The organism is Ruminococcus sp. RTP21358st1_G6_RTP21358_211008, from assembly GCF_040908885.1.
GTDB classification, from domain to species: domain Bacteria; phylum Bacillota; class Clostridia; order Lachnospirales; family Lachnospiraceae; genus Blautia_A; species Blautia_A faecis.
Genome location: NZ_JBDGDM010000025.1, coordinates 1 through 57671, shown reverse-complemented (window position 1 = coordinate 57671; position 57671 = coordinate 1). Strand labels below are relative to the sequence as shown.

The window sequence follows — 57671 nt, the reverse complement described above, 5'->3', positions numbered from 1 at the left end:
ATCATTGTCACGGATGTCGGACAACACCAGATGCTGGTTTCCCAGTATGCTGAGATCACACCAGGCAAGCAGCTTGTTATGTCCGGGGGCCTTGGTACCATGGGATACGGTTTTCCTGGTGGTGTAGGAGCAAAGATCGGTAATCTGGACAAACCGGTTATCGTTATTTCCGGCGACGGTGGAATGCAGATGAATATTCAGGAATTTGCCACAGCTGTTCTGGAAGAGCTCCCACTGATTCTTTGTGTATTTAATAACGAATATCTTGGTATGGTTCGTCAGTGGCAGAAGCTTTTCTATGGCAAACGCTACAGCATGACCAATCTTCGCTCCGGTGCCCTTTCCCGCCGTACAAATGGCGAGGAATACCCGAAATATACACCGGATTTTGTAAAGCTGGCAGAAAGCTACGGTGCCAAAGGGATCCGGGTTTTCAATAAAAATGAGGTTGCCGCAGCCTTTGAAGAAGCAAAGAAAAATACCAAAGTTCCGACCCTGATCGAGTTCATCATTGATCCTGAAGAAATGGTTTATCCGATGGTAAAGCCTGGCGGAACACTGGAAGATTTAATTATGGATTGTTAATTAACAGGAGGTTTATCCAATGGCAGATAAAGGCATGAAAAAAAGATGGATTTCCCTCTACGTAGAAAACCAGGTAGGTGTTCTGTCCAAGATTTCCGGACTTTTCTCCGGCAAAAGCTATAACCTGGACAGCCTCACCGTTGGTACTACAGAGGATCCTACCGTTTCCCGAATGACCATCGGAACTGTAAGCGACGATGAAACGTTCGAACAGATCAAGAAACAGCTGAACCGAATGGTAGAAGTCATCAAAGTTATTGATTTCACCAATATGTTCGTCCGCATGAAAGAGATTCTTTACATCAAGGTTTTTAACTGCTCTTCTGAGGACAAAGTTGAATTATTCCAGATTGCTGAGACTTTCAAAGCCAGAGTCATTGATTACGGTAAAGACAGCCTGCTTCTGGAATTCGTACAGACAGCGACCAAAAATGATGCAGTTGTCAAACTGATCAAAGAAGAATTCGGCCGCATCGAAGTAGTCCGAGGTGGAAGTGTAGGAATTGAATCCATCAGCATGATGGAAAGATAATTTAAACGATGATGCCCCTCCTGTTAAAGGAGGGCATTTTTGTAAATTTTACGAGGGGATAATCCATTATGAAAAAACAACAAATACCATTAAAAAATTCACTGATTCTCCTTTTGACAGCAACGATCTGGGGAATCGCCTTTGTAGCACAAAGTGAGGGCGGTGAAGCTGTCGGCCCTCTCACTTTCAATGCCACAAGAAACATTATCGGTTCTCTGGTGCTGATCCCGGTTATTTTACTGCTCAATAAAATAAATCCACAGAGCAATTCAGCTGATTTCACAGAATCCGACAGACAGCCAATGGCATCCAGCGGTTCAAATCCATTTTCCCGCAACAAAACCTTAATTGCCGGCGGCATAATCTGCGGTATCTGCCTGTGTCTTGCTTCCAACTTCCAACAGTTTGGTATCCAGTACACCTCCGTTGGAAAAGCAGGTTTTCTCACTGCATGCTACATTATCATCGTCCCGATCCTTGGACTTTTTATGAAAAAGAAATGCAGTCCTTTTATCTGGGTTGCGGTTGTAATGGCACTGATTGGTCTCTATCTGCTTTGCATCACAGACGGCTTTTCCATTGGAAAGGGAGACTTTCTGGTCCTGATCTGTGCTTTCCTGTTTTCCCTGCACATTCTGGTCATTGATTACTTTTCACCAAAGACAGATGGAGTAAAAATGTCTTGCATCCAGTTTCTGGTCTGCGGAATCCTCACTGCTATCCCAGCCATAATTCTGGAGCATCCCAATCTTTCTTCATTCAGTGGTGCCTGGGGCGCTACTCTCTATGCCGGCGTTATGTCCTGCGGTGTCGCCTACACCCTCCAGATCGTGGGCCAGAAAAATATGAACCCAACCGTAGCCTCCCTGATTCTCAGTCTGGAATCCTGCATCTCTGTCCTCGCCGGCTGGATTATCTTAGGACAGAAATTAAGCACCCGGGAAATCATCGGTTGTGTGGTAATGTTCGGGGCTATCGTTCTTGCCCAGTTGCCGCAGAAAGAAACTGCCAGTGAAAAATAACGCGCTCTAGAGCCTGTTTGAAAAATTCTTGCAGAAAGCCTTTTTCAAACACGCTCTAAATCTTCCAAAACCAAAAGTAAGAGGTAACGCTTGAACCTTCCAAACGTTACCTCTTACTTATTTACCCCATATCACCCATTATACAGCTGATAATATTTACCTTTCTGCGCAATTAACTCATCATGAGAGCCTCTCTCAATAACACGTCCCTGCTCCAGAACCATAATACAGTCACTGTTTCTGACTGTGGATAACCTATGTGCAATTGCAAATGTAGTTCTGCCTTCCATCAGCTTATCCATACCATCCTGTACAAGCTTCTCTGTACGGGTATCAATAGAGCTGGTAGCCTCATCCAGGATCAGAACCGGCGGATCTGCTACTGCCGCCCTGGCGATTGCAAGCAGCTGTCTCTGTCCCTGGCTTAAATTAGCACCATTATTGCGAAGCATAGTATGATAACCATCCGGCAGTCTTCGGATAAAGCCATCCGCATTCGCCAGCCTGGCAGCTGCAATAACTTCCTCATCTGTGGCATCCAGTTTTCCATAACGGATATTCTCCATAACGGTAGCAGTAAACAGATTAGTATCCTGAAGAACGATACCCATGGAACGTCTCAGATCACCCTTTTTGATCTTATTTATATTGATGCCATCATAACGGATCTTACCATCCTGAATATCATAGAAACGATTCAGAAGATTGGTAATTGTCGTCTTACCGGCACCCGTGGAGCCGACAAATGCAATTTTCTGTCCTGGCTTCGCATACATCTTCACATCGTGAAGCACGATCTTGTCATCACGATATCCGAAGTCAACGCCATCCAGAACAATATCACCTTTCAATTCGATATAATCTGTTTTGCCAGTGGCTTTGTGAAAATGCTTCCATGCCCAGCGTCCTGTACGTTTCTTGGACTCAACCAGCTTACCATTCTCTTCTTTCACATTTACCAGGGTCACATATCCGTCATCTACCTCCGGCTTCTCGTCCAGAAGGTCGAAGATACGCTTCGCTCCGGCAAGTGCCATAACAATACTGTTAAACTGCTGGCTTACCTGGTTGATCGGCTGGCTGAAGCTCTTGTTAAAAGTAAGAAAACTTGCCAGGCCGCCAAGAGTAAATCCACCCACACCATTTACTGCCAGCACGCCGCCAACAATGGCACACAGCACATAGCTGATATTCCCAATCTGTGCACAGGTAGGCATCAGCACGTTTGCAAATTTATTGGCATTATTCGCGCTCTCAAACAGCTGGTCATTCAGCTCATTAAACTTCTCAAGGCTTTCTTCCTCATGGCAGAATACCTTTACAACCTTCTGGCCTTCCATCATTTCCTCGATGTAACCATTTACAATACCAAGATTCTTCTGCTGCTCCATGAAATACTTGCCGCTGAGTCCTGCAAGATTCTTACTTGCCACCAGCATCACTCCAACCATGACCAGAGTCACGATGGTAAGAGGCACATTCAAAATAAGCATACTTACCAATACACTGACAATGGTAATCACACTGGAGATCAGCTGTGGAATACTCTGGCTGATCATCTGGCGCAGTGTATCAATATCATTGGTGTAGATAGACATGATATCGCCATGTGCATGTGTATCAAAATATTTAACAGGAAGTGTTTCCATGCGCTCAAACATCTCATTTCGAAGATTGCGTAGGGTGCCCTGACTGACATAGATCATCAGACGGTTGTACGTATATGTGCACGCCACCCCAATTGCATAAAAACAGGCTACACGAAGAATTGCCATTGCAAGAGGATGGAAATCCGGAGTCTCAGATTGAAGCATAGGCATGATATACTGGTCAATCAAAGTCTTCATAAACATGGTTCCCTGCACATTGGCAAGAACACTTACCACAATGCCGATCACAACTACAATAATATGGATCCTGTAGTTCTTAAAAATATACCCCATCAGTCTTCCAAGCATCTTGCCCTGATTCTCTACCATAGGGCCTGAACGGAAGGCTGCCCCGCTGCGGCCTGGCTTCTTTATCGGTCTTTCATTGCTCATGCCTGCTCACCTCCTCTATTCTCATCAAAATCTCCACCACCCTTTATCTGTGAATTATAAACCTCCTGATAAATGGCATTGGTTTTCATTAGTTCCTCATGAGTTCCAAATCCGCTGATTTTTCCCTCATCCATGACAATGATCCTGTCCGCACTCTGAATACTGGAAATACGCTGTGCAATGATCAGCTTGGTAGTATCCGGAATTTCTTCTGCAAAAGCTCTTCTGATACGTGCATCTGTGGCAGTATCTACCGCACTTGTGGAATCATCCAGAATCAGTACTTTGGGTTTCTTAAGAAGAGCTCTGGCGATACACAGACGCTGTTTCTGACCGCCGGAAACATTGGTTCCGCCCTGCTCAATATAAGTATTGTATTTGTCCGGCATTTTCTCAATGAAGTCATCCGCACAGGAAAGCTGACACGCTCTGCGGCACTCTTTCTCCGAAGCCTCTTTATTTCCCCAGCGCAGATTCTCCAGAATGGTACCGGAAAACAGCACATTCTTCTGAAGTACAACTGCTACCTGGTTACGCAGACTATCCATATGGTAGTCACGCACATCCACGCCGCCAACTTTCACTGATCCGGAGCTCACATCATAAAGACGGCTGATCAGGTTTACCAGACTGGACTTGGCACTTCCGGTTCCACCGATAATACCAATAGTTTCTCCTGCGCGGATAGAAAGATTGATATCCTTCAGCACCGGCTCCTTACTGTCCTTCTTATAGCTGAAATCCACATGATCAAATTCAATACTTCCGTCTGCAACTTCCATAACCGGATCCTGCGGATCATGAAGATCTGCTGTTTCATTGATAACCTCAGTTACACGCTCTGCACTTGCTGCGCTCATGGTGACCATAACAAATACCATGGAAAGCATCATAAGGCTCATAAGAATATTCATACAATATGTAAGAAGACTCATCAATTCACCTGTAGTCAGACTGCCGCCAACGATCATATTCGCACCCAGCCAGCTGATTCCAAGAATACATGCATATACTGTAAACTGCATAACCGGCATATTCATAACTACCAGTTTTTCAGCTCTTACAAACATTTCGTAAACTTTATTGCAGGCTTTCTGAAACTTAGTGGTCTCATATTCTTCACGTACATAAGCCTTCACAACGCGGACTGCGCTGATATTCTCCTGCACGCTGGCATTTAAATCGTCATATTTTTCAAATACTTCCCGGAAATACTTAGTCGCCTTTTTCATAATAAATACGAGAAAACATCCAAGAAAAATAACGGCAATAAGGTAAATGCTGGCAACCCTTGCATTGATCATAAACGCCATCGCCATGGCACAGATCAGACTGGCCGGGGCACGGGTACACATACGCAGGATCATCTGGTATGCATTCTGCAGGTTGGTCACATCTGTAGTCAGACGTGTGATCAGACTTGCAGTACTGAACTTGTCAATGTTTGAAAATGAAAATGTCTGAATGTTAGTATACATTGCTTTACGAAGATTACGGGCAAAGCCGGAGGATGCGTATGCTCCATATTTTCCCCCAAGAATACCGGTAACAAGTCCTGCAACAGCAAGAAGCGCCATAATGGCACCTTTTCTGTAAAGATAACTGATATTACCGGTTTCCACACCGTTGTCGATCATATCTGCCATTACAAGAGGAATCATTGTCTCCACCACAACCTCCAGTATCATAAATACCGGTGTGAGGAAGGAGGCCTTCTTAAACTCCTTTACCTGGGCAAGTAATGTCTTTATCATCAGGTTCTCCCCTTTCTTTTTTGTTAGTTTTCATCCCGCAGACAGCACTCTCTTTGGGCATTTTCCCGGATTATGTCCAGAACTTCCATAAAGCATTCCAGTTTTTCCTGGGGAATGTCAGACTTCAATACTTTCTGGATCCGGTCAAAATTCTCCATAATTTCCATCTGAAATTCCATTCCCTTTTCTGTAAGCACCAGACGCTTCAGTCTGGCATCTCTTGGAATAGGTTCTCTGGTAATAAGCCCTTTCTTCTCCATTGCCTGAAGGATTCCTGAAGCAGTAGAACGCGCCATCTGAAATTCTGCTTCCAGGTCTTTCTGGAAAACAGCCTCTTCTGAATGTCGGTACAGATAACCAATGATCCACCCCTGCATGCGGTTAATTCCGGCTTTTTCATCCACCTTGGACTGATACGAATTCACCAGACGCCCAATTACCTGATTGAGAGTACGAACCTCATACCCTATTTGCCGTTCCGCCCTGCAGCACTCATCAGGACCAGTTTTCTTCTTTTTCTCCATCTTTCCCTTCTTTCATATACTTCCATACAAAATAGTTCATGTGCGAACTGTTCGGGTTCGAACTGTTCGTGCACGAACTAATTATAAGGGGCATGTTTCTGAATGTCAATCCTGTTTTTTCAATATCCGCTTTGCTATTTGCTCGCGGAGCGTTTTTTGTGTAATAGGAAATTACTCCGTAATATTCCTATTACACAAAAAAATACCAGAAGCAAAATTCCCATTGCTCCTGGCATCCCTTTTTATTTCGAATAAAAGCTCCACTCCCTTTCATCCACAGGCAGGTCTTCCATCTGATAATTCTCAATCCGGATGAAACTTCCCATCTCGATTTCCTGAATCATACGCTCAATTCCGGAAAGCTCTCCCTGGACTTCCATTTCCACTCTGCCATCCCACAGATTGTCCACCCAGCCGGTAAGATCATTGGCTCTCGCCGCATTTTTGGCACGGTAACGAAATCCAACGCCCTGCACCTGCCCGGAAAAATATATGTGTTTTCTCACTATCGCCATCTTTTGTCACTCCTTATGTACCTTATGATATACGTCAATACCGGCAGATGCAAGAATTTTTATTATTTTCCCTCAAAAATCTGAGCAATCGGGGAATCCGATGACAAAATAACGGTCTTGTTTTCTCCTTGCATAGAAGCTTTCAGTGCTTCAAGACTTCTTACGAAGGAATAAAATTCACTTCTCTCATCTTCCCCATAAGCCTGGGAAAGAATTTTCATATATTCCTGTTCCCCTTCTGCCTTCAAAATCTCAGCCTGCTTCTTCGCATCTGAAATCTGAATGGTCACTTCCTTATCCGTCTTGTTCTGGATTACTTTTGCTTCTGAATCGCCTTCTGCTTTATATGTAGCAGCAATATTATCACGCTCTGAGATCATTCTCTCATACACAGCAGCCTTATTATCGTCCGGCAGATCCAGCTGCTTTGTTTCAAATTTAATCAGCTCTATTCCATATTGTTCCATATTATCTCCAATGGCTTCCATCACCATATCCGATAATTCTCCGTCACGGCTTGTGATCACTCTGTCCTGGGAAAGACTGCTGATCACATTTTTTGTGGCATTATATACGGCCGTATTAATTCGGCTCTCGCTGTTTTCCAAAGAAGAGTTCAGAGTCTGTGCAAATTTAAGGGGATCTGTGATTCTCCACAAAACATAGCTGTCACTGATCATGGTTTTCTTGTCCTTGGTAATCACATCAGATGCTTCCAAATCATATAACAACGTTTCCTTTGGTAAAGACTGTGTTCTTTCTATCAATGGAATTTTAAAGCTGATTCCCGGTTCGCAGATCACTCTGTCAACTTTACCAAACTGACGGATCAGCTTGTATTCATTTTGTTGGGTTATAGTTATGGAAGAACCGATTATTACTGCTCCGAGAATGCCTGCTATAAGTGCCGCTTTTTTCATTTTCATAATTTTTTATCCTTTCTATCAGATACTTATCTTAACTTCACTTAGTTTCTTCACTTGTATCTTCTTCTGTTTTCCAGTCTCCGGAAAAAGAATCCAGCGGCAATATCTTTTCCACGCCACTTCCGTTGTCGATCACAATCTTCATACCAGGCAGCACATCTTCCATGGTTTCATAGAACATTCGCATTTTTGTGGTCTCCGGATTCTTCACATATTCCTCATACATTGCATTAAATCTTGCCACCTCAGCTTCTGCCTCATTGATCCTCACCTGTTTTTGTGCCTCCGCATCCTGAATAATCTGGTCTGCCTGGGCCTGCGCTTCGGGAAGCTTTTCGTTCCTGTATTTATTAGCATTGTTAAGCGCCGTTTCTTTTCCCTGTTTCGCAGTTTCCACCTCTTTAAATGCTTTCATCACTTCTTCAGTAGGCGGCTCGGAATCCTGTATTGTTATGTTGACCAATTGAATTCCCAGATCCTGTTCCTCCATCTGATTCAAAATCATTTCTTTGATCTTGCTCTGGATTTCTCCTTTTCCGGTGGTCAGAACCTCATCCACGTTATAGCTTGCTATTACAGTTCGGATACAGCTTTGCGCAATATTTTTTAAAATCTCTTCCGGCTGCTCAGAGGTGTAAAGGTATTTTACAGGTTCTGAAATTCGATATTCTACAAAGAAATCCACATCAATAAAATTGTAATCCGAAGTGATCATGATTCCTTCATTTTCCACCACCGCATTGTTCCCCATACTGTATCCTATTGGAAATCCCTGGATCGTGGTATTTACCTTCTGCACCTGCTGTACAAAAGGGACTTTGAAATGTAATCCCGTTTCATTCACTGCCTTTGGCACTCCAAAGGTTGTGAGTACTGCCTGTTCCTGCTCCTGAATCTGGTAAGTTGTATCCAGAGCCAATCCCCCTGCCGCTATAAGCCCAATAGCACCGATTGCCAGATATTTCATTTTTCCATTTCGCTTACTCATTTTTCTCCTCCATCTCTCTTACTAACAATAGTTGTAAAGCGTTCAAAAAGGGAAAAAAAAGACTTTTATCCCAGGCACTGTTATAATGCCTGAAATAAAAGTCTCGCTGATTATCTCATAATGCGGGTAGTTTCATCTACCGTTCTGACGCATTTATGCACCATTCAGAAAAAATGGATTTCCTTTTATCTCTTCATGGCCGCTACTCCCTTTTCTTTGAGCGATATCATATCATAAGTATTCATGAAAATCAAGATGTTTTTTTATGTTTTTCAGTTCTTATTAATGCCTTGTTGCTGTTCAGGGGCTAACCCTGTGTTACTGTTCACTCCGTTCACAGTAACGCGCTTCGCGATGCACAGAAATCATGCATTCGCATGATTTCGCGCCGCAATTCTCGGGTTTTCTGTGAACTTTGTTCACAAAAAACGCCTCGCGGAATGTTACCAGTGAACAGTAACAACCCTGTTTCAAAAAACAGGACAACTTTTTAGAGAATATGGATTTCTTTACATTAGCATGATACAATTAAGAAAGTAAAAAAACGGCACAGCATAGATCATCCGGCTTGCTGATTGGGATACAGCGAAAACAAACAAATTTGCAAACAGAGCAATAGCCAATAGCCTATCTTCTGAACTGTGAGAACGAAAAATTGCCCAAGGAAATGATGGCGGCCTTTGAATAACGAGGGAGTGAGATACATGGAACAATTATTGATTATTGAAGATGATATAGGGTTGAATCAAGGTTTAAGTAAAGCACTAAAAGCAGATGACCGTCAAATTATATCCTGCCATGAGCTAAAAGCGGCAAGAGAGCAATTGCTTTGCGGTAGTGTATCCCTGATCCTGCTGGATATCAATCTACCAGATGGCAGTGGGCTTGAGCTGCTCCGGGAGGTCAAGAAAAACCTGCCCGGAGTTCCTGTTATTCTGCTGACTGCCAATGACACTGATCTGGACATCGTAGACGGACTGGAGCGGGGCGCTGATGATTACATTACCAAGCCCTTTTCTCTTTCGGTTTTGCGGGCAAGGGTGAATACCCAACTGCGAAAGCAAGCGTCAAACCAAAAAAATGCGCCGTTCCATATGGATCTATTTCACTTTGACTTTGAGGCTATGACCTTTTATGTGGGAGATTCAAAAGTGGAATTGAGTAAAACAGAACAAAAATTACTGCGTCTGCTTGTTGAAAACCGTGGTCGAACCATGACCCGTGGAGACCTTGTCGACCGGATCTGGACAGATGGCGCAGAATATGTGGATGAAAATGCTTTGTCTGTTACGATCAAGCGTCTGAGGGATAAGCTTGGTGCACAGAAATACATTAAAACCATCTATGGAATCGGTTATAGCTGGGTGACAAAAGATGAATAAAACCGGCATTGTGATCATACTGCTATGTTTTCTGGCGGCGATAGCTACTGTATTATGGGAGCGGAGAAAGGTCAGAAAAACGATGGAAGAAATCGAAAGGATGCTGGACGCTGCCATGACCGGCTCCTTTTCTGAAGCCACTTTTGATGAAAGCCAGCTGTCTGCTTTGGAAACAAAGTTTGCACACTATCTTTCCGCAGCAGAAACTTCCTCTCGAAATGTAGCACAGGAGAAGGACAGAATTAAGACCTTGATTGCGGACATCTCCCACCAGACAAAAACGCCGATTGCAAACCTGCTGTTATACAGCGAGCTTTTGATGGAGGAAACTCTGCCTGTATCGGCGAAGGCAAATATGGAGGCACTGTACAATCAATCGGAGAAATTGCGATTTTTGATTGACTCGCTTGTAAAGCTGTCCCGGCTGGAAAACGGAATTATTTCACTATCGCCGCAGCGCTCAGCATTACAGCCACTGCTTCAAGGTATTGCAGAACAATATGCCGCCAAGGTTTCTGAAAAAGGATTGTCTTTGCAACTGCAAGATACCGATGCTTTTGCTGTATTCGACTTCAAATGGACAGCGGAAGCACTGGCTAATATCGTAGATAATGCCATCAAATATACAGAGCATGGCACAATCAGGATTTCTGCTGTAAGCTATGAAATGTTTGCAAGGATCGATATATCGGATACCGGTTCGGGCATTTCGGAAAGCGAGCAAGCGAAGATATTTGCTCGCTTTTACCGCTCAAATAGTGTGCGGAAACAAGAAGGTGTAGGCATCGGCTTATACCTTGCCCGACAGATCATATCCGGCGAGGACGGTTATATCAAGGTCGCTTCCGTTCCGGGAAAAGGAAGTACGTTTTCCATATTTCTGCCGAAATAGCATCCATTCTTTCAAAACTGTTAGATTTCATTTTCCGCTGGAAAGAATGTGGAAAGAATCCTATGCGATAATCTGTATGTATCAAAGGATGATTTCCTTGCATACATACAGATTTTTTCATGGAGGTACTCGTTTATGGAAGTTTTACAGGCAAAAAACCTGAGAAAAATTTATGGCTCCGGCAATAATGCGGTTCATGCGTTGGACGGAGTGGATTTAAGTGTGCAGAAAGGTGAATTTGTGGCGATTGTCGGCACATCCGGCTCCGGCAAATCCACACTGCTGCATATGCTGGGCGGGCTGGATCGCCCTACAAGCGGCACGGTCATGGTGGACGGACAGGATATTTTCTCCCTGAAGGATGAAGCCTTGACCATCTTCCGCCGCAGAAAAATAGGCTTTGTGTTCCAAGCATATAATCTTGTTCCGGTGCTGAATGTGTATGAAAATATCGTTCTACCCATTGAGCTGGACGGCGGCAAGGTCAACAAGGATTTCGTACAGCAGATCGTGCAGACCCTTGGGCTGGATGAGCGTCTGGATGCCCTGCCCAATCAGCTTTCGGGCGGTCAGCAGCAGCGTGTGGCAATCGCCCGTGCGCTGGCGGCAGCACCCGCTATCATTCTGGCAGATGAACCGACAGGTAATCTGGATTCCAAAACCAGCCAGGATGTATTGAGCCTTTTGAAAGTAACCAGTCAAAAGTTCGCCCAGACAATCGTAATGATTACCCACAACGAAGAAATTGCGCAGATGGCAGACCGCATTATCCGTATCGAAGACGGTCGGATCGTCTCCCAGAACTAACGGGAGGTGGCTACGATGAATGTCAAAAACAGAAAATGTATTCGAAAGCTCAGCTTAAAATCCCTTTATGCGAACCGCCGCCGCAATCTGATCGCCATTTTTGCCATTGCGCTGACAACGATGCTATTTACGTCCATGTTCACCATTGTCTTGTCGTTGAACGCCAGTTATGAAACCTACCAGTTTCGGCAGGTAGGTGGCTATGCACACGGTACCTTTAAAGATGTTTCCCCCGAGCATGCGGAACGTATCGCTGCCCACCCAAAGGTGAAGGCTGCGGGGGCACGGAAGGTGATCGGCATCACTGTGGATGGTGTCTTTTCCAAAACGCCTGCAGAGATCAGCTACATGGATGCCAACTGCACCAAATGGAGCTATGCCACCCCTACTACCGGGCGGATGCCCGAAAGCGGCAAAGAAGTAGCCATGGATACGGCAGCGTTGCAGCTGCTTGGCGTAACGCCGGAGCTGGGCGCCGAGGTCACGGTTTCCTATTCCATCACGGACAAGGATCAAACCGCCTTTACTGTAACAGATACCTTTACGCTGGTGGGCTATTGGGACTATGATGAACTAATGCCTGTTCATTACATCAACATCAGCCGTGATTACGCAGATGACATCGAAGCGCAGGCAGTGAAAACAGGGTTACAGCCTTTCCGCACCGATTTGAATGTCATGCTGGCCTCCAGCACAAATATTCAAGGGCAGATGGAGCAGGTGGATACCGATCTTGGCTACACATGGGACAGCTATACCGATCCCAACAGCGTCCGGATCGGCGTCAACTGGGGATATACCTCATCCCAGCTGGAGTCACAGCTCGATCCAGAGCTGATGATCGCCATAGCAGCTTTTTTGCTGCTGGTGATTTTCACGGGGTATCTTATCATCTATAACATTTTTCAGATCTCTGTTGCAGGGGATATCCGGTTTTACGGACTTCTGAAAACCATTGGCACAACGCCCCGGCAGCTCAAACGTATCATTCGCCAGCAGGCACTTCTACTTTGTCTGATCGGCATTCCGGCAGGACTGTTGCTGGGCTACGGCATCGGCGCTGTTCTGGTACCTGTTGTCTTGCGCTCCACCCAGTTGGATGCAGGCATCACCACCATCAGCACTTCGTCTGTGATCTTCCTTGGTTCCATGCTGTTTGCCCTGTTGACGGTGCTTTTGTCCTGTTCCAAGCCCGGAAAAATGGCAGCCAGGGTCTCTCCGGTAGAGGCTACCAAATATACGGATGCAATGCAGACTAAGAAAAAACAGCGCAGCACCCGGGGAGCCAAGCTCCATCAGATGGCCTTTGCCAATCTGGGACGAAACAAGAAAAAGACGGTGCTGGTGGTGGTGTCTCTGGCACTGTCGGTGACACTGTTCAATGCGCTGTGTGCCTTTGTGGGAGGCTTCAGCATGGAGAAGTATGTATCCTCCATGACCTGCGCCGATTTTATCGTCAGCACGCCCGACTATTTCCGTTACAACCCGGCAGATGAATTCATCACGCCAGAACAAATCGAAGAGATCGCAGCAAACACAAAGGCCAATCTTTCCGGCACGGGATATGCTGTGCGAAAACCCGCATACCTGTGGATGACGGAGGATGCTCTGCGGCAGGACTATGCAAGGTACGAAAGTGCTGAGCAGTTGGACAGCCATATGAGCCGTCTGGAGCACCGGGGCAATATGGTGATGGGAGATACCAGAATCGAGGCTCTGGATAACAGTCTGTTTGACAAGCTGCAAGTGCTCGACGGAGATATTTCTCCTATGCTGGAGCCAAACAATAACGCTATTGCCATTGCGGTTTCTTTGGATGATTACGGCAATCTGCTCAATCCTGAATACTACCCCAAGGTGGGGGACACGATTACCGCTACCTATGCGGATGATGTGAAATATATCGACAGCCGCACCGGGGAACTCCGCACCGAAGATACACCGGAGGAGTACTTTCAGGCAAAATTGTATGGAGCCAGAGATGTAGAGTACACGGTCTGCGCCTTGGTAGAACTTCCGAATTCCATGAGTTATCGTTATGGTGGTATTGGATATGACGCAGTTTTGTCTGTGGACACCGCACAGAGGGACAGCGGTGGTGCAGCCATTCCGATGCTCTACCTGTTCGACACAGCGGACGAAGTTGACGAGGCCGAAGCAGAGCAATATCTATCGAAGCTCACTGCCGGTGAGTTTTCGCCCTTGATGTATGAAAGCAAAGCCACGGCTCGCTCTGAATTTGCTCAGTTCCGGCAGATGTTCCTTCTGATAGGTGGTATCCTCTGTGCTATCATTGGGCTGGTGGGACTCTTAAATTTCTTCAACGCCATGATGACCGGTATTCTTTCCCGCCGCCGTGAATTTGCTGTGCTTCAGGCTGTAGGAATGACGAACCGGCAGCTCAAAACCATGCTGATCTACGAGGGGTTGTTTTACGCAATGTCTTCTGTAGCGGCGGCCTTTATTTTGTCGCTGGCGGTGGGACCTCTTGCGGGAAAAATGCTGGGCAGTATGTTCTGGTTCTTTGAGTATCGATTCACCATTCTGCCTGTCCTGCTGACAATTCCGGTATTTCTTCTGCTGGGGTGGCTGATTCCTTGCATGATGTATGACAACGCAGCGAAATGCAGTGTTGTAGAGCAATTAAGGGATGCTCAATAACTGTTAAGCAAAAAACGGCCCTCTGCCAATGAAAAGGCAGAGGGCTGAAAATCTACGGGTTTATATTCCGTCACAGTTCTTAAATAGGTTTCGGGGTTTCGTTCAAAACAAGACAACCGTCTCGTGTATTGCACTCCCGCAATCCTGGTATCTTATAAAAACTTCCACGCTTCCACATCAAAAACGCCTCTCGGTGTAATTCGGATCTGCGGAATAACCGGCAAAGCCATAAAGGACAGCGTAATAAACGGATCATGACCGTCTTTCACACCCATTTCATGAGCTTTATGGATCATTCGCCCAAGAGTCTCATTGTCTTTCTCAAAACCATTATCACTCATCAGTCCCATTACAGGAAGGGCAAGAGTGTCAAATACTTTATGATTCTCTACGATCGTATAGCCTCCCTGAGTACGCATCAGTTCCCGCACAGCAAGCTCCATGTCCTCATCATTATCTCCGATCACAATAATATTGTGGGAATCATGGGATACACTGGACGCAATTGCTCCACCACGGATACCAAAACCTCCGATCACGCCACAGCCGATTTTACCCGTCATCTTATGACGTTCTACAACTGCAATCTTCTGATAATCGTCATCGGACTGGAATTTGCAGGGACCATCCCCTGCTTTCAGAGTTCCCTTTCTGGTAGTAATCTGTCCTTCTTCTGCCAGAATCACCGGAAAGATTCCATCTGCAGACTCCAGCTGAAATGCCTCTCTGGAAAATTCAGCCACATGCACTGTATTTTTCAATTCAGGGGCACACGGCTTTATAACAATCTTTGCATTTTTATCTACCAATTGCCCTTTAAAGTACACATCTTCTATGGTCACACTGACAAGATCCGAAAGAACCAAAAGATCTGCCTGTCTGCCGGGTGCCACTGCCCCCTTGTCTTTCAGTCCATAACAATTAGCTGCATTGATGGTTGCCATCTTAATAGCGGACACCGGATTCATGCCAAGGCGGATAGCTTTTCGCACGTTATGGTCAATATGCCCTTCCCGCTGGATATCCTCAATATGCTTGTCATCTGTGCAGAAGCAGAATCCGTCACCATTCATGTGTCTCTGTACCAGACCGCCCACAAGTGCCTCAAGATTTCGGGCAGCGCTGCCTTCCCTTACAAGAATGGTAAGACCGTTCCGCCGTTCTCGCATGGCATAATCAAAGAAGCTGCACTCATGGTCTGTAGCAATCCCTGCCATAGCATATGCCTGAAGATCTCCCTCTTCCAGAAACGGAGCGTGGCCATCACGGATTCTGCCCTCAAACAGTTCTAGCTTGTCATGCATGCTTTTCTCGCCCTGTACCACAGAAATGCTGTCCATTACTTCTCCAAGTCCAAGAATCCGGCTGTTATGAAGGTAAGGAACCATATCTTCAGCAGTAAGAGTGCATCCATTATCATCAATGGCAGTAGCAGGAACACAGGATGGCATCATCACATATACATTTGCTTTCACATCTTCGGTTTGATCCAGAATATAATCAATTCCTGCCAAACCGGACACATTGGCTGATTCATGGGGATCCACGATAAAAGTAGTGGTTCCGTGCCTGGAGGCAGCTGTTACCAGTTCAGCCGGTGTAACCAGTGTAGATTCCAGATGAAGATGGCTGTCAATAAATCCCGGACATACATATCTGCCGGCCAGATCACGTTCTTCTTTCCCATGGAAGCTTCCAATTCCTGCTATAATCCCATCCTGTATGGCAATGTCTCCGCGGATGATCTCTTCCGTAAAAACATTCACAATCCTCGCATCCTTCAATACCAGGTCTGCCTTTTCCAAACCTCTTGCAATTCTGGAATACTGCTGATATTTTTCCAAATTCATATATATCCTCCTTTCATTTATCAAATAATATTTATTGTACGAAAAAATATTTTGATTATTATTTATGATAGTAACACTTGTACAGTGAAATTTCAATGTAAATTTCAAAACATCCAGAAAAGACAAAAAAACACCAGAGATGATTTTTACTTTTAAATCACCTCCGGTGTTTCCATCAATTCTGCAGCATTGTTTTCATTTCCGACAGGATAGCCTTATCTCCATAATTTTCCCGGAATTTCACTTGCCATAATTATTTATCGTCTCCTGTAAGACGCAGAATATCCCGGATCTCATCCACATTCATATCGAGAATAACCGCCAGCTCATCAATGGTAAAACGGTTCTCCCCGTCATCGTCCGTCAGATCCTTCACTGCCGATTCCAGTTTCTCCACCTTCGTTACCAGACAATCATCCTGGAATTTCTGCTGTGTCTGCTCCTCAATGGCAGCGATGATTCCCTTGCGAAGCTGAAGACGTAGCCAAGCATCATCTTTACGTTCTGTCTCCGGGTCGGAAAGAGCCGTAAGCAGCACCACATTCGCCTCCTGAATCAGATCTGCAAGTTGAATCTCTGTACAGTTCATATCAGCGGCCATATTTGCCGCTACCGGCAGATAAATGCTGGTAAGAGCTGCCTCTGCAATGGCATCCCCATCTGCCAGATTCTCAAACAATGTGTGAAGCATCTCCGGACTCACTTCCTTACCGTTGCTTACCTCTGCCAGGTAATCCTTCAGATATGCTTCTTCCTCTGAAGTAAGCGGGGTGCTGGTTCCTTTTGACTCCGGCTCCGTCTCGCCCACTTCCTCTGTCTCCACCGGGGCAGTGTCTCCCTCTATCATAATTCCCTGCAGTTTCAGATACTGCAGTACCTTTAACATCTGACTGGTCTCGAGATCAGTACCTGCAAAATGCTCCCGGATCTGCTCATGTGTCAGCATATTCCTATTCTGCTTTCCAAGCTCACAAATCTCTCTTAATTTCTCCTGAAACTGAACAACGTCCATATTATTCCTCCATGCTTCTTCGTTGTGTAAACTATAACAAATCCGTCCTGTAAAATCAAGGCATTACTGTTCACTCCGTTCACAGTAACGCGCTTCGCGATGCACAGAAAGACGAACCTTCTTGTGACAAGCACAAGAAGTAGCGTTTGCTGCGCAAACTTAACTCTCGGGTTTTCTGTGAACTTTGTTCACAAAAAACACCTCACGGAACGTTACCAGTGAACAGCAACAAACAAATTAAAAAAATGACCCAGATCTAATTTTCATCTCGAAAATCCGATCCAGATCATTCCTCATTTCCTGCGGATGACAGGACTTGAACCTGCACGTCGTAAACACCAGAACCTAAATCTGGCGCGTCTGCCAATTCCGCCACATCCGCATATATATTATTTAAAAAACCGGAATGCCCTAATCATAAGGCTTCCGGTTCTCATTCGCAAGTGAAGCATCGGGGATTCGAACCCCGGACAACTTGATTAAAAGTCAAGTGCTCTACCAACTGAGCTAATGCTCCATATAGGACTGGGCTAGCTGGATTCGAACCAGCGAATGCAGCAGTCAAAGTGCTGTGCCTTACCGCTTGGCGATAGCCCAAAGGCAAAGGGTGGATACAGGGATTCGAACCCTGGGCCTCCAGAGCCACAATCTGGCGCGCTAACCAACTGCGCTATACCCACCACAGCGTGTCAGAAGGGATTCGAACCCCCGACCCACGGCTTAGAAGGCCGTTGCTCTATCCAGCTGAGCTACTGACACATATCTCTCTTCATCAGAGAAGCGGGTGATGGGAATCGAACCCACGTATCTAGCTTGGAAGGCTAGTGTTCTACCATTGAACTACACCCGCATTTACGCTGAAACGGTAATGTTGTTACAGCAGTCGGGGTGACAAGATTCGAACTTGCGGCCTCCTGGTCCCAAACCAGGCGCTCTAGCCAAACTGAGCCACACCCCGATGTCTTACAACATCATTTCTATGAAGTTGTCGTTCCTTGTGCTCTCAAGAATTTCTTTTCTCTCGCTCAAGGCAAGAGTTATTATATTATATGGTCTCCCATTTGTCAACACCTTTTTTATAAATTTTTATATTTTTTTCGAAAAAAGATGTAATTCCCGAAAACCCGCTAAAAATGCGGGTTTTCAGGCCCTCCACCACCTGCATTTTTCTCTTTTTCGACTATTTTCAAAAAAATATTTCAAAAAACATTTCATTTCCACAGTCAAACATACAAGTATTTTCAGTTACAAATACCGAATTTCAATTTCCGGCTCTTCCCCTTTATACAGCTCCATCACCGCATAACTTGGTCTGCGGCCTTCCTGTCTCGGAAAAGAAAGGCTTCCCGGATTGATCACCAGTACACCATTTTTCTTCTCCACCACTGGCTTATGGGTATGTCCAAAGCAAACAATCTCACAGCCTCTGGCTGCCGCCTCTTCCGAAACCCCATAAAGATCCATGGACACACCATAATTGTGCCCATGAGTCACCATGATCTTATGTCCTTCCAGCAAAATCTCATCCTCTCTTGGAAGATCACTGAAAAAATCATTATTTCCTGCCACAATGGTACAGGGACATTCTGCCAGCGCTTCAATAAAAAATTCCCTGCCCTCCACGTCGCCGCAATGGATCAGATAGTCAAAGGGCTGCTCCAAAGCTACTGCCATCTCCAGTGACTCATCTCTCCCATGAGTATCACTGACAACCAGCACCTTCATCGTAATTCTTCCTTTATTGCCTGCAAAGCTTTTCCTCTGTGGCTGATTTTATTTTTTTCTTCCATAGACAGCTCTGCAGATGTACAGCCATATTCCGGCAGGAAAAAGATAGGATCATACCCAAATCCATTGGCACCCTTTTCCTCATATCCAATACGGCCTTCCATGGTTCCACGCACAGTTTCCACTCTTCCGTCTGGAAAGGCAGCTGCAATAGCGCAGACAAAACGGGCTGTACGCTGCTCATCCGGCACGCCATCCAGTCTCTGGATCAAATTTGCATTCTTAATATGATAGTCTGTATTCTCGCCCATATAACGAGCAGAATAAACTCCCGGCTCTTTATTCAGATAATCAATCTCAAGCCCCGAGTCATCTGCAAGTACAATTTCGCCATCACTGGTAAGCTTGCTGATGGCAGTCGCCTTGATCACTGCGTTTTCCTCAAAGGTTTTGCCATCTTCCACAATATCAGCCTGAATCCCGGCTTCTTTCATAGATACCACTTCTGCATCCAGATCTGCCAGGATTTTACGGATTTCTTTCATTTTATCTGCATTTCCTGTTGCAAAAATTATCTTCTTCATTTATCAGTGCCCTCTTTCTTTTCCTGTGCCGCACGTCTTGGAGGCTTTGGTCCCAGGAACTGGTAAAAATATGTTTTCAGCATTCCGTTATAGATTTTACGGTTCTTATCCGCCTTGCGTCCAATGTCATTCTCAGCTTTGTCATAAGAAGTGATCAGGTACATAGACCACTTATCCAGGCCGCGGTAGCTCTCACCGATCTCGCGGTAAAGCTGCGGCAAAGCTGCTTTTTCTTCCAGACGCTCACCATAAGGTGGATTCGTAATAATAAATCCGTAAGGCTTCGGGTGATGAAGCTCCTTCACAGGACGCTGCTGAAAATGGATCAGGCTTTCTACCCCTGCCATTTTTGCATTTGCCCTGGCTGCCTTCAGTGCCTCAGCATCTATGTCATAGCCCTGAATATCTGTCTCGATTTTCAGATTTACTCTGTCCTGAGCCTCTTCTACAGCCTCATACCAGCATCTTCTCGGCACAACCTGCTTCCAGTCCTCGGCAAGGAAAGAACGGTTCATACCCGGTGCAATATCTGCAGCCATCATAGCTGCCTCGATTGGAAAAGTACCGCTTCCACAAAAGGGATCCACAAGACTTCTGTCCTTTTTCCACGGAGTTAACATAATCAATGCGCTGGCAAGAGTCTCTGTAATAGGTGCCTTCACGGTCATCTGACGATACCCTCTCTTATGAAGAGAAACACCGGAAGTATCGATTCCAATAGTTGCCACATCCTTCATAAACGCCACACGGATAGGAAAACTTGCCCCATCCTCCGGGAACCAGGACACGTTATATACGCCCTTCAGACGCTCTACAATGGCTTTTTTCATAATAGACTGGATATCAGACGGGCTGAACAGCTTACTCTTCACTGAATTGGCTTTCGCAATCCAGAATTTGCCATCTGCAGGAATGTAACGTTCCCATGGCAAAGCTTTCGTTGCCTCGAAAAGCTCATCAAATGTCTCGGCTTTCACTTCCGCAACCTTCAGTAGAATACGCTCTGTGGTACGCAGAAAAACATTGGCATCTGCAATTCCCTGGGCATCTGCCAGAAAAGTAACCTTACCATCCTCCACCTTGCTGATCTCGTAGCCCAGATCCAGTATTTCTCTTTTCAAAACCGCTTCCAGACCAAAATGGCAGGGAGCGATCAGTTCAAATCTTTCTGTACTCATTCACCGTTTTTCCCTTCTTAAAGCACTATGCTTTTTACAATATTTCCTTCAAAATCCATGATGGAAAAAACACCGTTCTCAAGCACCGCATAGGTAGGCGGATTTCCTTCTTTCGGAATGGATACGGAACCCGGATTCAAAAGAATGTATCCCTCCATCTGCTCTGCTTTCAGCACATGGGTATGACCATGGATCAGAATATCTCCCTCGCATAAAGGCGGAAGGTTATTCTGATTATAAACATGTCCATGCGTCGCATAAAGTGTCTTGCCGTCAATTGACAGAATACAGTAATCTGCCATCACCGGAAACTCCAGAACCATCTGATCCACTTCTGCCTCACAGTTACCGCGCACAGCATAAATTTTGTCTTTCATGGCATTCAGCATGGGAATTACCTGCTTAGGTGCATATTCTTTTGGCAGATCATTTCTTGGTCCGTGATAAAGCAGATCGCCCAGCAGAACCAGGCGCTCTGCCCCTTCTTTCTCAAAAGCATCCAGCATTTTCCTGCAATAGTAAGCAGAACCATGGATGTCAGAAGCAAACATATATTTCATAAACTTGGTTTCTCCTCTGTTTTTAGTGTTCGAATTGTCTCTCTCCTTTTCGGTTTACATAACCTCATGAAAAGGACATTTTTCTTCTTTACATTATCATGCCTTGATGGAAATTACAAGATAGTACTCTTTTGAATTTTTTCTCATATATCGCATATCAGATTTCTCCCTCTGTACTCCTTCATTCCCCCGATCACCGTTTTTGTCTTATATCCATTTCGCGCCAGAATCCTGGCCGCCTGAAGACTTGCCCCGCCCCGGTCGCAATACAGCACCAGTATTTTCCCTTTTGGAAAATCATATGTCTGCATTTCTTCAAATTCCTCATATGGCACATTTACCGCTCCCTTTATATGTCCGGTATGGTACTCTTTCGGATTTCTTAAATCTATAAGAAAGGAATCTTTCCGTCCAACATAATAATCCAGCATTTTTCCGGAAATCGGCTCTACAGGAAACATGGAAAATCCCCTTTTTTATCAGTATATCCGCAAATACAAAAAAGGTGCCAAAATGCACCTTTTTTAAGTATTGCTTTTCGCAACCTCCGCAGGGGACTTACTTGATTCGGTTAAATATGAAACAAGATCAGAAATCCGTTGTACATCTGCGGACTATTTCGCATGGAACACACACATTCTTTTCAATTTGTATTTCTCTCTCAAGAAGGTCTATCATCCGTTCCACTGTCTTTTTGCACATTACCCCCAGCTTACTGTCCACCGATGTAAGCTCAGGATCACTGCTGATTGCAAGAATTGAGTTATTATATCCGACGACCGCCAGTTCCTCAGGAATCGCCAGTCCCTTAATCTTTGCATACTTTACTGCTCCGATTGCAATTCCATCCTCCGTTGCAAGGACGCTGTCGAAATCGAGGGTCCGGTTGTATTCAAGCAGCATATCCCGCGTATATTCAATGTCATTTTTGGTCTTGAATTTCAGATTTCCACGAATGGGATATCCGGCGTCCTGCAATGCAGCTTCGTATCCCGCCATTTTCTGTCTGGCACTGTAGGATTCTGAATCATACATAAAAAGAATTTTCTCTTTTCCTCTTCGGATAAAAGCTTTTGTCACTTCATAAGTAGCCTGAAAATCATCTGCATAGGTGCAATAAATATTATCGCCTGAAACCTTTGCGTTAATCATAAATACCGAAACCTGTTCCGCTGCCTCCCGAATATAATCTGTGTCAGATTCATCTTTACCATTTCCTGCATATGTAGAACCAACCAGTATCAACGTGTCTATTTTCTTAGACAAAAGGAGTCTGACATAATCCACCTTTTCTTCCTGTTTAAATCCGCTGCAGCCAAGAATACAGTCATATCCATGAGCATGAAGATTTCGCTCCAGATAAGATACTGCTTTTGCCATATAGATATCGTCAATATTTGGACAGATGATTCCTACTGTTTTCATCGACCCAAGACCAAGGCCTCTGGCAAACGCATTCGGCGTGTATTCATTTTCTTTCATAACCGCAAGAACCTTTTCTTTTGTCTTCGGGCTGACTTTCGGACTGTTATTGACCACTCTGGATACTGTTGCGATGGAAACATTTGCCAGCTTTGCAATATCATATATATTCACTATCGTTCTCCTGTTCGTTCTGGTAATAATAGAAAATAAGCTTTCTGATATCAATCATTTTACAGGTCAAACCCAAAATAGTCTACTGCATTATTGTATGAAATTCCACACACGATTTCCTTTAAAGTCTTATAATCAGCCGGATATTCTCCATTTTCCACCCATCCGCCAATAAGCTCGCAAAGAATTCTGCGGAAATACTCATGTCTGGTATAGGACAAAAAGCTTCTTGAATCAGTAAGCATGCCAACAAAGTTTGCAAGCAGTCCCAGATTTGCAAGTGATGTCATCTGTGCGATCATACCGGTTTTGTGATCGTTGAACCACCATGCACTTCCCTGCTGAATTTTACCTGCTGCCTCTGTTCCCTGGAAGCAGCCAAGGATTGTTCCGATTGCTTCATTGTCATTGGGATTCAGGGAGTACAGGATTGTCTTTGGAAGTTCATTTGATGCGATCAGGGAGTTCAGGAAATCTGCTGTCTGTGCACTTGGAGCATAGTTATTGATACAGTCATATCCGGTATCCGGTCCGAGCTGCTCATACATAAATGCATTGTTGTCTCTCTTGCATCCATAATGAATCTGCATCACCCAGTTCTTTTTATGATATTCTTTTCCAACAAACTGCATAAAAGCTGTCTTGAAGATCATTTCTTCTTCTCTTGAGATGCTTTCGCCATTCAGTCTCTTTTTTAATATCTCATCTACTTTTTCTTCTGCTGCAGGCGCATACATAACATATTCCAATGCATGGTCAGATACGCTGCATCCCATCTGTGCAAAGAATTCCATTCTCTTAAGAAGGGCTTCTTTCAGATCTGCGAATTCTGCAATTTTAACTCCACTTACTTCAGAAAGCTTTTTCATGTATTCCGGATATTCCGGTTTTTCCAGATTCATTGCCTTGTCCGGACGCCATGCAGGAAGCACTTTTACCTCAAAGCTGTCATCCTCTGCAAGAACTTTATGCCATTTCAGATCATCTACCGGATCATCTGTTGTGCAGATTAATTTTACATTGGACTTGCGGATAATGTTTCTTACAGACATATCATCTTCCTGAAGCTTTTTGTTGCACAGGTTCCACACTTCTTCGGCTGTATCTCCGTTCAGATATCCTGTATATCCGAAATATCTCTGCAATTCCAGATGGCTCCAGTGATAGAGCGGATTTCCGATTGCTTTCCCAAGAGTTTCTGCCCATTTCTGGAATTTTTCACGGTCACTGGCACCACCAGTAATGTAGTACTCATCTACTCCATTTGATCTCATCTGACGCCATTTATAATGATCGCCACCAAGCCACACCTGGGTAATATTCTCAAACTTACGGTCCTCTGCAATTTCCTGAGGATTGATATGGCAATGGTAATCTACAATTGGCATTGTCTCTGCATACTCATGATATAATTTTTTTGAAGTTTCTGTTGAAAGTAAAAAATCTTTGTCCATAAATGCTTTCATAAAGTAATTCTCCTCTTCTTTCTATCCATTCCTGGGAAATGTAAGAACTTACATTTTATTTACAGTATACGACAAATAAATGTCATTTTCAATTCATGAAGTATTTGCAGAACAGACAAATTTTTGCACTATACATTGTGTATTTTTACCATTTTCAGCTTTTTTTCCATTTCCTATTGACGTTCCCGTTTTGTTGATGTAATTTGAATGTAAGCTCTTACATATATTATTTTCACATAAAGGAGGTTGTTGATTTCTTGAAATCTTTTATTAAAATTAATCCTTCAGATAATGTAGCCGTTGCGCTTCAGCCTCTGGCGAAAGGCACTGTGATCGAACTTGATAATTCCACATTCACTCTTACAGAAGACATCATGCAGGGACACAAGTTTGCATTAAAAAGTCTCAAGCCTGGTGATTCCATTATTAAATATGGTAATCCCGTTGGACATGCAACCGCAGAAATTTCTGCAGGTTCCTGGATTCATACTCACAATTTAAAAACAGGGCTGGGAGATTTTCTTACTTATACATATAACAAAACTATCACAGAGCTTCCACACCGGGAGCCAAAGTTCTTCCAGGGCTATCGCAGAAAAAGCGGTGGGGTTGGTGTACGCAATGAAATCTGGATCATTCCTACAGTAGGCTGCGTTAACAATGTCGCATCTGCTATTGAGAGAGCCACGCAGAAGTACATGACAGACCAGATTGATGGTGTCTGTGCTTTTCCACATCCTTACGGATGTTCCCAGATGGGTGATGATCAGAATAACACACGTCAGATTCTTGCTGATTTAGTGAACCATCCCAATGCAGGCGGTGTTCTGGTTCTTGGACTTGGCTGCGAAAACAGCAACATCGATGAATTAAAGAAATTTATCGGGGACTATGATCCTGAGCGTGTACGTTTTCTCGTTGCCCAGGAATGTGAAAATGAGATCAGCGATGGTATTGAAACTGTCAAAGAACTGATTTCCTATGCATCCTCATTTAAACGTGAACCAATCAGTGCATCTGAACTGGTGATCGGTATGAAATGCGGCGGCTCTGATGGTTTGTCCGGAATCACGGCAAACCCTACTGTTGGTGCATTTTCTGACAAACTGATTTCTATGGGCGGATCTACAATTCTTACAGAAGTTCCTGAAATGTTCGGCGCTGAGGAATTACTTATGAACCGCTGCGAGACAGAGGATCTGTTCAACCAGACAGTTGCCCTTGTCAACGATTTCAAAAACTATTTTAAAAGTCACAACCAGACCATTTATGAAAATCCTTCTCCCGGAAACAAAAAAGGCGGTATTTCCAGTCTGGAAGATAAATCTCTCGGATGTACGCAAAAATCCGGAAGTGCACCTGTTATGGGAGTTCTTTCTTATGGAGAACCTGTAAAGGAAAAGGGATTAAACCTGCTGAGCGCACCTGGCAATGATCTTGTCGCCTCTACTGCCCTTGCTGCCTCCGGCGCACACATTGTACTTTTTACAACCGGACGCGGAACACCTTTTGCAAGTCCTGTACCTACAGTTAAAATCTCCACAAACAACCAGCTTGCAAAAAAAAAGCAGAACTGGATTGATTTCAACTGTGGAGTTATGGTAAATGATACTCCTCTTGATGAGCTTTCAGAAAATCTTCTGGACTTTGTCCTTGAGATTGCATCCGGAAAGAAATCAAAATCCGAAGAAGCAGGTTTCCATGATATGGCAATCTTCAAACAGGGCGTTACTTTATAAAACATAAATCGAATTGCGGAAGCAGCATAGCTGCGTAGCAATCCGGGTATCAAATGAGTGTCAAAAGACCTTTTAACACTCATATCATTATATATGAGGAAAACCTAAAATGAAAAAATTATCTTATGCTGTTTTAAAAGAACAGGGCTATGATGGATACCTTCTTGAATCAGCGCCGGAACGTGTACTTCAGTTTGGTGAAGGAAACTTCCTCCGTGCATTTGTAGATTATTTTATAGATGAGTTAAACGAAAAAGCCGGATTCAACTCCAAAGTTGTTCTGTGCCAGCCAATCGCTCCAGATCTTGATGACAGGTTCAACGAACAGGAGGGTCTTTATACCTTATTTCTCCGTGGATTCCAGGATGGCAAAAAAATAAATAAAAAACGTGTTATCTCCTGTGTAAGCCGCTGTCTCAATCCATATAAGGATTTTGAAGCAGTTCTCGCATGTGCAGATAACCCGGACCTCCGTTTTATCGCATGTAATACAACAGAAGCCGGAATTACTTATGATTCTTCCTGTCAGTTTAATGATGTTCCGGCTGGTAGCTATCCTGGAAAACTTACTCAGTTTATGTACCGTCGTTTCCAGAAATTCGGTCAGGAAGCCGGCAAAGGATTTATCATTCTTTCCTGTGAGCTGATCGAGGATAATGGAAAAGAGCTTGAAAAATGTGTATTAAAATATGCAACGCAGTGGAATCTCGGCGAAGACTTTATCAACTGGATCAAAACTGAAAACATCTTCTGCTCTACACTTGTAGACCGTATTGTAACAGGTTATCCAAGAACTGAAGCTGCTGCAATCTGTGAAGAACTTGGCTATGAAGATAACTTGATCGACACAGGTGAAATCTTTGGCTTCTGGGTAATCGAAGGTCCTCAGTCAATCAAAGACGAATTCCCGGTTGACAAAGCGAACCTTCCAATCCTGATCACAGACAATCACAAACCATATAAGCAGAGAAAAGTACGTATCTTAAATGGTGCACATACCTCCTTTGTGCTGGGTGCCTACCTTGCAGGACAGGATATTGTAAGAGACTGCATGAACGACGATGTAATCTGTGGATTTATGAACAAAACTATTTATGACGAGATTATTCCTACTCTGGACCTTCCAAAAACAGAACTCGAAAATTTTGCTGCAGCTGTTACAGAACGTTTCAAAAACCCATTTATCGACCATGCTCTTCTTTCCATTTCTCTGAATTCTACATCAAAATGGAAAGCACGTGTTATGCCGTCACTCAAAAAATATGTAGAACGCAAAGGTACACTTCCTGCATGCATCACAGCTTCTTTCGCCTTCTACATTGCATTCTATAACGGATATGCTATGAGCGAAGACGTACTTACAGCAAAAAGAGCAGCTAATGAATACACTGTAAAAGATGACAAGGCAGTTCTCGAATTCTACCTTGCACATAAAGATGATTCCGCAGCGGATCTTGTTCATGCAGTCTGCACCAATACTTCCTTCTGGGGCGAAGATCTGACACAGATTTCCGGATTTGAAGCAGTTGTATGCAATTACTTAACTCAGATCCGTGAAAATGGTGCGTATGAAGTAATGAAAGCACTGGCTTAAATTATATTACAGAATCATAAGTTCTTTCCATGATTGAAAGCGACGGTGCAGGACGCGTGCAGCGTTAGAGCGTGTCTGAAAAATCATTCCTGATTACTCATCAAAAACGTCTGGCATACATTAAACCTCCCAACATGGGCGCAGAGTCAACAGACCCTGCGCCCTTTCTTAAAATATTTTAATATCTGGAAGTAGTATCTTCCCCTGACTCGTAAGAATTGCGGCTCTTGTTTTTGCTGCTGTTTTTTGTGTAAGAGTTCTTGCAATCCTGAGAATTTATCTCACTTTCATAAGATCTGTTTGTTGCATTTTTGCTGTTCTTGTTTTCAGACTCATAATTTTTAGCCATTTGAGTATTCCTCCTGTTGAATGCCGCTGTCCACGTTCTGTTCCGCATCCAGCAGCTGTTTTCAGATTACTTTGTGTATTGTGACCAATTACAGAAAGAATATTCATCAAAATGATATTGCTTTTTTTTCCAATTTATATTATAATTGACTTTGTAAAAGAATTTACCCTTCAAAAATTTTTTTACATAACCCCTTATTTAATTATTTATACTCCCCTCGAAACACCCGGTAGCTCCCCTACCGGGTGTTTCTCTTTGGATTTATAAGGGTTTGCGGGATTTTGGGGTTCACCATTCTTGTAATATTTCTGTAATATTTAATAGATATGTCCAAAATATGTCCAAAATTCTATTTTCCGTCCAATCTTGGCTCTCCAAAATAACCCAAAATGAGGACAGTTTTATCACTGCCTCCTACAATGCTGTCCCTTTCTTTGGAACAAATAAATAACTCATATCCGCGTGTTCCAGTTCAAGCAGCGAAAGCTTTCTATCAATTCCTCCGGCATACCCTGTCAGACTTCCATTTGTGCCTATCACACGATGGCAGGGAATGATAATAGAAATTTCATTGTGTCCAACCGCACCTCCAACTGCCTGGGCAGACATGCGGGATACATTTTTCAGCTCTGCCATTTTGCGGGCAATTTCTCCGTATGTGATCGTCTGTCCATAGGGAATCTGCAATAAAATCTTCCACACTGCCTGTCTGAATGTTGAGCCGTCCGGATGGAGTGGCGGCGTAAATTTCGGTTCTTCACCGGAGAAATACACATCCAGCCATTTTTTTGCTTCCGTGAGAATCTCTGTTTCCTGTGGAATATGCTTGTCTGGAAGTGTATTCCCAAAATATTTCTGTCCTTCAAACCATAGACCAGTAATTCCCACTTCATCTGCCGCCAGTAAAATACGCCCTAACGGCGATTTATATTTGTATGTGTATATCATATTTATACCTCAAAAATGCATGAGGTAGTGTCAACTTCATACCTCCAAAATCGGCTCACCCCCAGTAAAATCAACGATTCTGGGCTATATAGCCTTTACCTCCCCTTTCTTTGGTTTAGGTGACCTTAATTTTACGTTGGAAAACCTGTCAAGGCCGGGCTGAAAGCCCGTAAAATTCAGCCTTGACGGGGTTTCCGTAAGTAAAATATACTTGGTCAGCACCAAGGAAAAAAGAGATAATTTTTTCTTAATTCGTTTTACACTACCGTCGTTCAAACAACATGATCCTTAAATGCTTTTCATTGTCAACACATCAATTCGTAAAATAAAGAAAATCCCCACATGGTCTCTCGTAATTATTAATCAGCTTATTCATGACCTGACCATTGTAATACAATGTGGCGGAGCCGCCGCCGTCCAGGTTGTAAGCGTACTGACAGCCATAGCTGTTGAAGATATTAACAAGATCCCAGTGGTTCAGGCCGGCGTAACTGCCAGTGTCGGTGACAAGAAGCACATAAATGCCAGGTTTCACCATTCCCACAGCAGTTCTCGGATAATATTTGGCTGTTTCTGACCAGGCCGGCTGGGCCTGGCCATCTTTGATCAGGATTGGGCCAAAATTATAGGTATCTTTTACCCCCTCTTCCAGAAGAGCTTCGCCTTTCAATCCCTGCTTTGGTGTATAAATAGTGCCATCATACCTTACAGCCATTACACTGTAACTGGTCTCATAATTTCCATAAATCACACCATTCTTGATGCACATTCCAAGAGGTGACGGCCGCCCTGTCTGGTAACTAAACGCACTTCCATTCACTCCGATAATACCCCCATTACCAGAAACTGCACCGGAGGTAGTCTGTCTGGCACCACCATAGCTTCCATAAGACAGAGCAGATTTCAGCTGTCTGGAATTTTTGATCTTTATCAGCGCTACCCAGTAAGGAACATTATGTGTGAATTTTCTGCGCAGATCAATATTAAGAGAGCTGCTTTTATATGTATAGCGGTTATCATTCACCTTCACATCCGGTCTGGTTTGTCCTGTTCTTCTCCCGCTATCATTTACATAATATTTCCCCACCCACACATTTGTATACAAAGCACCTGTTTTCTTATCAAAATAATAACGATATTCACCAATTTTCTGCCATCCTGTTGCCATTCTGGAATTAGGAAGGAAATAATATCGCTTTCCTCCGTAGCTTAGCCAGCGGTTGGCAATTGCAACACCTGACTTATTAAAATAATAAGAGTATTTTGTTCCAGTAGCCCAGCGGTTACGGAACATAATGCCATTCTTCCGGTTATAATAATACCGTTTTCCGCCTGATTTCAGCCAGCCTGTATAGCGTTTGCCATTCTTTGTGCTGTAATAACGCTGACCTTTGTAGGTAATTTTTCCCCAAAGCAGTTTTCCCTTGGAATTATAAAAATAATAGTCTTTCCCCCGCTTCACCCATCCATGCTTTTTCGAAGTGATACTCACAGTCGTATTGGAAGCCTTCACATAAGAAGCGGCCCACACCGAAGAGGAACACATGGTAAATATCAAAAACAAAAAACAGATAATCCCAAAGCTTCTTTTTTTCAATTCCTTCTCCCCCTCATTTCAATAAGAAAATCGTAACGGTTCAGTACCTTCACAGTTACACGCTCCGTAATGCACCGAACTCACTAAACCTTTACTTTCTGGTTATAAAAAATTACGGGGCAGACAAATTACTTCGTCTGCCCCGCTGTATTTGCCTTGCTGCAGGTAATTATTATGCGGTCGCCTGCTCGCATAAATTACTGATTAAGCTGCCGGTGTCTCACTGTCATCCAGTGTATCTCCAGCCATATCTGTCTGCTCTTCGGACTCAGCAACACCATCTGTCTCCGCACTCTCAATATCACTGTCGCCTGTAGCAGCGATCACATCGTCCAGCCATCCCTCAGGCATGCCTGCGTTGGTCAGATTCTCTGTGATTGCATCCATATTCATGGAAGCTGTATAAGCCTCAACTTCATCATCATTACTGAAATCATAAACATCTGTCAGAGAAGCAACATCAACTGCGGCAAGTGTCTCACCGCCATTGCCGCCGGTCAGAGAAACTGAACCAAGAGTCGCACCACCTGCTGCAATAGCAAGATTCCAGTCAATGCTGTCCTCATCTGCACCATCGGCTGTAAAGATCAGCTGCATTCCACCAAATGGATCATAGGAATTTCCATCTTCATCTTCCACAGGTGCTCCGGAAATTGTGTAAGTTCCCTTCCAGATTCCGTCCTGTACTGCCTTGGTATCATAGTCTGCAACATCAATAACAGCAGCATCCGCGTCACCGGAAGAAAGCGTGTAAGTTCCGCTTAACAGATCACCATTCAGCTCACCGCTTCCTTCAATGGCAACCTTGTCATCTCCGGAACCCAGCTGCATGGAAAATCCTCTCTTCTCTCCATCCGCTGTACACAGATATCCGAAAAGCTCTTCCTCCTGCTCATCATCATTCAGAAGGAACTGGCGTCCAACAACCTCTCCATCACCGTCAACCCATGCCCTTAAAATAAATCCGGACTCGTCGGTCTCATCAGCTTCTGTATCCAGATCTTTCTCCATATCCTCGATTGCTTCCAGGAAAGTCTCATAAGTATAATCCGGATCATTCATAGCTTCTGTCCAGGTCTCAATAAGCCCCTTCAGTTCTTCATCAGACTTAGCTGTATCCAGAATCTGCTGGAACATTGGAAGTGCCTCTGCCTGTGTAACATGTCCTTCCAGAACGCTAAGCTCCTGACTTACATCTCCTGCAACAGCTTCCTGTGCTCCAGGATTCTCAGCATCTGCAACATTATCAAAAATAATATCTGTGTATCTTGTAAGAATAGATGTCACTAAGTCTGCTTCCGGAAGGTTCTCCAGAGTGGAAAAATAACTGTTCATGCTATCTGCCAGATCAAGACTCGTGGTAAAGGAAGAATCCAGTTCCTGATCTGCCTCTTCCACAGCTTCCTGAGTCATCTGCTCCATGTTCATTTTAATATAGCCATCACTCAGCTCCGGAATTCTCATATAAATTTCAGAATTCTCTGTATCAAAATAATATTCTATTGTACAGATCTTGGTTCCATTTACATTCACATCCATAAACTCAGTCATGGACTTATCAGACATGCTTACATTTCCACTGATGGAAGCATCCGCCAGCCAGGAGATATCCACAGGAGAAAGCATTCCCAGAATTGCTTTTCCACCATCTTCCAGACTGACCTTTATTTCCGCATTTCCCTTAACTTCTTCTGTATCCATTTCAGAAAGGCTCTTTGCGTAATCTGCACCAAATTCCTCGATCATTTTGGCAAAGGCTACTTTCTCTGTTTCCTTGTAAGAATCTGCTGCCCATGTGGTAGCCGGTACTGCACTGATTCCCATAAGGGATGCTAACAAAATTGCGGTAATTTTCTTTCTCTTCATAAGATCCTCCTTTGGTATAAATCCTTACGGATTCTGCAATCTTTCCGTTGCTGTTCGCTGGCAACATTCCCAACTGCTCTCATTACCAGTAAAACAGCCGGTTTCTGTCAATGATCCGCTACAGACCATACAATGATCCATACTAGACATATCTGACAAAACAAGTTAATATCAGAATAGCATTTGCCGAACTTATTGTCAATAACCCATAAATATTCTGACGATTCCCGTGACAAAAAAGGTTACTGTTCCATCTGTGACCAATAAAACAAAAATTTTTCCCACAAACAAATCCTATAATTCCGGACAGGCTCTGATATGTTATATTGTACCATTTACTCTCCACTGTCCTGTATAATATAACTATCCAGTTTTTCCATATACCTCTGGTCACGCTCAACAGTAATCACAATCACGTCATCCGGTTCATATTTATCCAAAAGCTCCTGGTCAAAGTCATCAATTCTCACAAATATGGTTTTCTGATAGCGATAGGGCATGTATTTTTCAAGGCGGAGGCGAAAAGAATCCCCGATCACCATTAAAGTTTTCTCATTATCCGAATTGGATTTAAACACTTTCAGGATCTCCTCACCGCCTTCGCTCTCCTCTTTTTTCACCTTGTAACGGATACCATCGTGAAAATACTTCAACCCATATTCCCTGTCATCATCCAACTCTTTATATCGCCCGATCATCCTGGACAGATCCCCCCTGCAAGGCTTAGTCCCGATCATAACCTGAATGTCTTCGATTGGCAGACTTTCACCTGTCATATCCTGTACAATTTTCTCGTTGGTAATATATCCGCCTAAATTGTTCATGTGAGTATCATATTTTCGGAACAGCTGGTATTTTTCAGTAAACTCCCTCAGATAATCTGCCAGAAAATCAAATTCCACGTCGGAATTTTCTTTCATATATTTTGCAAAAGTCTCCATTCTGGAATCCCCGATTCCAATCACCTTTGGCTTCTCTGGCATATACTTCGAATAAAGTGTCTCTTTGTTGGGAGCCACGTAGTAATGGAATTGTTCCACACCCCTGTCCAGAAACCAGTCCCGCACTTTCGCAATTCCGGATGCAATTTCCGCACTTTGTTCCAGTGTATACACATTGGTTTTCTGGTAATCTGCCATGGCATTTTCTCCCTCCCTTTCCGGCAGGTAAAACAGCCAGTTATCTTCTCCGATCACCACATCCCCAATCTTTGTATTGCGGAAAAATTCCGTATCAATAAAATTGCAGAACTTCACCAGGTCATTTTTGAAGGGCACATGATCCTTATAATACGCCTCAAACTGCTCCGGAAAGTCTCCCAGAGATTCCAGATTCACCTCCGGAAATTCAGCCAGTTTTCTGTTTTCATTGTTTTCCGTATCAAATCTGCCGGAAAATCCAGTCCACACCACTCCTGGCAGAACCAGACTTCCTGCAAATAATACGATCAGAATTTTCTGTTTTCTCATATGCTTCCTGTTAAAATCTGAAATAAATAAACGGGTTATAGCTGTTATTTACAAGTGCCGCCACACTCAGCCAGAAAATCACCAGACAGGCGATCATTCTCGGAACTGTCACCATTCCATTGGCAGGGATTTTTCCAGCGGAATGTACCCGGACCTTCTCATATATCTTCTGCAAAACTCCTGCAAATAAAACACCCATAACGATCAGAAAGATCATTTTGCTGTCAAGATATGCAGAAAGAAGAATGGTTCCTCCATGTGCCACAAACATATTTCTCACATAAGTGAAAAACAGGGAAATATTTTCTGCCCGGAACAGAATCCATCCAAAAAACACCGCGATCACCGTGTAGCCCCAGCCCACAATTCCAGGCAGTTTTTCCAGTTTTTTTCCAAGCCACACACGTTCCAGTATAAGAAAAAGGCCATGATAAAGCCCCCAGAGGATAAACGCTATTCCAGCCCCATGCCACATTCCGGTAAGGAAAAATACGATAAGCAGGTTTCGATAGGTGCATGCCGCGCCTTTGCGATTTCCTCCCAGAGGAATATAGACATAATCGCGAAACCAGGAAGACAGGGAAATATGCCATCTGTGCCAGAATTCCTGCACAGAACCAGCTGTATAGGGATAATTGAAATTCTCCTGGAATTCAAATCCGAACATTTTTCCAAGACCAATGGCCATATCGGAATATCCGGAAAAATCGTAATAAATCTGCATCATGTAAAGAATTGCGCCCAGCCACAGAGCCTTCCTGGATACCGCATATGGACCATATTTAAAAATTTCATCCACCACACGGGCAAAGGAATTGGCAAGAAGAACCTTTTTCCCAAGTCCCCAGCAAAAACGCATTATCCCGGCTGCAAATTTTCGGATAGTCTCTTTTCTTCCTGTAATCTGAGCTGCAATGTCGCGATATTTTACAATAGGTCCTGCGATCAGCTGTGGAAAAAAGGAAATATACAAAAGCATATGCCAGAAATTGTGCTGTGCCGGCACCTCTCCCCTGTACACATCAATCACATAGGACAACGCCTGGAAAGTATAAAAAGAAATTCCGATTGGAAGCGCCACCTGAAAAAGAGTGGTTCCTGTTCCATCTGCTGAAAAAAGTCCGGTTATGGCTTCTGTCAGAGTGCCAAAATACTTAAAATATCCCAGCACCCCCAGATTAATAATCAGAGTTGCCACAAGAATCTTTTTTTTCCTGGTCTGATATTTTTCAATCAGAATTCCGCCGGTAAAATTCACCGACACGGAAAACAGCATAAGGAAAACATAAAGCGGCTCTCCCCATGCATAAAAAAGCAGACTGAAAAATACCAGGATTCCATTTCGGATTTTTCCGGGACTTATATAATATGCTGCCAGTACTAAGGGCAGAAAGATCCATAGAAAGAGCATCGAGCTGAAAACCATGTGTATCTCCTTTATTTTTCAAACAGGCTCCAGAGCATGTTTGTCTGTCAATGCTCAGTATTATAACATAAAAGACCCTCCCCATACCAGTATCCTGAAAAAATTCACATTCTGGTATGAGAAAGGTCTCCGTTTTTAACTGAGAGAAAAATCCATCCGTTCTCACTTATTTCGTTTTATAACTGCACAGAACTTTTTTCGCGTGCAGATTGCGGGAATGATCTGAGGCATCTCCGCCTCATTTCAAGCCACTTACCAGATTTTGGAGTCCACAGCTGCGCGCTCGATCGGCAGGCCTTTCATATATCTTTCCATGAACATATTAAAGCCTTCTACCCCCTCCGGATCCGGATTCAGGGTGCTTCCCTGATTTCCTGCAAATACCTTGGTATCCAGGAAGTCTTCCAGGGTCTCATTCTCCTCTTTGTTTACAAGATAGGAAGCGAGCACTGCAATTCCCCATGCACCGCCTTCACCGGCAGTCTCCATAACAGAAACCGGGGCATTTACAGCATCTGCAAGGATCTGCTGTCCAACACCTTTTGTCTTAAACAGTCCGCCATGACCAAGAAGACGGTCAACCTTTACTCCTTCTTTCTTAAACAGGATGTCAAGGCCAACTCTCATAGCGCCAAGGCAGGTATAAAGATTGGTTCTCATAAAGTTGGCAAGGTTGAATTTGCTCTCTGGAGAACGTACAAACAGCGGTCTTCCTTCTGTAAATCCAGTCATATGCTCACCGGAGAAATAGCAGTAGGATAAAAGTCCGCCGCAGTCCACATCCCCTTCCAGAGCCTTGTTGTATAAAGTTCCGAAAAGCTTGTTCATATCAGCTTCCATACCCATTGCCTCTGCAAACTCACGGAAAATATTTACCCATGCATTCAGATCAGAAGTACAGTTATTAGAGTGTGCCATTGCAACCGGATGTCCGGATGGAGTCGCAACCATATCAATTTCAGAATATGGTGCAGATAACTCCTTCTCCAGAACAATAGAGGCAAATACTGAAGTACCTGCAGAAACATTTCCGGTACGCTTTGCAACACTGTTTGTAGCTACCATTCCAGTGCCAGCATCACCTTCCGGCGGACACATAGGAATTCCGGCTCTCAGCCTGCCTGTTACATCAAGAAGCTTTGCTCCCTCTTCTGTCAGGCAGCCAGCATCCTGTCCCGCAACAAGACATTTCGGCAGAATGCCGCGAAGCTTCCATGGGAATCCATAAGAAGCAACCTGCTCATCAAACTGCTGAACCATTTTTTCATTGTAATCCCTGGTAGTGCTGTCCACTGGGAACATTCCCGCAACATCGCCAATTCCAAGAACTCTTTTTCCAGTCAGTTTCCAATGTACATATGCCTCCAGAGTGGCAATGTAATCAATATCTTTTACGTGAGGCTCGCCTTTTAAAATTGCCTGATACAGATGTGCGATACTCCATCTTTGAGGAATATTATACTGAAAAAGTTCGGACAGTTTTCTGCTTGCCTCTCCCGTAATATTATTTCTCCAGGTTCTGAACGGAACCAGAAGATTTCCTTCTTTGTCAAATGGCATATAGCCGTGCATCATGGCACTGATTCCAATAGCACCAACGCTTGTCAGCTCCACACCATATTTCTCCTCTACATCCTTTGCCATCTGCTGATAACAGTCCTGCAAACCGGACCAGATATCTTCCAGACTGTATGTCCATACCCCATTCTCATAGCGGTTCTCCCACTCGTGTCCGCCGGATGCGATTGGTGCATTATTTCCATCTACCAGAACTGCCTTGATTCTTGTGGAACCGAACTCGATTCCAAGTGCTGTCCTGTTGTCCAGGATTGCCTGCTTTGCTTCTGCTGCTCCCATGTGTAAAATCCTCCCGTTGTCTTTTTATAATGTGTAACATTCTTCACTGTTCAACCCAACGCCGTAAACAGGCTCCAGAGCGTGTTTGCCATTCTATGCGTTTTTACCTTCGAAACGCAATTTCATTCCAGCGAAGCTCATTCTTGAAGTTACGGATTGTAGTATCTTTGTCAATGTATACAGCTTCAATTCCCATTGCTGCAGCCCAGTCACCCATCTGCTCTGCTGTAAGATCATAAGTAAAGGCAGTATGATGTGCTCCACCTGCAAGGATCCATGCTTCTGCGCCGGTAGCCAGATCTGGCTGTGGTGTCCAGAATGCACTTCCTACAGGAAGCTTCGGCATAGGTTTCTCAACCTTCTTGCAATCTACATCATTGATGATCAGACGGAATCTGTCCCCCAGATCAACAAGGGATGTTGCGATTGCAGGGCCTGTCTTGGATGTAAATACAAGTCTCGCAGGATCCTCTCTCTCTCCCATACTAAGCGGGCAGACTTTGATAGCTGGCTTGCCATCCGCTACGGATGGGCAAACCTCTAGCATATGTGACTGCAGGATTCCCTCTTTTCCAGGAACAAGATTGTAGGTGTAATCTTCCATCATGGAGGTTCCCTTAGCGTCCTTCATGCCTGCTGTCATAATCTTCATCAGACGAACCATTGCAGCTGTTTTCCAGTCACCTTCTGCGCCAAATCCATAGCCCTTCTCCATAAGTCTCTGGATTGCCAGTCCCGGAAGCTGCTTCAGTGCTCCAAGATCACCGAAATGAGTTACGATTGCCTGATAGTTTTTCTCTTCCAGGAATTTCTCAAAGCCTATCTCAATTCCTGCCTGTACTGCTACATGACGTTTGAATTCTTCCGGGTCTCTTCCCTCAGAAAGAATGTCATATTTATTATAATATTCTTCCACAAGAGCGTCAATATCTCCCTTGGAAACAGCGTTCACATATTCTGCGATTTCATTTACCGGATAGGCATCAACTTCCCAGCCAAATTTAATCTGTGCTTCTACCTTATCCCCCTCTGTAACGGCAACATTTCGCATATTGTCAGCCACACGGCAAACACGGATGTGGCTGCTCTCCATAATACCAACAGCAGTTCTCATCCAGGAAGCCAGACGCTCCTGAACCTTTTTGTCAGCCCAGTATCCCACAATTACCTTTCGCTCAATTCCCATGCGGGTTACCATGTGACCATACTCGCGGCCACCGTGTGCGGACTGATTCTCGTTCATAAAGTCCATGTCAATGGTGTCGTAAGGGATTTCCTGGTTGAACTGTGTGTGAAGGTGGCAAAGAGGCTTTCTGTATTCTTTCAGACCAAGTATCCAGGATTTTGCCGGGGAAAAAGTGTGCATCCAGGTGATCACACCAGCACAGTCTTCATCAGCATTTGCCTCATTGAAAGTCTTACGGATAAGTTCATTGGTAATCAAGGTTGGTTTCCATATAATCTCGTATGGAAACATACCGGATTTGTTCAGCTCTTCCACAATAATGCGGGAATGCTCAGCTACTTTACGGAGACACTCATCTCCATAAAGATCCTGTGAACCTGTACAAAACCAAAATTTGTAATTTCTTCCTGTTTTCATTGTAAAAATCCTCCTGTTTATTATATTTTTGTAAATATTGTTATTGATTCAATTTTTCAAACGGTAGTTTGCAATGTATATTTCCAATTGAAAGGGAACAATTATCAGTGATTCTTTGCAGCAAATATCATTTAAGCCTTCTGCAGGAACCACGAACAATTAACTCCGGCTGAATCAGACGTTCTACTTTGCTGTCCTCTTCTGACACTCCATTGATTTTTTCTAATATCAATTCTGCTGCCATCTCTCCAAGCCGCTCCTGTGGATGGGCAATGGTTGTGATTCCGGTTCCGCGCTGGGCATAGAGGGAATTGTCATAGCCTGTAACGGAAATATCCTTTGGTACTTGAAGACCACAATCTTCAAGAGATTCAATCACCTGCACAGCAATCTGATCATTGTAGCAGACGATTCCATGAGGAAGCGATCCGGTTTTTACCATTTCTTTTACCATCATAGATGGTTTACTCCGCCGGTCTTCGGTGTGGAACCATACTACCAGATCTGGATCATAAGGAATACCAGCCTCCTGCAATGCCCTCACATACCCTTTATGTCTCTGGATACCCTGAATGTCATCTGCCTTGAAAAAACCGGTAATCCTGCGGTGTCCCTGCTCCAAAAGGTACTTTGTCACCAGATAGCCGCCCCTGGCATCATCCATAAGAATGTGGGGCTTGTCCTTCATTTCCGTGTAAATTCCCTGGATAAAAATGTATGGAATCTGATATTTCTCCAGATTTTCGTAAAGGCCAGGATGCCGACAGCTAAGCTGGCTTTTACTTGGCTCTATGATCAGACCATCAATATCTTTCTGAAAAAGCTCTTCTAGACATTTTGCCTCTTTCTGACGGCTGTTACCTGTATTTTTCAAAATGATGCTGTAGCCCTGCTCAGACAGTACATTATCCATTCCCTGAATCAGCCTTGGAAAAATGTAGTCGGAAATATAAGTTGTCACTACCGCAATGTTTCTGGACTTTTTCATATGGCGCATTTTCTCGGAACAAAAAGTTCCTTTTCCATGGCAGGCTTCTATATAGCCTTCCTGTTCCAGAAGACTAAGTGCCTTTCGCACCGTATGCCGGCTGAGGGAATATTGTACTGTAAACTGATTCTCTGATGGCAGCTTCTCTCCTGGCTGAATCCTGCCGGAAATGATTTTCTCTTTTAGTTCTTCCATCAGGGTAAAATATTTTGGCTTGCCATTTTCAGTCATTCTTCCTTCCTCCTGTTTCCATCTTACAACTTGTACGCACATACGGACAAGTTGTTGTGTTTGGATATTGTATATAAAATAATCAGCTACATTTTATGCTCTTTTAACAAATGTTGGGGATTCTAAAATGAAAGAAGTGAAAACATAAGATTTTATTTACAGAATGGCTATGTAAATCAACGCTTACATAGCCATCTGTTTTACACAAGTGTTATCTCATTTACACAATGGGCATCCGAAATTCATGCTTTCACAGGACCTTACCGCCTGCACGATAACAAACAACACTCGCGAAACATAACTTTTTCTTGTTTTATTACAATGTCTCAATCAGCGAGTCAATGTCTTCCATTTTCGTTGCCCAACTTGTTGCAAAGCGGACTACTGTATGACTATCATCATATTTTTCCCAGAAGCTGAACTTCACTTTTTCGCCCAATTCCTCCATTTTCTTATTTTCCAGGATAACAAAAATCTGATTGGTTGGGGAATTAATGAAAAATTCATAGCCCTTCTCTTTTAATGCAGCTTTCAGTTTTGCAGCGGTTTCAATAGCATTTTTACTGATTTCCAGGTACAAATTTCCTGTGAAAAGAGTATCAAACTGAATTCCAAGCAGTCTGCCTTTCGCAAGAAGCGCTCCCTGCTGTTTGATCATAGTAAAGAAATGTTTCGGTGCTTTCTTCGGAAAAACGACTGCTTCACCGCACAGGGCACCAACCTTGGTTCCTCCGATATAAAATACGTCTGTATAATTTGCAATATCTTTCAAAGTCACATCTGTCTCTGCCACCAGTCCATAGCCCAGTCTGGCTCCGTCCAGGAATAGCGGGATCTCATATTCCCTGCATACACTGGAAATATCTGCCAGTTCCTGCTTTGTGTAAAGAGTTCCGTATTCTGTCGGATGTGAAATATAAACCATGCCTGGAAAAACCATGTGATCATAGCTTCCGTCTGCGTAGTAGGTCTGGAGATAATCTTTCAGATCTGCGGCAGAAATTTTACCATTGTCCTGGGGAAGTGGAAGAACTTTATGTCCGGTAAATTCTATTGCTCCGGCTTCGTGCGCATTTACATGACCGGTAACTGCGGAAAGCACTCCTTCATACCGGTTCAACACGGACGCGATCACCACTGCATTTGTCTGGGTACCCCCTACCAGGAAATAGACCTCCCCATCTGGACAGCCACATGCCTCTTTTATTTTTTCCTTCGCTTTGTCACAGAAAGGATCCTGTCCATATCCCGGAACCTTTTCCATATTGGTTTCCATTAATCTTTTTAAGATTGCCTCATGAGCACCTTCGCAATAATCATTTTCAAAATACAACATGATGTAACTCCTTTGTTTCATATTTTTCACTTGTACCATACAGGTATATTTTACTTTGATTTCGTTTTTTAATCATATACCTGCCCTGAATTTTTTACAAGAAAAATGTTTCCGGATAACAGTTCCGTAACCAAATGGCCAATAAATTCTTTCTTTTATATAATTCAGGGTTGACATTCCCACCTTTGCCGAATTATAATTACCACAACAAAATACATTTGCAGTCACGCTTCAATAAAAGGGAGTAGCTGGCATATCAAATGCACTGTTTCTGTTTTAGTGCATTTTTGTATATGGATTTTCATGCGTCAGAACGGTAGACAGTTCCATGAATCTGTCGCCCGCAGAAAATTGAAATGGCAAGACTTTTATTACAATAGTCGCATATCTTCAGATATGCAGTATTGTAATAAAAGTCTTTTTTATACCCCAAAAACAGGTTATAAAATTCCTTCCCTACAAAGCTTTCATTTTTATAACAATATTAACATTATGCAAGTATTTTTATCTATTTAAGCACTTACATTCAAACACCCAAAAGGAGGAAAAAGAAATGGAATTTTTAACAGACGGAATCCTTGCATTAACCTGGCAGCAAATTGTGATGTTTGCCGTCGGAATCACCCTGATCTGGCTGGCTATCAAAAAGGGATTTGAACCAGCCCTGCTTCTGCCAATGGGCTTTGGTGCCATACTTGTGAACCTGCCTTTTTCCGGAGTTTTAAACCAGACTCTGGCTGGCGGGATCCAGGCAAACGGAGTCATTGAATGGCTGTTCCATGTGGGAATTGAAGCCTCAGAAGTCATGCCGATTTTACTTTTCATCGGAATTGGCGCTATGATCGACTTCGGTCCCCTGCTTTCCAATCCCTCTTTGTTCCTGTTTGGCGCAGGTGCACAGCTTGGAATTTTTGCTGCAATTTTACTGTCCACCATCCTTGGATTTGACCTAAAAGACGCTGCTTCTATCGGAATCATCGGTGCTGCCGACGGACCTACTTCCATTCTGGTATCCCAGGTCCTGAATTCCAAATATATCGGCGCCATTGCAGTTGCCGCCTATTCCTACATGGCACTTGTCCCAATTGTACAGCCCTTTGCCATCCGGCTTGTCACTACAAAGAAGGAACGCTGCATTCACATGGAATATAATCCGAAATCCGTTTCCAAAACCATGAAAATTGCTTTTCCCATTATAGTTACTGTAATCGTTGGGCTGGTAGCACCTCAATCTGTTGCGCTGGTTGGATTTCTCATGTTCGGCAACCTGATCCGGGAATGCGGCGTCCTGGGCACCCTGTCCGACACAGCCCAGAATATTCTGGCAAATCTGATCACCCTGCTTCTTGGAATCACCATTTCCTTCAGCATGCGTGCAGACCAGTTTGTAACAAAAGAGACTTTACTGATCCTGGTGATTGGACTTTTTGCTTTTGTCATGGACACCATCGGCGGCGTTCTCCTGGCAAAATTTATGAATCTTTTCCTGAAAAAAAAGATCAACCCAATGATTGGCGGTGCCGGAATTTCTGCATTTCCAATGTCCTCCCGAGTTGTTCAGAAAATGGCCATGGAAGAAGATCCCACAAATGTAATTCTCATGCAGGCCGCCGGTGCCAACGTGTCCGGACAGATTGCTTCTGTAATCGCAGGCGGCATGGTTATCAACCTGGTCACAAAATTTTTATAAAAAAATTTTTATAATGAGGAGGGTCTTATCTATGAATACATCCAATATCATTATTGCACTTGAAATCATGGCAAAAGGAATGGCAGGAATCTTTACTGCCATTCTGTTCATCATTCTTTGTGTATGGCTTCTCGGAAAAATCGGAAAATAAATACTCCAATATATCTATAGCGCTTCTCTTTTCATCCCCGACAAAAAACGAGCCAAGGTCACATGCAGCATTGACCTTGGCTCAATATTTTTACTAATACATCGTTTCGTAAATAACTATACCAATCGCGTAGGATGTAGATCCGAGTGTGCAGGTCTAAAATCCACATTTTCTCTCTGTTACTCTACTGCATCAGCAGCATTCTCAGAGGCAGAACCGGGCTCCCCATCATAATTTTCCAGGAAAGAATGTCTCACACCATATTGTTTATATCCCACAACTGTATCAATATTTACATTCTCTACGCTCTTGAAAATGTTGCCCTCTACAAACGGATTCACCTTTTTCAGGTCACGGATCAGTTCCTTGATTTCTACACGTTTGGAGCGATTTTCGTTATTGCAGGTAGTGCAGGTATCTGTAAATTTACATGCACACTGAATAAAATGGAGATCATTGTAGTCACGCCATGCCTTAATATCATCCTCCCGCACCAGATACAATGGACGGATCAATTCCATTCCCTCAAAGTTGGTGCTGTGAAGCTTGGGCATCATAGTCTGTACCTGGGCACCGTAAAGCATGCCCATAAGAATGGTCTCAATCACATCATCATAGTGGTGACCCAGTGCAATCTTGTTGCAACCCATTTCTTTTGAAAAAGCATAGAGATGCCCGCGGCGCATTCTTGCGCAAAGATAACAAGGAGATTTCTCCACATTAAATACAGACTCAAAAATATCAGACTCAAAAATACGAATAGGAATATTTAACCTTCTGGCGTTTTCCTCGATTACCTGACGGTTGGCCGGACTGTAGCCCGGATCCATAACCAGAAATTTCACCTCGAAATCAAATTTATTATGAAGCTTCAGTTCCTGGAAGCACTTTGCCATCAGCATAGAGTCCTTGCCGCCGGAAATACAGACTGCAATCCTATCTCCCGGCTTCACAAGCTCGTAAGTATTGATTGCCTTGGTAAACCTGGACCAGATTTTTTTCTTAAATTTCTTGCGAAGACTGATCTCCACATTTTTCACAAAATCTTCGTCCTGTGAACTCTTCATGGCATCCATAAGCCAGGCAATGTACCCTTTCTCAAGGCTTACTGCATCCAGCCCCTCTTCCTCGAGCTTCTTAGCGATTTCTTTACTATTGATTCCGCGGCTGCAGCAAATAACCAGTTTTCTGGTCTTATCCACTTCCGGATTCTCCATGATTTCCTCTGGCTTACAGGCCAAAGCCCCCTTAACAGCGCCATGGGAAATCTCAATCTCGTCGCGGACATCAATGATCTGATAGGACTCCGCTGGTAACTTTTTTAATTCTTCTATTGTTATACTGCTCATTTAAATCCTTCCCTGAATATATTCTATAATGTCCATACTTTATATCACGATCTCAACAAAACTGTAACTCGTTCCTGCTCAGAAGAAACCTTGCTGAATATGATTGTTACTGTTCACTGGTCACGTTCCGCGAGGCGTTTTTTGTGAACAAAGTTCACAGAAAACCCGAGAATTGCGGCGCGAAATCATGCGAATGCATGATTTCTGTGCATCGCGAAGCGCGTTACTGTGAACGGAGTGAACAGTAACATATGATTCTCTAAAGCATGTCCGACATTTTTTTGTTACAAAACGGACATGTCGTCTATCGGCGACATCTCTATATATGAAAATCAGCTGCTGTGCGCCTGCGACACTCCCGCATCTGCCGTTCGTGACGTTCATAGTATCATGTTAATTCCGATTTTTTATCAGTGACACAATAAACAAAATCAACGCCAGTACCGCAAAAAACGGAATCACTGCCACCAGAATATGAAACAGCAAAAAGACGACTATCAGCAGGATCACCACGCCCAGAAGTTTGCTGTACCAGGTATCAAACCGCCATACATGTACATGATTCCGGCTGGAGCTCTGGGTATTCTGTGCGTCATCCGAATAGGTGCTGTACTCCTCATAATCCAGCTGCCCGTTATCCACATCTGTATCCAGCAAAGTCCTGGCGATCAGCCTGGGATCTCCAAGTTCATCAAGAACCTGCTGCTCATCGCGTCCACTACGTACCTGTGACTGAATATAATCTTCATAGTAACGCACATGCGCCGCCACCTTACCCTCATGCATCTGTCCGGACAGCTGACTTCTCAATGTATCCAGAAATTCTGTTCTATTCATTCAATTATTCAACCTTTCTTATATAAAACCACGAATCATTATCCTGTTTCAAACAGGCTCTGTGCATTTTCTATTCTAACAATACTTGCCCTCATACGCAACTATCCAAGTCATAAAATTTTTATGAAGTCAGAAGCGGAGATTGTATTTTTCAATTCGGGTAGATTTTATCCACGTTCAAAGCATTTGTTATTTTTCACAAATATACATCGTCTTTTTTGACAATAATGCTGTCTGTTAATTTATTGACAAAATGTTTTTTTAATGATACAATGAACACATCAATTGAAAAGCTTCTGAATACTGACGGATCGTGGAGTTAACCACAGGGACTTCAGGAGCAGATCATGAGGATTACTGTTTACAGCTGCTGCACCATATTTTGCAGACAGCATAGGCAGTAATTTCCAGCCGACCGTCTGGGCAGTATTTGAATCATCAGATACTGCCCTTTTTTTACCGGGAGGTACCTCTGACATGAGGGAAATACCGTTGTCTTTTTAAGAAGCGGTCATATAAAAACCATTTAATCTTACACAACGAAAGGAGCTTTTATTATGGGGTTTAAAAGTGACATCGAAATCGCACAGGAATGTGAAATGAAACCAATCACTGAGATTGCAGCTAAAGCAGGTATTGAGGACAAATATCTTGAGCAGTATGGTAAATACAAAGCAAAAATCGACTACAATCTTCTGAAAGAAACAGATAAGAAAGATGGCAAACTGATTCTGGTTACCGCTATCAACCCGACTCCTGCCGGAGAAGGAAAAACCACTACTACAGTTGGTCTGGCAGACGCTATGCAGAAGCTTGGCAAGAACGTTATGGTAGCTCTTCGTGAGCCATCCCTTGGACCGGTATTCGGTGTAAAAGGCGGTGCAGCAGGCGGCGGATATGCCCAGGTAGTTCCAATGGAAGATATCAACCTTCACTTCACAGGTGACTTCCACGCAATCGGCGCAGCAAACAACCTTCTTGCAGCAATGATCGATAACCATATTTTCCAGGGCAATGCTCTTAACATCGACCCACGTAAGATCACATGGAGAAGATGTGTAGATATGAACGACCGTCAGCTTCGTAATGTAGTAGACGGACTTGGCGGAAGAACAAACGGTATGCCTCGTGAAGACGGCTATGACATCACGGTAGCTTCCGAGATCATGGCTGTTCTCTGTCTTGCAAGTGATATCAAAGACCTGAAAGAAAGACTTTCCAGAATCATCATCGGTTATACATATGGCAAACCGTCAGAGCAGAAACCGGTAACAGCTGGTGATCTTCATGCAGAGGGTGCTATGACAGCACTTCTGAAAGATGCTCTGAAACCAAACCTTGTTCAGACACTGGAGCATGTACCTGCAATCGTTCACGGCGGACCATTCGCAAACATTGCTCACGGATGTAACTCCGTAACCGCTACCAAGATGTCTCTGAAGCTTGCTGATTACACCATCACAGAGGCTGGATTCGGTGCTGACCTTGGTGCCGAGAAATTCCTTGATATCAAATGCCGTATGGCTGGTCTGAAACCAAATGCAGTTGTTATCGTTGCTACTGTCCGTGCACTGAAATACAATGGCGGCGTTCCGAAGGCTGATCTTAACAATGAGAACCTTGAGGCTCTTGAGAAAGGTCTTCCAAACCTTCTGAAACACGTAAGCAACATCAAAAATGTTTACAAGCTTCCATGTGTTGTTGCAATCAATGCATTCCCGACAGATACCAAGGCAGAGCTTGACCTGGTAGAAGCAAAATGTAAAGAGCTTGGCGTTAATGTTGCACTTTCTGAAGTATGGGCAAAAGGCGGCGAAGGCGGTATTAAATTAGCTGAGGAAGTAATCCGTCTTGTTGAAGAGCCAAACGACTTCACATATTCCTATGAGCTTGAAGGCTCTATCGAAGATAAGCTGAACCAGATCGTTCAGAAAATCTATGGCGGTAAGAGAGTTGTTCTTACAGCTAATGCTCAGAAGCAGGCAAAACAGCTGGAAGAGCTTGGATTCGGAAACTGCCCGATCTGTGTGGCAAAAACACAGTACAGCTTAACAGATGACCAGACCAAGCTTGGTGCTCCGACAGGCTTTGAAGTAACTGTTCGTAACCTGAAGATTTCTGCAGGTGCAGGCTTCATCGTAGCCCTCACAGGAGAGATCATGACCATGCCAGGTCTTCCAAAGGTTCCGGCTGCTGAGAAAATCGATGTAGACGAAACAGGTAAGATCACAGGACTGTTCTGATTTTTACATGTCAGCCAGGTTTCCGTGTAAACATGGATTTGGCACGTTGCTCACAAAAATCAACGCCCGGGAGACCCAAACTCCCGGGCGCTTTTTACATACAAGCAAAGTGTATCCTTTGAAAATAAAATAAAGGATTTTATCAGCCTGCCAGGGACAGACGCCCTGGCAGTATTATGTATATTACTTATTTCAGCTTCTCCCCTGTAAGCATCTCATATGCCTGGAGATATTTGTCGATTGTCTTGTCCACGATTTCCTGTGGAAGAGTCCAGTCGTTGTCCGGGTTTGCTTTCAGCCAGTCACGGGCAAACTGCTTGTCAAAGGATGGCTGGCCATGACCTGGCTCATATCCATCTGCCGGCCAGAATCTGGAGCTGTCCGGTGTAAGCATCTCATCACCAATAACAATATTACCATTTTCATCAAGTCCAAACTCAAATTTGGTATCTGCAATAATAATACCTTTGCTTAAAGCATACTCAGCACATTTTTTATATAATGCGATGGTGTAATCACGAATCTTCTCTGCATACTCCTGACCATGTCCCGGATAGTATTTCTCAAGATGGGTAACGCTCTGCTCAAAAGAAATATTCTCATCGTGGTCGCCGATCTCAGCCTTGGTAGAAGGTGTGTAAATAGGCTCAGGCAGCTTGTCAGACTCTTTCAGACCTTCCGGAAGAGTAATTCCGCAAACTGTACCATTCTTCTGGTAGCTTGCCCAGCCGCTTCCAGTGATATATCCACGAACGATGCACTCAACCGGGATCATATCCAGCTTGCGGCACATCATGCTGTTTCCGTCAAACTTATCCTGCTGGAAAAACTCCGGCATATCTTTTACATCAACAGAAATCATGTGGTTCGGCAGGATATCCTGGGTCATATCAAACCAGAACTTGGACATCTGTGTAAGAACAGTGCCTTTCTTCGTCACTTCGTTGTTCAGGATCACATCAAAACAGCTGATACGGTCTGTCGCAACCATGATCAGGCTGTCTCCGTTGTCGTAAATCTCGCGTACTTTGCCTTCTTTAACTGGCTTCATTTCCTGCATAGCTTTACACCTCATCACTTTTCTATTTTTCATTTTTGTAAAAGTCCCAAAGGCATGACTGTTTCACAATCTCAGCCTGCCTGTCTCCGCTTTTACAGCACCCAATTATTTTACCATTTTGCAAACAAAAAAACAATTCTCTTAAATGCCGAAATCAAGGCATCTTTTCCCGAAATCCATGTGAATCTTCACATGTAACCATTCAAAGTGATTGATTCCTGCACTATCTTCGTTTTATAATAAGAAAATATAACCAGCAGGATACTCTGCCTGCGAGGGACATTTCAGCTCACAAAACTAATTTACCATATATTCCAGGAGGCACTATGATCTATAAATTTGCAGCCGCCGACATGGACGGTACTTTATTAAATGACAAAAACGAAATTACACCATACACCATCGAAATAATCCGGCAGGCAGCCGCGCAGGGACTGATTTTCTCCATTTGCACCGGGCGCCCCATTCAGGGAGTGGAGCGCTATCAGAAACAGCTGGGCATTCAGGGACCTGTGATCACTTATAATGGGGCTATGATCCTGGATTCTGCTGACGGACGCGTTCTGTATAGACAGGAGCTGAAAGCTGACGATGCGCGTCTGATTCTGGAAGCAGGACTGAACTATGATACTACCATGTGCATCTGGTCGGACAATAGATTATATGGGAACAAGCTGAATAACCGGATTCAGGAATACAGCCAGGCTACCAAGGTAACGCCCCTTCTCATGCCATCTATCGACGAGCTTTTGGCGCAGGGGATTACGAAAATTCTCTGGTATGACGATGTTTCCCAAATTCAGCAAATAGAAAAAGAGCTACGGAAAACAGCTCATTTTCATAACGTAACTTTTTGCACCTCCAAGCCCTTCTATCTGGAGTTCTTCAGCAGTAAGGTGTCAAAGGCTGCAGCTATTGATTGCATTGGTAAGCTCTACGATTTCACCCCCGCTGAAACTATCGCTATCGGCGACGGTTTCAATGACCTCTCCATGATCCGCTATGCTGCCCTTGGCGTTGCCATGGCAAATGCACCAGATGGCGTGAAAGAGTCTGCGGATTATATCACTGCACGCACTAACAATGAGGATGGTGTTGCAGAAGTTCTGGAGAAATTTGTTTTATAGAATCATGACTATACAAAAATGGTGATTGTGTTAATTATTTCACATTCAACACAATCACCATTCTATTAATCTGTTTTAAACCAAATTTTGTCCGCCTTGCTATATCTCTTACAGATTCTTAAACAGCGGCTTCATAGCCGGATACAGTTCTTTGAACTTCTGGTATCTCTCCTCATATTTCGCAGCCAGTTCTGGAGTAGGCTCTACAGTATCCACTACTTTTGCAAGCTTCTTGCCAGCAGTCTCAACGTCCGGATAAACACCGCATCCTACTGCTGCCAGCATAGCACCGCCAAGGGATGGTCCCTCTTCCACTTCCAGAACGTCAACCTTAATATTCATAACATTTGCAATAATCTGCTTCCACAGCGGGCTCTTTGCACCACCGCCACAGATCTTGGTACGCTCAATTTTAATTCCAAGACTCTTTGCAACCTCCAGAGAATCACGAAGTGCGAAAGCAACTCCCTCCAATACAGCCTGAGTCATATCTGCTCTTGAGGTGTCCATGGACATGCCGAAGAATACGCCTCTTGCATCTGGATCGTTGTGTGGGGAACGCTCGCCCATCAGGTATGGCAGGAAGAATACGTGATTCTCACCAAGCTTCTGGATAGGCGCCTGCTCTGCTGCGAAGTCCTTCGTTCCAAGAATCTCCTCGGCCCACCATTTATTACAGGAAGCAGCGCTGAGCATACATCCCATCAGATGATAGCTTCCATCTGCATGGCAGAAAGAATGAAGGGCATTGTGCTCATCTACACCAAAATTCTTGCTGGAAATAAATACAGTTCCAGAAGTACCAAGGGAAATATTGCACTGTCCATCACCAACTGTTCCAGTACCAACAGCTGCTGCCGCATTGTCTCCAGCACCAGCGATAACCTTTACATTCTCAGAGAAGCCAAGCTCTTTAGCAACCTCTGGCTTCAGTGTTCCAACAACCTCCCAGCTCTCATAAACCTTCGGAAGCTGCTCCTCTTTCACACCGCAGATTTCCATCATTTCTTTAGACCAGCAGCGATTCTTTACATCCAGAAGAAGCATACCTGAAGCGTCAGATACATCTGTGCAGAAGGAGCCGCTTAAACGATAAGCCAGGTAATCCTTTGGAAGCATGATCTTCACAACTTTTGCAAATTTCTCTGGCTCATTTTTCTTCATCCACAGGATCTTCGGAGCAGTAAAGCCTGCAAATGCGATATTTGCAGTATACTGGGAAAGCTTGTCCTTTCCGATCACATTATTCAGATAATCTGTCTCTTCAGAAGTACGTCCGTCATTCCACAAAATTGCAGGACGAATTACCTGATCCTGATCATCTAAAGTTACCAGTCCATGCATCTGTCCGCCGAAGCTGATTCCGGCAACCTGGGAGCGGTCAATGCCCTCTGTCAGTTCTTTCATACCAGCCATACTCTGGGTATACCAGTCTTCCGGATTTTGCTCAGACCAGCCCGGATGCGGGAAAAATAATGGATATTCTTTTGATACGATATTACAGATTTTTCCGGATTCTTCCATAAGAAGAAGTTTTACTGCGGAAGTACCAAGATCAACACCGATAAAATACATTTTTATCCTCCTTAAGTTCATGCCTTAGGCGTTCCTTCTAGGCTTTCCGGCCAGAACCCTCTTAGAATGCTCTGCCCGCCTATTCTAAAAACAGCCGTACCGCATAAAGTGGTACGGCCGTTTCTATATACGCCTATAATTCTATTCAAATCGTCCCTCCCTGCTTTTTAAGCAAGAAGCAATCATTCTACATTGCTCTCAACTTTGTACACAGCAATTACTTACTGTTTATTTAAGCATTAGCCCCATGGATTCTCTGTAGGATATCTTACACCAGCTGGCTGGTTGTAACCGATCTTCTTAACATCAAGTCCAAGGAATTTCACTACTTCGTAGAATGCCTTTCCATAATGTCCGAACATAACTGCACCGTGATGCGGGTAGTTGCCCTCGATCAGTACGTGACGGTAGAATCTTCCCATCTCTTTGATTGCGAAGATACCAATACCACCAAAGGATCTTGTAGGTACGTCAAGAACTTCACCTTCTGCAACATAAGAAACAAGCTCTCCCTCAGAGTTGCACTGCAGACGATAGAATGTAATATCAGAAGCAGCGATATCTCCCTCCAGAGTTCCTCTTGTGAAATCTGGCTCAGATCCTTCCGGCTCAAGAAGTCTGTGCTGGATCAGCTGATATTTAACAGCTCTGGAATCGCACATCTTGCAGGCCGGAGTATTTCCGCAATGGAAGCCCATGAATGTATCGGTAAGCTTATAATCATATTTGCCCTTGATATCCTCATCATAGATGTACTGAGGAACGGAGTTGTTGATGTCAAGCAGTGTAACAGCGTCATTGGAAATGCAAAGTCCGATGTACTCGCTAAGAGCTCCGTAGATATCAACCTCACAGGATACCGGGATTCCTCTTGCAGCAAGACGGCTGTTTACATAGCATGGCTCAAATCCAAACTGTGACGGGAATGCAGGCCAGCATTTATCAGCAAATGCAACGTATTTTCTTGCTCCCTTGTGAGCCTCAGCCCAGTCAAGAAGAGTAAGCTCAAACTGTGCCATTCTCTCACTAAGGTCAGCATAGTATCTGCCCTCGCCCATCTCCTTCGCCATATCTGCACAAACTTCCGGGATACGAGGATCGTTCTCATGCTCTTTGTATGCAACCAGAAGGTCAAGTTCAGAGTTCTCTTCAATCTCAACGCCCAGCTCATAGAGTCCTTTGATCGGTGCGTTACATGCGAAGAAGTCCTGTGGACGTGGTCCAAAGGTAATGATTTTCAGGTTACGAACACCGATAACGGCACGTGCAACTGGTACGAAGTCAGCGATCATGGTAGCAATGTCAGTTGCAGTTCCAACCGGATATTCCGGAATATAAGCTTCAAGATGACGCATCTTTAAGTTGTAGGAGCAGTTCAGCATACCGCAGTAAGCATCACCACGACCATTGATCATATCGCCATCGCCCTCAGCAGCAGCTACATACATGCAAGGTCCGTCAAATCTCTCAGCAATCAGGGTCTCTGGAGTCTCTGGTCCGAAGTTTCCAAGGAAAACAACAAGTGCATTACACTCAGCTTTGTTTACATCCTCGAGAGCCTTCTCCATGTCTTTCTCATTCTCAACAGTTACTGGACATTCATAAAGCTCACCCTTGTAAGCGTCCATGATAGCTGCGCGTCTCTTCTCAGAAAGCTGAATCGGGAAACAGTCACGGCTTACTGCGATTAATCCAAGTTTTACTACTGGTATATTGTTCATAATAGGTATTCCTCCATATTTTAATTTTTTAAGAAACTTTCAATTGTGGTAGCTATGTAAGCTCCTCAGGTCTCAATATTCATTTTTCAAACAGACTTTAGTAGTTACCCCCCAACAACGTGTCGGTTTATCTTCTGAAAAAAAATGAGCAACTATGAATTATTTTATCAGTCAATTGTGATATTCTCACCCTTCAGACCATTAAATGCGCCAGCGATCTTCGCATCCTCATGTGCGATCAGCCATTTGTTCTTGGCTGTCATCAAGCTGTCCTCTCCCGTCTTCTCAGTCTGGAAAGTAAGGTCTGTGTTAGTTCCTTTCGGAAGTACAACAACACACTGGAAACCGCCCTCATTCACATGACATGGTGCGTAGTGAAGTGTGGTAGCGTATACCTCGATTCCGGTTCCTGCCGGTACAAGGAATGCCTCGATCTTAGATGTATCATAGGTATGATCCGGCTCAATGTCCTGCTGATGTCCGATAAGAAGGACAAGATCTGTAACCGCTACATTGATCTCGGAATTACGATGATACTCCACTGCATTCAGCTTCTTGTTATGGCCGTTGCAGTATCCGATCTGGACCGGCAGCCCGCCGTATCCCTTATTCTGCAGGTCCTTCATAATATCCAGTGCCTCCAGCTCCTCAACAGATGGAACATAGATTACGTCCTCTGGAACCGGAGTGTGTTTCATCTCCTTGATAAGACCTGTAAAGTCGTATCCCTCCAGCACCTGTCCATATTTACGGAATGCCGGATCTGTTACTTTCTGAATCTTCACGATTAACCTCCTTTTGCGCATATCAGAATGCGGACATGGCTGCTATCTGCCACTCTCACAGCAGTCCAACATGCTCATACTCAAGATTCCCGAACCAGCTGCTGACCTCAGTCTGCCCTGGTTCTTTCTGCATGAAAAAAGCATACCATATTCTGGTATGCTTTACGACGGTTTTCTTGTCTTATCTATAGCACTTTTTTGACATTTTATTCTTTTGGAGTTGTATTAAATTTTTGTCTTACTTCGCTTGGAAGTCTGTTATATTTCTTCTGAAACTCTCTGGAAAAGGCTCTGCTGCTGGCAAAGCCGTTGTCCAGGGCAATCTGGCTCACTGTTTTCTCTGTATTCATCAGTTCCCGACATGCATAAGACATGCGAATTTCCTGTAAATAAGTCTTAAAATTGATTTTTGCATACTTTTTGAACATTCGCGACAAATAAGCGTCTGAATAGCCAAATAAATTTGCCATCTCAGAAAGTTTCAGTTCTTCTGTATAATGCTCACGCATATAAGTGGTAATTTTTGACAAAGCATCCAGTCGTCGGCTATCCTGAATTTCCTCCTGTGCAGCCTCGGTCTCACGATAATCCCTTACCATCAGGTACAAAATATTGTAGTACAGTGCCATAGTCCGGTACTCCCATCCTTCTTCACGGGCACGGTACACCTTATAAAGCTCCTCAATAAAAAATGCCAGCTTCCGGTTATCCGGAGCCTTGGACTTCTGATCCTTTGCTACACGGGCTGCACTTGTAAATCGGATAAACCGCTGGGCAGTAAAATATTTTTCGAACTGCTTTAGTGGAATCTGCAAAACCACAGTCTCATTTTTCCTGGGGGCGTGAATGGAGTGGATCTCATTGGAATTGATGATGATCAGCCCGCCAGCCTCCAGGGGGTACTCTTCTTCATTAAGAAAAAAAGTCAGTCTGCCTTTTAGCACTGCAAAAATCTCAATTGAGGTATGCCAGTGTTTTTCTCTTTCGTAATTGCCGTGTCCGCCTTCAAATAAAAAGATTTTGAAAGGAAGACCTTCGTTTGGTATGATCAATTCATGCTGAAATTCCAAGATTTCACCTCCGGCAGGTATATTTCTATAAAGCCGCGCCATTTTCTTTCAGTTCCGAACCGGCTAGAGCGTGTTTGAAAAAGGCTTTCTGCAAGATGTGCGTCACAATTTGTGGGAGATTTCGCTCGGATGAGGGCGCCGTAGCGGGCTACGGCAACCGAATTCGGGTGAAATATACCGCAAAGTGGGGCGTGCAGATTGCGGGAATGATTTTTCAAACACGCTCTAAAGTCTCTTGCTGTAAGAATATCATTTTCCCCTATATTTGACAATCCTGTTTCTTAGATTCTTTTTGGCTCCGCTGCCACGTCTTTTCTCGCTTCGTATTTTCTTAAATACAAGTTTTTTCTTATCTTGTATTTACCAGCTCAAACGCTTATAATTGAAATTAATTTTCAATATGTTATTTTTATTTTCGGGAGGTTTATCATGAAATTTATATATCCTGCTGTTTTTAAGAAAACCGAAGATGGTCGTTATAAGGGAACTTTCCCAGACCTGGAAGGCTGCTTCGGAGAAGGAGACACTTTAGACGAAGCTATCGAAAGCGCTAACGCTGCTGCATTCGACTGGATTTCTGTAGAGCTCTCCGAAGAAGTTCCAGAGCTGCCTCCGATCACAGATCCAGATGATATGGAATTAGAAGATGAGGATGTGGTCAGAAATATCCAGGTGAACATCCGGTTGTATGATGGGTGGGATGAATGAAGTTTACCGTGAGTGTTTGAAATGTCCGCTTACGTTCCAGACTTCACTGACTTACCTAATAAGTCCAAAATGGGGAGGCAAAGCCTCCCCATTAATTTTACCACTGTACCTGGTCAGAACCTTCTTAGTTACAAAATATTTTTGTTTTATCTTGCCTGCTTCTTCACTGCCACTGCAATGGACAGACCGGGAGCATAATATGGAATCAATGTAGCCTGCAGTGCATGATAAATATCAGCCTTTCCAGGCCATACGGTCTCCAGAAGATTGTTCTCTCTGTCCAGCTGGTGGAACCAGGAACCGTTTACGTGATCCAGAACTTTCTCATCCAGATATTTCATAAACTCTGCATAATCTGCTGCGTATTTCTCATTATCTGTTACATGGAACAGAACGGAAGAGGTGTTGATTGCTTCTGCAAGAGTCCAGTGCATTCTGTCATGGACTACAGGTTTGCCGTTCCAGTCTGTTGTGTAACAGATTCCCGGTTCACCGTCTGCATTCCATGCGTCAGCAACTGCACGGTTATACAGATTCTCTGCAGCTTCAATATAAGGTGCTGCGCCAGCCTTGTCCTCTTTATATGTAGAAAGCGCCCACTGTGTGATCAGTCTTGCCCACTCAATTCCGTGTCCCGGAGTTGCGCCGTATGGCTTAAACTGGTCGTCCGGGCGGTCTTTGTTGCATTCCAGATCCGGTACCCAGTCACTGGAAAAATGCTCCGGTATACGCCAGTTATTGTCCTTTGCCCATATCAGAACACGGTCGATGATCCTGCCTGCACGTACGCGATATTTCTCATCCCCGGTCACATCAGCTGCGGCAAGAAACGCCTCAACGGTATGCATATTTGCATTCAAGCCTCGATAGGAATCCAGCTCTGTAAATTCTGTGTTCCAGGTATCACAGGAAAGTCCTTCTTCCTCGTTCCAGAATCTCAGATCATAAAGTGCCAAGGCATCTTTCAAAAGCTCTGCTGCCCCTTCTCTGCAGGCCAACACGCCGGAAGAAGCTGCCAGAATTACAAATGCATGGGCATAGCACTGCTTGGTTGGAACAATTTCATTGTCCTTTGTAAGACCTGCATACCAACCACCATTTTGATCATCGTGAAGCTCGCCTCTAAGCCCCTTCAACGCTGCATCAGCCAATGCCTCGCTGCCTTCATGTCCAAGCATGGAACCAATGCTGTACACATGTGTCATACGGCTTGTGATCCAGGTTTCACGGTTACGGTCTTTCCAGGGAGTGCCGTCATCTCCAAGATAATAGGAGCTTCCTCCTGGTGACGGAAACTGATGTCCGAAGCTTAATAAGCCATCTCTAACATCCTGCAGAAATTTCTGATTTTCAGCTGTTCCAAGCTGATATTTATTCTCTGTAACTGCCATTTCTGTTTTCTCCTTTTATACTGTAATATCCTGTGAAAGTCCCGCTCTACAGCTGACTCTCATATATAGTGATGTCACAAATAAGCAACAAATCCGTTTTGTAATGATCTCCCACTTTGCAATCTTCATTTTACCTTATCTGGAAGGCCTTGAACAGAGGGGGGAACTTTGGCTTTTATGGGGATTTTTACTGTTTCACTTTTCTGACACAATTATACTCCCAGACGGGATTTCGGTCAATTTATTTAAGTTTCATCAAAACAGCCGCCATTAGTACGTTATGATATGATACCTCTAAAGTAGACAGATTAAATATAAAAATCTGTTACTTTGGAGGTATTTTTCATGCCAAAATCA

Annotated in this window: 49 protein-coding genes and 7 tRNA genes (1 of these 56 running past the window's edge); 14 read left to right on the top strand and 42 right to left on the bottom strand. The window is 43.9% G+C overall.

Annotated features, from left to right (window positions below; genetic code table 11):
• The 3 genes from ilvB to AB5Z12_RS11470 all read left to right on the top strand — a co-directional run.
• A protein-coding gene (ilvB, locus tag AB5Z12_RS11480; RefSeq protein WP_173716158.1) for a biosynthetic-type acetolactate synthase large subunit crosses the window boundary here: on the top strand, window positions 1-585 show its 3' portion. Its footprint begins 1134 nt before the window's first position; the window shows 585 of its 1719 coding nt (coding positions 1135-1719); its start codon lies off the left edge, out of view; it ends in the stop codon at window positions 583-585.
• Window positions 586-604: 19 nt separating this feature from the next.
• The gene (gene ilvN / locus AB5Z12_RS11475) at window positions 605-1117 is read left to right on the top strand and encodes an acetolactate synthase small subunit (protein ID WP_118579761.1); all 513 of its coding nucleotides are present in this window, start codon (window positions 605-607) and stop codon (window positions 1115-1117) included.
• Between the two features lie 68 nt (window positions 1118-1185).
• On the top strand, window positions 1186-2139 hold the full coding sequence (locus tag AB5Z12_RS11470) for a DMT family transporter (protein WP_179988265.1): 954 nt from the start codon (window positions 1186-1188) through the stop codon (window positions 2137-2139).
• Window positions 2140-2270: 131 nt separating this feature from the next.
• Here AB5Z12_RS11470 and AB5Z12_RS11465 read toward each other — a convergent pair whose 3' ends face one another.
• The 6 genes from AB5Z12_RS11465 to hflK form a co-directional block, all read right to left on the bottom strand.
• Window positions 2271-4181: an ABC transporter ATP-binding protein gene (locus AB5Z12_RS11465; protein WP_173716159.1), complete on the bottom strand. Its 1911-nt coding sequence runs from the start codon at window positions 4179-4181 to the stop codon at window positions 2271-2273.
• Window positions 4178-5935 (bottom strand): ABC transporter ATP-binding protein, encoded by a 1758-nt coding sequence (locus AB5Z12_RS11460; RefSeq protein WP_173716160.1) that lies wholly within the window; start codon window positions 5933-5935, stop codon window positions 4178-4180. The genes AB5Z12_RS11465 and AB5Z12_RS11460 overlap by 4 nt, the downstream gene beginning before the upstream one ends.
• A 23-nt stretch (window positions 5936-5958) precedes the next feature.
• The gene (locus AB5Z12_RS11455) at window positions 5959-6459 is read right to left on the bottom strand and encodes a MarR family winged helix-turn-helix transcriptional regulator (protein WP_173716161.1); all 501 of its coding nucleotides are present in this window, start codon (window positions 6457-6459) and stop codon (window positions 5959-5961) included.
• A gap of 242 nt (window positions 6460-6701) precedes the next feature.
• Complete coding sequence (locus AB5Z12_RS11450; RefSeq protein ID WP_118579773.1) at window positions 6702-6974, bottom strand: acylphosphatase; 273 nt, start codon at window positions 6972-6974, stop codon at window positions 6702-6704.
• Window positions 6975-7036: 62 nt separating this feature from the next.
• Complete coding sequence (hflC, locus tag AB5Z12_RS11445; RefSeq protein WP_118579775.1) at window positions 7037-7900, bottom strand: protease modulator HflC; 864 nt, start codon at window positions 7898-7900, stop codon at window positions 7037-7039.
• A gap of 37 nt (window positions 7901-7937) precedes the next feature.
• Window positions 7938-8888, bottom strand: a complete 951-nt coding sequence (gene hflK, locus AB5Z12_RS11440; RefSeq protein WP_173769614.1) for an FtsH protease activity modulator HflK — start codon at window positions 8886-8888, stop codon at window positions 7938-7940.
• A gap of 704 nt (window positions 8889-9592) precedes the next feature.
• Here hflK and AB5Z12_RS11435 point away from each other — a divergent pair.
• From AB5Z12_RS11435 to AB5Z12_RS11420, 4 genes are all read left to right on the top strand, one after another.
• Window positions 9593-10270, top strand: a complete 678-nt coding sequence (locus AB5Z12_RS11435; RefSeq protein WP_173734921.1) for a response regulator transcription factor — start codon at window positions 9593-9595, stop codon at window positions 10268-10270.
• Window positions 10263-11162 (top strand): sensor histidine kinase KdpD, encoded by a 900-nt coding sequence (locus AB5Z12_RS11430; protein WP_173734922.1) that lies wholly within the window; start codon window positions 10263-10265, stop codon window positions 11160-11162. Before AB5Z12_RS11435 ends, AB5Z12_RS11430 begins: the two co-directional genes overlap by 8 nt.
• Before the next feature lie 135 nt (window positions 11163-11297).
• Window positions 11298-11969: an ABC transporter ATP-binding protein gene (locus AB5Z12_RS11425; protein ID WP_148461754.1), complete on the top strand. Its 672-nt coding sequence runs from the start codon at window positions 11298-11300 to the stop codon at window positions 11967-11969.
• Window positions 11970-11984: 15 nt separating this feature from the next.
• The gene (locus AB5Z12_RS11420) at window positions 11985-14630 is read left to right on the top strand and encodes an ABC transporter permease (RefSeq protein ID WP_368356911.1); all 2646 of its coding nucleotides are present in this window, start codon (window positions 11985-11987) and stop codon (window positions 14628-14630) included.
• Window positions 14631-14782: 152 nt separating this feature from the next.
• On the opposite strand, the gene ade is transcribed toward AB5Z12_RS11420, so the two are convergent.
• The 16 genes from ade to uxaC form a co-directional block, all read right to left on the bottom strand.
• Entirely contained in the window at window positions 14783-16480 is a 1698-nt protein-coding gene (gene ade, locus AB5Z12_RS11415; protein ID WP_148461756.1) for an adenine deaminase, read from the bottom strand.
• A 253-nt stretch (window positions 16481-16733) separates the two neighbouring features.
• Complete coding sequence (locus tag AB5Z12_RS11410; protein WP_148461757.1) at window positions 16734-17492, bottom strand: RNA polymerase sigma factor region1.1 domain-containing protein; 759 nt, start codon at window positions 17490-17492, stop codon at window positions 16734-16736.
• Between the two features lie 301 nt (window positions 17493-17793).
• Window positions 17794-17874, bottom strand: a tRNA-Leu gene (locus AB5Z12_RS11405).
• A 62-nt stretch (window positions 17875-17936) separates the two neighbouring features.
• A tRNA-Lys gene (locus AB5Z12_RS11400) sits at window positions 17937-18009 on the bottom strand.
• Window positions 18010-18017: 8 nt separating this feature from the next.
• Window positions 18018-18089: transfer RNA gene (locus AB5Z12_RS11395), tRNA-Gln, on the bottom strand.
• A 9-nt stretch (window positions 18090-18098) separates the two neighbouring features.
• Window positions 18099-18172 (bottom strand) — tRNA-His (locus tag AB5Z12_RS11390).
• A gap of 5 nt (window positions 18173-18177) precedes the next feature.
• Window positions 18178-18251, bottom strand: a tRNA-Arg gene (locus AB5Z12_RS11385).
• Window positions 18252-18271: 20 nt separating this feature from the next.
• A tRNA-Gly gene (locus AB5Z12_RS11380) sits at window positions 18272-18342 on the bottom strand.
• Between the two features lie 33 nt (window positions 18343-18375).
• A tRNA-Pro gene (locus tag AB5Z12_RS11375) sits at window positions 18376-18450 on the bottom strand.
• A 287-nt stretch (window positions 18451-18737) separates the two neighbouring features.
• The gene (locus tag AB5Z12_RS11370) at window positions 18738-19217 is read right to left on the bottom strand and encodes a metallophosphoesterase (protein ID WP_148461758.1); all 480 of its coding nucleotides are present in this window, start codon (window positions 19215-19217) and stop codon (window positions 18738-18740) included.
• Window positions 19214-19804: an XTP/dITP diphosphatase gene (locus tag AB5Z12_RS11365; RefSeq protein ID WP_118579802.1), complete on the bottom strand. Its 591-nt coding sequence runs from the start codon at window positions 19802-19804 to the stop codon at window positions 19214-19216. Before AB5Z12_RS11365 ends, AB5Z12_RS11370 begins: the two co-directional genes overlap by 4 nt.
• The gene (locus AB5Z12_RS11360; protein WP_173716167.1) at window positions 19801-20982 is read right to left on the bottom strand and encodes a class I SAM-dependent RNA methyltransferase; all 1182 of its coding nucleotides are present in this window, start codon (window positions 20980-20982) and stop codon (window positions 19801-19803) included. Before AB5Z12_RS11360 ends, AB5Z12_RS11365 begins: the two co-directional genes overlap by 4 nt.
• A 17-nt stretch (window positions 20983-20999) precedes the next feature.
• Window positions 21000-21542, bottom strand: a complete 543-nt coding sequence (gene yfcE / locus AB5Z12_RS11355) for a phosphodiesterase (protein WP_118579808.1) — start codon at window positions 21540-21542, stop codon at window positions 21000-21002.
• A gap of 143 nt (window positions 21543-21685) precedes the next feature.
• A complete protein-coding gene (locus tag AB5Z12_RS11350) occupies window positions 21686-22003 on the bottom strand; it encodes a rhodanese-like domain-containing protein (protein WP_148461761.1) in 318 nt (105 codons plus the stop codon).
• Between the two features lie 127 nt (window positions 22004-22130).
• The gene (locus tag AB5Z12_RS11345; RefSeq protein WP_173718879.1) at window positions 22131-23138 is read right to left on the bottom strand and encodes a LacI family DNA-binding transcriptional regulator; all 1008 of its coding nucleotides are present in this window, start codon (window positions 23136-23138) and stop codon (window positions 22131-22133) included.
• 59 nt (window positions 23139-23197) lie between these two features.
• Window positions 23198-24604, bottom strand: coding sequence for a glucuronate isomerase (gene uxaC / locus AB5Z12_RS11340; RefSeq protein ID WP_173734924.1), 1407 nt, complete (start codon window positions 24602-24604; stop codon window positions 23198-23200).
• Window positions 24605-24861: 257 nt separating this feature from the next.
• Here uxaC and AB5Z12_RS11335 point away from each other — a divergent pair, with 257 nt between their 5' ends.
• Window positions 24862-26343, top strand: a complete 1482-nt coding sequence (locus AB5Z12_RS11335) for a UxaA family hydrolase (RefSeq protein WP_173734925.1) — start codon at window positions 24862-24864, stop codon at window positions 26341-26343.
• 109 nt (window positions 26344-26452) lie between these two features.
• Window positions 26453-27937 carry a tagaturonate reductase gene (locus AB5Z12_RS11330; protein WP_173734926.1) on the top strand — a complete coding sequence of 495 codons (1485 nt, stop codon included), beginning with the start codon at window positions 26453-26455 and terminating at the stop codon, window positions 27935-27937.
• A gap of 178 nt (window positions 27938-28115) precedes the next feature.
• On the opposite strand, the gene AB5Z12_RS11325 is transcribed toward AB5Z12_RS11330, so the two are convergent.
• From AB5Z12_RS11325 to AB5Z12_RS11280, 10 genes are all read right to left on the bottom strand, one after another.
• Window positions 28116-28286 carry a hypothetical protein gene (locus AB5Z12_RS11325; RefSeq protein ID WP_173734927.1) on the bottom strand — a complete coding sequence of 57 codons (171 nt, stop codon included), beginning with the start codon at window positions 28284-28286 and terminating at the stop codon, window positions 28116-28118.
• A 414-nt stretch (window positions 28287-28700) separates the two neighbouring features.
• On the bottom strand, window positions 28701-29234 hold the full coding sequence (locus AB5Z12_RS11320) for a methylated-DNA--[protein]-cysteine S-methyltransferase (RefSeq protein ID WP_173734928.1): 534 nt from the start codon (window positions 29232-29234) through the stop codon (window positions 28701-28703).
• A 313-nt stretch (window positions 29235-29547) separates the two neighbouring features.
• Window positions 29548-30831, bottom strand: a complete 1284-nt coding sequence (locus AB5Z12_RS11315; RefSeq protein ID WP_173734929.1) for a phosphodiester glycosidase family protein — start codon at window positions 30829-30831, stop codon at window positions 29548-29550.
• 204 nt (window positions 30832-31035) lie between these two features.
• The gene (locus tag AB5Z12_RS11310) at window positions 31036-32697 is read right to left on the bottom strand and encodes a hypothetical protein (RefSeq protein WP_173734930.1); all 1662 of its coding nucleotides are present in this window, start codon (window positions 32695-32697) and stop codon (window positions 31036-31038) included.
• A 335-nt stretch (window positions 32698-33032) separates the two neighbouring features.
• Window positions 33033-34166, bottom strand: coding sequence for a hypothetical protein (locus tag AB5Z12_RS11305; RefSeq protein ID WP_173734931.1), 1134 nt, complete (start codon window positions 34164-34166; stop codon window positions 33033-33035).
• Between the two features lie 10 nt (window positions 34167-34176).
• Window positions 34177-35592, bottom strand: coding sequence for an MBOAT family protein (locus tag AB5Z12_RS11300; protein ID WP_173734932.1), 1416 nt, complete (start codon window positions 35590-35592; stop codon window positions 34177-34179).
• A 252-nt stretch (window positions 35593-35844) separates the two neighbouring features.
• A complete protein-coding gene (locus tag AB5Z12_RS11295; RefSeq protein ID WP_173734933.1) occupies window positions 35845-37449 on the bottom strand; it encodes a xylulokinase in 1605 nt (534 codons plus the stop codon).
• Between the two features lie 103 nt (window positions 37450-37552).
• Entirely contained in the window at window positions 37553-39052 is a 1500-nt protein-coding gene (gene araA, locus AB5Z12_RS11290; RefSeq protein ID WP_173734934.1) for an L-arabinose isomerase, read from the bottom strand.
• 127 nt (window positions 39053-39179) lie between these two features.
• Window positions 39180-40271 (bottom strand): GntR family transcriptional regulator, encoded by a 1092-nt coding sequence (locus AB5Z12_RS11285; protein WP_173734935.1) that lies wholly within the window; start codon window positions 40269-40271, stop codon window positions 39180-39182.
• A 316-nt stretch (window positions 40272-40587) separates the two neighbouring features.
• Entirely contained in the window at window positions 40588-41607 is a 1020-nt protein-coding gene (locus tag AB5Z12_RS11280) for a low specificity L-threonine aldolase (protein ID WP_173734936.1), read from the bottom strand.
• Between the two features lie 553 nt (window positions 41608-42160).
• Between AB5Z12_RS11280 and AB5Z12_RS11275 the strand changes: the two genes are divergently transcribed.
• Window positions 42161-43297 carry a sodium ion-translocating decarboxylase subunit beta gene (locus AB5Z12_RS11275; RefSeq protein WP_148461773.1) on the top strand — a complete coding sequence of 379 codons (1137 nt, stop codon included), beginning with the start codon at window positions 42161-42163 and terminating at the stop codon, window positions 43295-43297.
• 330 nt (window positions 43298-43627) lie between these two features.
• On the opposite strand, the gene AB5Z12_RS11270 is transcribed toward AB5Z12_RS11275, so the two are convergent.
• The 3 genes from AB5Z12_RS11270 to AB5Z12_RS11260 form a co-directional block, all read right to left on the bottom strand.
• Window positions 43628-44797, bottom strand: a complete 1170-nt coding sequence (locus tag AB5Z12_RS11270) for an ATP-binding protein (RefSeq protein WP_148461774.1) — start codon at window positions 44795-44797, stop codon at window positions 43628-43630.
• Window positions 44798-45190: 393 nt separating this feature from the next.
• The gene (locus AB5Z12_RS11265; protein ID WP_118581793.1) at window positions 45191-45634 is read right to left on the bottom strand and encodes a DUF1700 domain-containing protein; all 444 of its coding nucleotides are present in this window, start codon (window positions 45632-45634) and stop codon (window positions 45191-45193) included.
• 281 nt (window positions 45635-45915) lie between these two features.
• On the bottom strand, window positions 45916-46113 hold the full coding sequence (locus tag AB5Z12_RS11260) for a hypothetical protein (RefSeq protein WP_302672221.1): 198 nt from the start codon (window positions 46111-46113) through the stop codon (window positions 45916-45918).
• A 78-nt stretch (window positions 46114-46191) separates the two neighbouring features.
• Between AB5Z12_RS11260 and AB5Z12_RS11255 the strand changes: the two genes are divergently transcribed.
• The gene (locus AB5Z12_RS11255; protein ID WP_195379501.1) at window positions 46192-47877 is read left to right on the top strand and encodes a formate--tetrahydrofolate ligase; all 1686 of its coding nucleotides are present in this window, start codon (window positions 46192-46194) and stop codon (window positions 47875-47877) included.
• Window positions 47878-48064: 187 nt separating this feature from the next.
• Here AB5Z12_RS11255 and AB5Z12_RS11250 read toward each other — a convergent pair whose 3' ends face one another.
• Window positions 48065-48937: a phosphoribosylaminoimidazolesuccinocarboxamide synthase gene (locus tag AB5Z12_RS11250; RefSeq protein ID WP_173717512.1), complete on the bottom strand. Its 873-nt coding sequence runs from the start codon at window positions 48935-48937 to the stop codon at window positions 48065-48067.
• Window positions 48938-49263: 326 nt separating this feature from the next.
• On the opposite strand from AB5Z12_RS11250, the gene AB5Z12_RS11245 reads away from it, so the two are divergent.
• Entirely contained in the window at window positions 49264-50064 is an 801-nt protein-coding gene (locus tag AB5Z12_RS11245; protein ID WP_173717511.1) for a Cof-type HAD-IIB family hydrolase, read from the top strand.
• Window positions 50065-50172: 108 nt separating this feature from the next.
• Here AB5Z12_RS11245 and xylB read toward each other — a convergent pair whose 3' ends face one another.
• From xylB to AB5Z12_RS11220, 5 genes are all read right to left on the bottom strand, one after another.
• The gene (gene xylB / locus AB5Z12_RS11240) at window positions 50173-51639 is read right to left on the bottom strand and encodes a xylulokinase (RefSeq protein ID WP_118581799.1); all 1467 of its coding nucleotides are present in this window, start codon (window positions 51637-51639) and stop codon (window positions 50173-50175) included.
• 239 nt (window positions 51640-51878) lie between these two features.
• Entirely contained in the window at window positions 51879-53360 is a 1482-nt protein-coding gene (locus tag AB5Z12_RS11235) for an L-fucose/L-arabinose isomerase family protein (protein WP_118581802.1), read from the bottom strand.
• Window positions 53361-53527: 167 nt separating this feature from the next.
• Window positions 53528-54145, bottom strand: coding sequence for a DUF4867 family protein (locus AB5Z12_RS11230; protein ID WP_226815961.1), 618 nt, complete (start codon window positions 54143-54145; stop codon window positions 53528-53530).
• Between the two features lie 206 nt (window positions 54146-54351).
• Window positions 54352-55215 (bottom strand): AraC family transcriptional regulator, encoded by an 864-nt coding sequence (locus tag AB5Z12_RS11225; protein WP_173717509.1) that lies wholly within the window; start codon window positions 55213-55215, stop codon window positions 54352-54354.
• Window positions 55194-55391 (bottom strand): DUF6783 domain-containing protein, encoded by a 198-nt coding sequence (locus tag AB5Z12_RS11220; protein WP_319017295.1) that lies wholly within the window; start codon window positions 55389-55391, stop codon window positions 55194-55196. Before AB5Z12_RS11220 ends, AB5Z12_RS11225 begins: the two co-directional genes overlap by 22 nt.
• Between AB5Z12_RS11220 and AB5Z12_RS11215 the strand changes: the two genes are divergently transcribed.
• Both AB5Z12_RS11215 and AB5Z12_RS11210 read left to right on the top strand, forming a co-directional pair.
• Window positions 55311-55484 carry a DUF6783 domain-containing protein gene (locus AB5Z12_RS11215; RefSeq protein ID WP_319017296.1) on the top strand — a complete coding sequence of 58 codons (174 nt, stop codon included), beginning with the start codon at window positions 55311-55313 and terminating at the stop codon, window positions 55482-55484. The two genes, AB5Z12_RS11220 and AB5Z12_RS11215, sit on opposite strands and share 81 nt — an antisense overlap.
• Before the next feature lie 160 nt (window positions 55485-55644).
• On the top strand, window positions 55645-55923 hold the full coding sequence (locus AB5Z12_RS11210; RefSeq protein WP_118581811.1) for a type II toxin-antitoxin system HicB family antitoxin: 279 nt from the start codon (window positions 55645-55647) through the stop codon (window positions 55921-55923).
• A gap of 146 nt (window positions 55924-56069) precedes the next feature.
• On the opposite strand, the gene AB5Z12_RS11205 is transcribed toward AB5Z12_RS11210, so the two are convergent.
• Window positions 56070-57314 (bottom strand): AGE family epimerase/isomerase, encoded by a 1245-nt coding sequence (locus AB5Z12_RS11205; protein ID WP_173717582.1) that lies wholly within the window; start codon window positions 57312-57314, stop codon window positions 56070-56072.
• Between the last annotated feature and the right edge of the window lie 357 nt (window positions 57315-57671).

Coding starts and splice junctions, on each gene's coding strand:
- ilvN (WP_118579761.1), top strand. CDS start 605: ATGGCAGATAAAGGCATGAAAAAAAGATGGATTTCCCTCTACGTAGAA.
- AB5Z12_RS11470 (WP_179988265.1), top strand. CDS start 1,186: ATGAAAAAACAACAAATACCATTAAAAAATTCACTGATTCTCCTTTTG.
- AB5Z12_RS11465 (WP_173716159.1), bottom strand. CDS start 4,181: ATGAGCAATGAAAGACCGATAAAGAAGCCAGGCCGCAGCGGGGCAGCC.
- AB5Z12_RS11460 (WP_173716160.1), bottom strand. CDS start 5,935: ATGATAAAGACATTACTTGCCCAGGTAAAGGAGTTTAAGAAGGCCTCC.
- AB5Z12_RS11455 (WP_173716161.1), bottom strand. CDS start 6,459: ATGGAGAAAAAGAAGAAAACTGGTCCTGATGAGTGCTGCAGGGCGGAA.
- AB5Z12_RS11450 (WP_118579773.1), bottom strand. CDS start 6,974: ATGGCGATAGTGAGAAAACACATATATTTTTCCGGGCAGGTGCAGGGC.
- hflC (WP_118579775.1), bottom strand. CDS start 7,900: ATGAAAATGAAAAAAGCGGCACTTATAGCAGGCATTCTCGGAGCAGTA.
- hflK (WP_173769614.1), bottom strand. CDS start 8,888: ATGAGTAAGCGAAATGGAAAAATGAAATATCTGGCAATCGGTGCTATT.
- AB5Z12_RS11435 (WP_173734921.1), top strand. CDS start 9,593: ATGGAACAATTATTGATTATTGAAGATGATATAGGGTTGAATCAAGGT.
- AB5Z12_RS11430 (WP_173734922.1), top strand. CDS start 10,263: ATGAATAAAACCGGCATTGTGATCATACTGCTATGTTTTCTGGCGGCG.
- AB5Z12_RS11425 (WP_148461754.1), top strand. CDS start 11,298: ATGGAAGTTTTACAGGCAAAAAACCTGAGAAAAATTTATGGCTCCGGC.
- AB5Z12_RS11420 (WP_368356911.1), top strand. CDS start 11,985: ATGAATGTCAAAAACAGAAAATGTATTCGAAAGCTCAGCTTAAAATCC.
- ade (WP_148461756.1), bottom strand. CDS start 16,480: ATGAATTTGGAAAAATATCAGCAGTATTCCAGAATTGCAAGAGGTTTG.
- AB5Z12_RS11410 (WP_148461757.1), bottom strand. CDS start 17,492: ATGGACGTTGTTCAGTTTCAGGAGAAATTAAGAGAGATTTGTGAGCTT.
- AB5Z12_RS11370 (WP_148461758.1), bottom strand. CDS start 19,217: ATGAAGGTGCTGGTTGTCAGTGATACTCATGGGAGAGATGAGTCACTG.
- AB5Z12_RS11365 (WP_118579802.1), bottom strand. CDS start 19,804: ATGAAGAAGATAATTTTTGCAACAGGAAATGCAGATAAAATGAAAGAA.
- AB5Z12_RS11360 (WP_173716167.1), bottom strand. CDS start 20,982: ATGAGTACAGAAAGATTTGAACTGATCGCTCCCTGCCATTTTGGTCTG.
- yfcE (WP_118579808.1), bottom strand. CDS start 21,542: ATGAAATATATGTTTGCTTCTGACATCCATGGTTCTGCTTACTATTGC.
- AB5Z12_RS11350 (WP_148461761.1), bottom strand. CDS start 22,003: ATGTTTCCTGTAGAGCCGATTTCCGGAAAAATGCTGGATTATTATGTT.
- uxaC (WP_173734924.1), bottom strand. CDS start 24,604: ATGAAAGCATTTATGGACAAAGATTTTTTACTTTCAACAGAAACTTCA.
- AB5Z12_RS11330 (WP_173734926.1), top strand. CDS start 26,453: ATGAAAAAATTATCTTATGCTGTTTTAAAAGAACAGGGCTATGATGGA.
- AB5Z12_RS11325 (WP_173734927.1), bottom strand. CDS start 28,286: ATGGCTAAAAATTATGAGTCTGAAAACAAGAACAGCAAAAATGCAACA.
- AB5Z12_RS11320 (WP_173734928.1), bottom strand. CDS start 29,234: ATGATATACACATACAAATATAAATCGCCGTTAGGGCGTATTTTACTG.
- AB5Z12_RS11310 (WP_173734930.1), bottom strand. CDS start 32,697: ATGAAGAGAAAGAAAATTACCGCAATTTTGTTAGCATCCCTTATGGGA.
- AB5Z12_RS11305 (WP_173734931.1), bottom strand. CDS start 34,166: ATGAGAAAACAGAAAATTCTGATCGTATTATTTGCAGGAAGTCTGGTT.
- AB5Z12_RS11300 (WP_173734932.1), bottom strand. CDS start 35,592: ATGGTTTTCAGCTCGATGCTCTTTCTATGGATCTTTCTGCCCTTAGTA.
- AB5Z12_RS11295 (WP_173734933.1), bottom strand. CDS start 37,449: ATGGGAGCAGCAGAAGCAAAGCAGGCAATCCTGGACAACAGGACAGCA.
- araA (WP_173734934.1), bottom strand. CDS start 39,052: ATGAAAACAGGAAGAAATTACAAATTTTGGTTTTGTACAGGTTCACAG.
- AB5Z12_RS11285 (WP_173734935.1), bottom strand. CDS start 40,271: ATGACTGAAAATGGCAAGCCAAAATATTTTACCCTGATGGAAGAACTA.
- AB5Z12_RS11280 (WP_173734936.1), bottom strand. CDS start 41,607: ATGTTGTATTTTGAAAATGATTATTGCGAAGGTGCTCATGAGGCAATC.
- AB5Z12_RS11275 (WP_148461773.1), top strand. CDS start 42,161: ATGGAATTTTTAACAGACGGAATCCTTGCATTAACCTGGCAGCAAATT.
- AB5Z12_RS11270 (WP_148461774.1), bottom strand. CDS start 44,797: ATGAGCAGTATAACAATAGAAGAATTAAAAAAGTTACCAGCGGAGTCC.
- AB5Z12_RS11265 (WP_118581793.1), bottom strand. CDS start 45,634: ATGAATAGAACAGAATTTCTGGATACATTGAGAAGTCAGCTGTCCGGA.
- AB5Z12_RS11260 (WP_302672221.1), bottom strand. CDS start 46,113: ATGTCAGAGGTACCTCCCGGTAAAAAAAGGGCAGTATCTGATGATTCA.
- AB5Z12_RS11255 (WP_195379501.1), top strand. CDS start 46,192: ATGGGGTTTAAAAGTGACATCGAAATCGCACAGGAATGTGAAATGAAA.
- AB5Z12_RS11250 (WP_173717512.1), bottom strand. CDS start 48,937: ATGCAGGAAATGAAGCCAGTTAAAGAAGGCAAAGTACGCGAGATTTAC.
- AB5Z12_RS11245 (WP_173717511.1), top strand. CDS start 49,264: ATGATCTATAAATTTGCAGCCGCCGACATGGACGGTACTTTATTAAAT.
- xylB (WP_118581799.1), bottom strand. CDS start 51,639: ATGTATTTTATCGGTGTTGATCTTGGTACTTCCGCAGTAAAACTTCTT.
- AB5Z12_RS11235 (WP_118581802.1), bottom strand. CDS start 53,360: ATGAACAATATACCAGTAGTAAAACTTGGATTAATCGCAGTAAGCCGT.
- AB5Z12_RS11215 (WP_319017296.1), top strand. CDS start 55,311: ATGTGCGTCACAATTTGTGGGAGATTTCGCTCGGATGAGGGCGCCGTA.
- AB5Z12_RS11210 (WP_118581811.1), top strand. CDS start 55,645: ATGAAATTTATATATCCTGCTGTTTTTAAGAAAACCGAAGATGGTCGT.
- AB5Z12_RS11205 (WP_173717582.1), bottom strand. CDS start 57,314: ATGGCAGTTACAGAGAATAAATATCAGCTTGGAACAGCTGAAAATCAG.